Annotated in this window: 58 protein-coding genes (2 of these 58 only partly in view); 33 read left to right on the top strand and 25 right to left on the bottom strand. The window is 65.3% G+C overall.

Annotated features, from left to right (window positions below; all coding sequences use genetic code 11):
* The 6 genes in view from nadA to nadB are tightly spaced (at most 32 nt apart) and all read right to left on the bottom strand, a layout consistent with a single transcriptional unit that may run on beyond the window.
* Positions 1–751, bottom strand: partial view of a quinolinate synthase NadA gene (gene nadA / locus BLW05_RS22050; protein ID WP_093165687.1) — the 5' portion only. The gene continues 356 nt to the left of window position 1, outside the view; only the first 751 of its 1,107 coding nucleotides appear in the window; the start codon lies at positions 749–751; its stop codon lies beyond the left edge, outside the window.
* A complete protein-coding gene (gene nadC / locus BLW05_RS22045) occupies positions 748–1,629 on the bottom strand; it encodes a carboxylating nicotinate-nucleotide diphosphorylase (RefSeq protein WP_093165686.1) in 882 nt (293 codons plus the stop codon). The genes nadA and nadC overlap by 4 nt, the downstream gene beginning before the upstream one ends.
* Before the next feature lie 28 nt (positions 1,630–1,657).
* Positions 1,658–2,485: a pantoate--beta-alanine ligase gene (gene panC, locus BLW05_RS22040; protein ID WP_093165685.1), complete on the bottom strand. Its 828-nt coding sequence runs from the start codon at positions 2,483–2,485 to the stop codon at positions 1,658–1,660.
* A gap of 10 nt (positions 2,486–2,495) precedes the next feature.
* A complete protein-coding gene (panB, locus tag BLW05_RS22035) occupies positions 2,496–3,368 on the bottom strand; it encodes a 3-methyl-2-oxobutanoate hydroxymethyltransferase (RefSeq protein ID WP_093165684.1) in 873 nt (290 codons plus the stop codon).
* 5 nt (positions 3,369–3,373) lie between these two features.
* Positions 3,374–3,775 carry an aspartate 1-decarboxylase gene (gene panD, locus BLW05_RS22030; RefSeq protein ID WP_093165683.1) on the bottom strand — a complete coding sequence of 134 codons (402 nt, stop codon included), beginning with the start codon at positions 3,773–3,775 and terminating at the stop codon, positions 3,374–3,376.
* Between the two features lie 32 nt (positions 3,776–3,807).
* Positions 3,808–5,400 (bottom strand): L-aspartate oxidase, encoded by a 1,593-nt coding sequence (nadB, locus tag BLW05_RS22025; RefSeq protein ID WP_093165682.1) that lies wholly within the window; start codon positions 5,398–5,400, stop codon positions 3,808–3,810.
* Between the two features lie 271 nt (positions 5,401–5,671).
* On the opposite strand from nadB, the gene BLW05_RS22020 reads away from it, so the two are divergent.
* The 3 genes from BLW05_RS22020 to BLW05_RS22010 all read left to right on the top strand — a co-directional run bounded on the left by BLW05_RS22020 (position 5,672) and on the right by BLW05_RS22010 (position 9,276).
* Positions 5,672–6,901: an MFS transporter gene (locus tag BLW05_RS22020; RefSeq protein WP_093165681.1), complete on the top strand. Its 1,230-nt coding sequence runs from the start codon at positions 5,672–5,674 to the stop codon at positions 6,899–6,901.
* A gap of 178 nt (positions 6,902–7,079) precedes the next feature.
* Positions 7,080–7,526: a DoxX family protein gene (locus BLW05_RS22015; protein WP_256330446.1), complete on the top strand. Its 447-nt coding sequence runs from the start codon at positions 7,080–7,082 to the stop codon at positions 7,524–7,526.
* Between the two features lie 67 nt (positions 7,527–7,593).
* Positions 7,594–9,276 (top strand): adenylate/guanylate cyclase domain-containing protein, encoded by a 1,683-nt coding sequence (locus BLW05_RS22010; protein ID WP_256330437.1) that lies wholly within the window; start codon positions 7,594–7,596, stop codon positions 9,274–9,276.
* Between the two features lie 38 nt (positions 9,277–9,314).
* Here the strand turns inward: BLW05_RS22010 and BLW05_RS22005 are convergent, their stop codons facing one another.
* Positions 9,315–9,923 carry a DUF2652 domain-containing protein gene (locus BLW05_RS22005; RefSeq protein ID WP_093165678.1) on the bottom strand — a complete coding sequence of 203 codons (609 nt, stop codon included), beginning with the start codon at positions 9,921–9,923 and terminating at the stop codon, positions 9,315–9,317.
* A gap of 233 nt (positions 9,924–10,156) precedes the next feature.
* On the opposite strand from BLW05_RS22005, the gene BLW05_RS22000 reads away from it, so the two are divergent.
* The 7 genes from BLW05_RS22000 (at position 10,157) to BLW05_RS21970 (ending at position 16,072) form a co-directional block, all read left to right on the top strand.
* Complete coding sequence (locus tag BLW05_RS22000) at positions 10,157–10,975, top strand: SDR family NAD(P)-dependent oxidoreductase (protein WP_093165677.1); 819 nt, start codon at positions 10,157–10,159, stop codon at positions 10,973–10,975.
* A 13-nt stretch (positions 10,976–10,988) separates the two neighbouring features.
* Positions 10,989–11,660, top strand: a complete 672-nt coding sequence (locus BLW05_RS21995) for a dienelactone hydrolase family protein (protein WP_093165676.1) — start codon at positions 10,989–10,991, stop codon at positions 11,658–11,660.
* Between the two features lie 98 nt (positions 11,661–11,758).
* Positions 11,759–12,643, top strand: a complete 885-nt coding sequence (locus BLW05_RS21990; RefSeq protein WP_177142768.1) for a TauD/TfdA dioxygenase family protein — start codon at positions 11,759–11,761, stop codon at positions 12,641–12,643.
* Between the two features lie 32 nt (positions 12,644–12,675).
* Complete coding sequence (locus BLW05_RS21985) at positions 12,676–13,653, top strand: ABC transporter substrate-binding protein (protein WP_177142767.1); 978 nt, start codon at positions 12,676–12,678, stop codon at positions 13,651–13,653.
* A gap of 3 nt (positions 13,654–13,656) precedes the next feature.
* Positions 13,657–14,493 (top strand): ABC transporter permease, encoded by an 837-nt coding sequence (locus tag BLW05_RS21980; protein WP_093165673.1) that lies wholly within the window; start codon positions 13,657–13,659, stop codon positions 14,491–14,493.
* The gene (locus BLW05_RS21975; protein ID WP_093165672.1) at positions 14,490–15,269 is read left to right on the top strand and encodes an ABC transporter permease; all 780 of its coding nucleotides are present in this window, start codon (positions 14,490–14,492) and stop codon (positions 15,267–15,269) included. The genes BLW05_RS21980 and BLW05_RS21975 overlap by 4 nt, the downstream gene beginning before the upstream one ends.
* 2 nt (positions 15,270–15,271) lie before the next feature.
* The gene (locus tag BLW05_RS21970) at positions 15,272–16,072 is read left to right on the top strand and encodes an ABC transporter ATP-binding protein (protein WP_093165745.1); all 801 of its coding nucleotides are present in this window, start codon (positions 15,272–15,274) and stop codon (positions 16,070–16,072) included.
* 30 nt (positions 16,073–16,102) lie between these two features.
* On the opposite strand, the gene BLW05_RS21965 is transcribed toward BLW05_RS21970, so the two are convergent.
* The gene (locus tag BLW05_RS21965; protein WP_177142766.1) at positions 16,103–16,711 is read right to left on the bottom strand and encodes a MarR family winged helix-turn-helix transcriptional regulator; all 609 of its coding nucleotides are present in this window, start codon (positions 16,709–16,711) and stop codon (positions 16,103–16,105) included.
* A gap of 118 nt (positions 16,712–16,829) precedes the next feature.
* Between BLW05_RS21965 and BLW05_RS21960 the strand changes: the two genes are divergently transcribed.
* From BLW05_RS21960 to BLW05_RS21930, 7 genes are all read left to right on the top strand, one after another.
* Positions 16,830–18,512 carry a dihydroxy-acid dehydratase gene (locus BLW05_RS21960; RefSeq protein ID WP_093165670.1) on the top strand — a complete coding sequence of 561 codons (1,683 nt, stop codon included), beginning with the start codon at positions 16,830–16,832 and terminating at the stop codon, positions 18,510–18,512.
* A gap of 39 nt (positions 18,513–18,551) precedes the next feature.
* Positions 18,552–20,012, top strand: a complete 1,461-nt coding sequence (locus tag BLW05_RS21955) for an FAD-dependent oxidoreductase (protein WP_256330436.1) — start codon at positions 18,552–18,554, stop codon at positions 20,010–20,012.
* A gap of 15 nt (positions 20,013–20,027) precedes the next feature.
* Complete coding sequence (locus BLW05_RS21950) at positions 20,028–21,311, top strand: aconitase X (RefSeq protein ID WP_093165669.1); 1,284 nt, start codon at positions 20,028–20,030, stop codon at positions 21,309–21,311.
* Positions 21,308–21,754: an aconitase X swivel domain-containing protein gene (locus BLW05_RS21945; protein ID WP_093165668.1), complete on the top strand. Its 447-nt coding sequence runs from the start codon at positions 21,308–21,310 to the stop codon at positions 21,752–21,754. The genes BLW05_RS21950 and BLW05_RS21945 overlap by 4 nt, the downstream gene beginning before the upstream one ends.
* Entirely contained in the window at positions 21,751–22,737 is a 987-nt protein-coding gene (locus tag BLW05_RS21940) for a Bug family tripartite tricarboxylate transporter substrate binding protein (RefSeq protein WP_093165667.1), read from the top strand. The genes BLW05_RS21945 and BLW05_RS21940 overlap by 4 nt, the downstream gene beginning before the upstream one ends.
* A 54-nt stretch (positions 22,738–22,791) precedes the next feature.
* On the top strand, positions 22,792–23,769 hold the full coding sequence (locus BLW05_RS21935) for a Bug family tripartite tricarboxylate transporter substrate binding protein (protein WP_093165666.1): 978 nt from the start codon (positions 22,792–22,794) through the stop codon (positions 23,767–23,769).
* A gap of 66 nt (positions 23,770–23,835) precedes the next feature.
* The gene (locus BLW05_RS21930; RefSeq protein ID WP_177142765.1) at positions 23,836–24,702 is read left to right on the top strand and encodes a gamma-glutamyltransferase; all 867 of its coding nucleotides are present in this window, start codon (positions 23,836–23,838) and stop codon (positions 24,700–24,702) included.
* Between the two features lie 587 nt (positions 24,703–25,289).
* Here the strand turns inward: BLW05_RS21930 and BLW05_RS21925 are convergent.
* From BLW05_RS21925 to BLW05_RS21910, 4 genes are all read right to left on the bottom strand, one after another.
* Positions 25,290–26,246, bottom strand: coding sequence for a fasciclin domain-containing protein (locus BLW05_RS21925; protein WP_093165664.1), 957 nt, complete (start codon positions 26,244–26,246; stop codon positions 25,290–25,292).
* Positions 26,247–26,526: 280 nt separating this feature from the next.
* Positions 26,527–27,114 carry a lipocalin family protein gene (locus BLW05_RS21920; protein ID WP_093165663.1) on the bottom strand — a complete coding sequence of 196 codons (588 nt, stop codon included), beginning with the start codon at positions 27,112–27,114 and terminating at the stop codon, positions 26,527–26,529.
* 69 nt (positions 27,115–27,183) lie between these two features.
* On the bottom strand, positions 27,184–27,471 hold the full coding sequence (locus BLW05_RS21915) for a hypothetical protein (protein WP_093165662.1): 288 nt from the start codon (positions 27,469–27,471) through the stop codon (positions 27,184–27,186).
* A 41-nt stretch (positions 27,472–27,512) separates the two neighbouring features.
* On the bottom strand, positions 27,513–28,070 hold the full coding sequence (locus tag BLW05_RS21910; protein ID WP_093165661.1) for a fasciclin domain-containing protein: 558 nt from the start codon (positions 28,068–28,070) through the stop codon (positions 27,513–27,515).
* A gap of 336 nt (positions 28,071–28,406) precedes the next feature.
* On the opposite strand from BLW05_RS21910, the gene BLW05_RS21905 reads away from it, so the two are divergent.
* From BLW05_RS21905 to dctA, 5 genes are all read left to right on the top strand, one after another.
* The gene (locus BLW05_RS21905; RefSeq protein WP_093165660.1) at positions 28,407–29,267 is read left to right on the top strand and encodes an HTD2 family dehydratase; all 861 of its coding nucleotides are present in this window, start codon (positions 28,407–28,409) and stop codon (positions 29,265–29,267) included.
* A gap of 30 nt (positions 29,268–29,297) precedes the next feature.
* Positions 29,298–30,488, top strand: a complete 1,191-nt coding sequence (locus BLW05_RS21900) for a CaiB/BaiF CoA transferase family protein (protein ID WP_093165659.1) — start codon at positions 29,298–29,300, stop codon at positions 30,486–30,488.
* 10 nt (positions 30,489–30,498) lie between these two features.
* Positions 30,499–31,329, top strand: a complete 831-nt coding sequence (locus BLW05_RS21895) for an HpcH/HpaI aldolase/citrate lyase family protein (RefSeq protein ID WP_256330434.1) — start codon at positions 30,499–30,501, stop codon at positions 31,327–31,329.
* A gap of 40 nt (positions 31,330–31,369) precedes the next feature.
* A complete protein-coding gene (locus tag BLW05_RS21890) occupies positions 31,370–32,716 on the top strand; it encodes a class-II fumarase/aspartase family protein (protein ID WP_093165658.1) in 1,347 nt (448 codons plus the stop codon).
* 80 nt (positions 32,717–32,796) lie between these two features.
* Positions 32,797–34,131 (top strand): C4-dicarboxylate transporter DctA, encoded by a 1,335-nt coding sequence (gene dctA / locus BLW05_RS21885; protein ID WP_093165657.1) that lies wholly within the window; start codon positions 32,797–32,799, stop codon positions 34,129–34,131.
* Positions 34,132–34,170: 39 nt separating this feature from the next.
* Here the strand turns inward: dctA and BLW05_RS21880 are convergent, their stop codons facing one another.
* Entirely contained in the window at positions 34,171–35,100 is a 930-nt protein-coding gene (locus BLW05_RS21880; RefSeq protein WP_093165656.1) for a LysR family transcriptional regulator, read from the bottom strand.
* 156 nt (positions 35,101–35,256) lie between these two features.
* Between BLW05_RS21880 and BLW05_RS21875 the strand changes: the two genes are divergently transcribed.
* A complete protein-coding gene (locus BLW05_RS21875) occupies positions 35,257–36,228 on the top strand; it encodes a Bug family tripartite tricarboxylate transporter substrate binding protein (RefSeq protein WP_093165655.1) in 972 nt (323 codons plus the stop codon).
* A gap of 1 nt (position 36,229) precedes the next feature.
* Complete coding sequence (locus tag BLW05_RS21870) at positions 36,230–38,254, top strand: 4-oxalomesaconate tautomerase (RefSeq protein ID WP_093165654.1); 2,025 nt, start codon at positions 36,230–36,232, stop codon at positions 38,252–38,254.
* A gap of 188 nt (positions 38,255–38,442) precedes the next feature.
* Here BLW05_RS21870 and BLW05_RS21865 read toward each other — a convergent pair whose 3' ends face one another.
* Entirely contained in the window at positions 38,443–39,135 is a 693-nt protein-coding gene (locus tag BLW05_RS21865; protein WP_093165653.1) for an ATP-binding protein, read from the bottom strand.
* A 142-nt stretch (positions 39,136–39,277) separates the two neighbouring features.
* Between BLW05_RS21865 and BLW05_RS21860 the strand changes: the two genes are divergently transcribed.
* Positions 39,278–39,517, top strand: a complete 240-nt coding sequence (locus BLW05_RS21860) for a hypothetical protein (protein WP_093165652.1) — start codon at positions 39,278–39,280, stop codon at positions 39,515–39,517.
* A gap of 298 nt (positions 39,518–39,815) precedes the next feature.
* Here the strand turns inward: BLW05_RS21860 and BLW05_RS21855 are convergent, their stop codons facing one another.
* Genes BLW05_RS21855 through BLW05_RS21845 form a run of 3 tightly spaced genes read right to left on the bottom strand, consistent with a single transcriptional unit; the run spans position 39,816 to position 41,862 of the window.
* Entirely contained in the window at positions 39,816–40,388 is a 573-nt protein-coding gene (locus BLW05_RS21855; protein WP_093165651.1) for a cytochrome b, read from the bottom strand.
* 5 nt (positions 40,389–40,393) lie between these two features.
* Positions 40,394–40,909, bottom strand: a complete 516-nt coding sequence (locus BLW05_RS21850; RefSeq protein ID WP_093165650.1) for an aspartate carbamoyltransferase — start codon at positions 40,907–40,909, stop codon at positions 40,394–40,396.
* A 23-nt stretch (positions 40,910–40,932) separates the two neighbouring features.
* Positions 40,933–41,862 carry an MBL fold metallo-hydrolase gene (locus BLW05_RS21845; RefSeq protein ID WP_093165649.1) on the bottom strand — a complete coding sequence of 310 codons (930 nt, stop codon included), beginning with the start codon at positions 41,860–41,862 and terminating at the stop codon, positions 40,933–40,935.
* 87 nt (positions 41,863–41,949) lie between these two features.
* On the opposite strand from BLW05_RS21845, the gene BLW05_RS21840 reads away from it, so the two are divergent.
* From BLW05_RS21840 to BLW05_RS21805, 8 genes are all read left to right on the top strand, one after another.
* On the top strand, positions 41,950–42,270 hold the full coding sequence (locus BLW05_RS21840) for an ArsR/SmtB family transcription factor (RefSeq protein ID WP_093165648.1): 321 nt from the start codon (positions 41,950–41,952) through the stop codon (positions 42,268–42,270).
* Complete coding sequence (locus BLW05_RS21835) at positions 42,270–42,704, top strand: YeeE/YedE family protein (protein ID WP_177142764.1); 435 nt, start codon at positions 42,270–42,272, stop codon at positions 42,702–42,704. The genes BLW05_RS21840 and BLW05_RS21835 overlap by 1 nt, the downstream gene beginning before the upstream one ends.
* A gap of 10 nt (positions 42,705–42,714) precedes the next feature.
* A complete protein-coding gene (locus BLW05_RS21830; protein WP_093165646.1) occupies positions 42,715–43,152 on the top strand; it encodes a YeeE/YedE family protein in 438 nt (145 codons plus the stop codon).
* Between the two features lie 18 nt (positions 43,153–43,170).
* On the top strand, positions 43,171–43,887 hold the full coding sequence (locus BLW05_RS21825) for a DUF599 domain-containing protein (protein WP_371126959.1): 717 nt from the start codon (positions 43,171–43,173) through the stop codon (positions 43,885–43,887).
* Between the two features lie 858 nt (positions 43,888–44,745).
* Entirely contained in the window at positions 44,746–45,216 is a 471-nt protein-coding gene (locus BLW05_RS21820; RefSeq protein ID WP_093165644.1) for a MarR family winged helix-turn-helix transcriptional regulator, read from the top strand.
* 35 nt (positions 45,217–45,251) lie between these two features.
* On the top strand, positions 45,252–45,647 hold the full coding sequence (locus BLW05_RS21815; protein ID WP_093165643.1) for a DUF1398 family protein: 396 nt from the start codon (positions 45,252–45,254) through the stop codon (positions 45,645–45,647).
* 220 nt (positions 45,648–45,867) lie between these two features.
* Positions 45,868–47,082 carry an alpha/beta hydrolase family protein gene (locus BLW05_RS21810; RefSeq protein WP_093165642.1) on the top strand — a complete coding sequence of 405 codons (1,215 nt, stop codon included), beginning with the start codon at positions 45,868–45,870 and terminating at the stop codon, positions 47,080–47,082.
* Between the two features lie 109 nt (positions 47,083–47,191).
* The gene (locus BLW05_RS21805; protein WP_143044892.1) at positions 47,192–47,488 is read left to right on the top strand and encodes a hypothetical protein; all 297 of its coding nucleotides are present in this window, start codon (positions 47,192–47,194) and stop codon (positions 47,486–47,488) included.
* 108 nt (positions 47,489–47,596) lie between these two features.
* On the opposite strand, the gene BLW05_RS36310 is transcribed toward BLW05_RS21805, so the two are convergent.
* From BLW05_RS36310 to BLW05_RS36305, 8 genes are all read right to left on the bottom strand, one after another.
* Positions 47,597–48,088 (bottom strand): hypothetical protein, encoded by a 492-nt coding sequence (locus tag BLW05_RS36310; protein WP_218135205.1) that lies wholly within the window; start codon positions 48,086–48,088, stop codon positions 47,597–47,599.
* Positions 48,085–49,062 (bottom strand): formylglycine-generating enzyme family protein, encoded by a 978-nt coding sequence (locus BLW05_RS21795; protein ID WP_093165640.1) that lies wholly within the window; start codon positions 49,060–49,062, stop codon positions 48,085–48,087. The genes BLW05_RS36310 and BLW05_RS21795 overlap by 4 nt, the downstream gene beginning before the upstream one ends.
* 7 nt (positions 49,063–49,069) lie before the next feature.
* Positions 49,070–49,828, bottom strand: coding sequence for a hypothetical protein (locus BLW05_RS21790; RefSeq protein WP_093165639.1), 759 nt, complete (start codon positions 49,826–49,828; stop codon positions 49,070–49,072).
* Entirely contained in the window at positions 49,825–50,631 is an 807-nt protein-coding gene (locus tag BLW05_RS21785; RefSeq protein ID WP_093165638.1) for a DUF3313 domain-containing protein, read from the bottom strand. The genes BLW05_RS21790 and BLW05_RS21785 overlap by 4 nt, the downstream gene beginning before the upstream one ends.
* On the bottom strand, positions 50,628–51,224 hold the full coding sequence (locus BLW05_RS21780) for a hypothetical protein (RefSeq protein WP_093165637.1): 597 nt from the start codon (positions 51,222–51,224) through the stop codon (positions 50,628–50,630). Before BLW05_RS21780 ends, BLW05_RS21785 begins: the two co-directional genes overlap by 4 nt.
* Positions 51,225–51,235: 11 nt before the next feature.
* Positions 51,236–52,084, bottom strand: coding sequence for a DUF2092 domain-containing protein (locus BLW05_RS21775; protein WP_093165636.1), 849 nt, complete (start codon positions 52,082–52,084; stop codon positions 51,236–51,238).
* Between the two features lie 49 nt (positions 52,085–52,133).
* A complete protein-coding gene (locus tag BLW05_RS21770) occupies positions 52,134–52,952 on the bottom strand; it encodes a transporter (protein WP_218135204.1) in 819 nt (272 codons plus the stop codon).
* Between the two features lie 383 nt (positions 52,953–53,335).
* Positions 53,336–55,913, bottom strand: the 3' portion of a protein-coding gene (locus tag BLW05_RS36305; RefSeq protein ID WP_218135203.1) for a sulfatase-like hydrolase/transferase. 86 nt of this gene lie beyond the right edge of the window; 2,578 of the gene's 2,664 nt are visible here — the last part of the coding sequence; its start codon lies off the right edge, out of view — the gene reads right to left on this strand; the stop codon is at positions 53,336–53,338.

The raw sequence follows: 55,913 nt of genomic DNA, 5'->3' as shown, positions 1-55,913 counted from the left end.
AGCCCACCGCATCGGCGAGCGCGATCACGTCGGCAGCCGATTCCGGATGCACCAGCACCTTGGCATCCGGATGCTGCTCCTTCAGCAACTGGAGCTCCAGCGCCTTGAATTCGTCATGCACGATGCAGGCGCCCTGCCAGCTGACGATGTCGGCGCCGGTCTCGCGGCGGATGTAGTCGCCCAGGTGGCGGTCGGGTGCCCACAGGATCTTGTGGCCCTCGGCCTTGAGGGCGCTCACCACGTCCAGCGCGCAGCTGGAGGTGACCACCCAGTCGGCCCGCGCCTTCACGGCCGCACTGGTGTTGGCGTAGACCAGCACCGTGCGGTCGGGATGCGCGTCGCAGAAGGCGCTGAACTCGTCGATCGGGCAGCCCAGGTCGAGCGAGCAGTCCGCGCCCAGGTCGGGCATCAGCACGCGCTTGCCGGGCGAGAGGATCTTGGCGGTCTCGCCCATGAAGCGCACGCCGGACACCACGAGCGTGCGCGCGGGGTGGTCGCGGCCGAAGCGCGCCATCTCGAGCGAATCGCCCACGAGGCCGCCGGTCTCTTCGGCCAGGTCCTGCAGATCGGGGTGCACGTAGTAGTGCGAGACCATGACGGCATTGCGCTCCGCCAGCAGCCGGCGGATGCGGTCCTTGAGAACATCGCGCTCCGCCCGCGAAGGCTCGGCCGGCACGCGTGCCCAGGCGTGGCGCGTATTGCATGCCTCGCCGACGGGCTGCTCGAATTCGACCTCGAAGACCGCGCTCATGCTTCCTCCTGCGCGAAGCGCATCGAGAAGTCGATGGCCTTCACGTCCTTGGTCAGCGCGCCGATGGAAATGCGGTCCACGCCGGTCTCCGCCAGGGCACGCAGGCCATCGAGCGTGACGCCGCCGGAGATCTCGAGCACGGCGCGTGCATCGCCCGCGGCCTCGTTGCGGCGGACGGCTTCGCGCAGGGTGGGCAGGTCCATGTTGTCCAGCAGCACCATGCGGGCGCCGTGGTGCAGGGCCTCATCCAGCTGCGCCAGGGTCTCGACCTCGATCTGGATGAACTTCGCGCCGGGGGCGGCCTGTGCCGCCGCCTTCAGCGCCGCGGCCACTCCGCCGGCAGCGGCGATGTGGTTCTCCTTGATGAGGATCGCGTCGTACAGGCCGATGCGGTGATTGGTGCCGCCGCCCACACCCACCGCGTACTTTTGCGCCAGGCGAAGCCCCGGCAGCGTCTTGCGCGTATCGACGATCCGGGCGCGCGTGCCTTGCACCGCCTGCACGTATTGCGCGGTGCGTGTGGCCACCGCGCTGAGCAGCTGCAGGAAGTTGAGCGCCGTGCGCTCGGCCGTGAGCAATGCGCGCGCATCGCCATCGATGGTGAAAACGGTCTGGCCGGGCTCGCAGTGCTGGCCTTCTTCGCGCTGCCAGACGATGCGGGTCCGTGGATCGATCTGCCGGAAGACGGCCTCGACCCAGGGGGCGCCGCACAGCACGGCGTTTTCGCGGCTGATCACACGGGCCAAGGCACGTTTGCCATCGGGGACCAGGGTGGCGGTCAGGTCGCCGCTGCCAACATCTTCCAGGAGGGCTCGGCGCACGTCGGCGCTGGCCAGTTCGGCCACGCTGGCCGGTGAGAAATCAAAACTGATGGTCATTTTCGAGGTGAAGGGGGCCGCAGGCGGCTCAGTCGAGCTCCAGATTGTCGATGAGCCGCGTATTCCCGAGCCGCGCCGCCGCCAATACCACCAGCGAATCGCCTGCTCCCGGCGCTTGCAGATCGCCGCGGCGGCGCAGCGCCACGTAGTCCGGCGTCCAGCCACGGGCCGAGAGCGACGCCATGGCGCGCGCCTCGATGGCGGCGAAGTCGCGCTCGCCATCGCGCACGGCCTTCGCCACCGACTGCAGCGTCTGCGACAACTGCGTGGCCTCGACGCGCTCGTCCTTGCCGAGATAGCCGTTGCGCGACGAGAGCGCCAGGCCATCGTCAGCGCGATGCGTCTCGACGCCGACCACGTCGATCGGCAAGGCGAACTGGCGCACCATGTGGCGGATCACCATGAGCTGCTGGTAGTCCTTCTTGCCGAAGACCGCGAACTGCGGCTGCACGCAGGCAAAGAGCTTCATCACGACGGTGCAGACGCCGATGAAGAACCCGGGACGGAAGTGGCCTTCGAGGATGTCCGCCAGGGCCGGGTCCGGATGTACCTTGCAGGTCTGCGGCTCGGGGTAGAGAGCCTTCTCATCGGGTGCGAAGAGCACATCGCAGCCCGCGGCCCGCAGCTTCTCGCAGTCGCTCTCCCAGGTGCGGGGATAGGTGTCGAAGTCTTCGTGCGGCAGGAACTGCAGGCGGTTGACGAAGATGCTCGCGACGGTCATCTCGCCGAGCTTGCGGGCCGTCCTGACAAGCGAGAGATGGCCTTCGTGAAGGTTTCCCATGGTCGGCACGAACGCGGCGCGGCGCTTGCCGTTGAGGATTTCGCGCAGTTCGGGGATGGTTCTTGCGATTTGCATGAGGGTGTCCTTACCAGGCATGAAGGGTGTCGTCAGGGAAGGTGCCGCCCTTGACCGCTTGCACGTAGGCCCGCAGGGCCTGTTCGATGCCGTCCGAGCCGGCCATGAAGTTGCGCACGAATTTCGGCGGCTTGCCGAGGTTGACGCCGAGCATGTCGTGCATCACGAGCACTTGGCCTGCGGTGCCGCTGCCGGCACCGATGCCGATGGTCGCGCAGCGCGTGAGTTCACCGGTGATCCGTGCGGAGAGCGCAGCAGGGACCATCTCGAGCACGAGCATCGCCGCGCCGGCATCCTGCAATGCACGCGCGTCATCGAGCAGGCGTGCTGCGGAGGAATCATCCCTGCCCTGCACCTTGTAGCCGCCCAGCGCATGCACCGTCTGCGGCGTGAGGCCGAGGTGCGCGCATACCGGCACGCCGCGTTCGACGATGAAACGAACGGTATCGACGGTCCAGCCGCCGCCTTCGAGCTTCACCATCTGCGCGCCGGCCTGCATCAGCGTGATCGCGCTGCGCAGCGCCTGCTCGCGCGACGCCTGGTAGCTGCCGAAGGGCAGGTCGGCGATCAGCCACGCCGCACCCTGCACACGACGCAGGCCGCGCGCGACGCTCTCGGTGTGATGGCGCATCGCCTCCATCGACACGGCGACGGTGCTGTCCAGGCCCTGGCAGACCATCCCGAGCGAATCGCCGACCAGCAGGCAATCGACGCCCGCGGCATCGGCGACGGCCGCGAAGGTGGCGTCGTAGGCGGTGAGCATCGCGATCTTCTCGCCGCGCGCGCGCATGTCCGCGAGGCGAGACAGCGTGACGGCCTTGCGCGGCGCGGGCACAGCGCCGGATTGCGCACCGTAGGGCGCGGCGGCATCGGAGAGCGACATGGACGTCAGGCCGGCAACGCTTCGGTCTCGGCGGTCTGCACCGGGACCTGCGAATGCACTTCCTTGATCCGGTTCGCGGCGTCGACGAACACCAGCTTGGGCTTGTGCGCGGCCACGCGTTCCTCCGCCACGAGTCCGAACGCCGCGATGATGAGCAGGTCGCCCTGGCAGGCGCGCCGGGCGGCCGAACCGTTGACCGAGATGATCCCGGAGCCGCGCTGGGCGCGGATCGCGTAGGTGACGAAACGCTCGCCGTTGTTCACGTTCCAGATGTGGATCTGTTCGTTGTCGGCGAGTCCTGCGGCATCGAGAAGGTCTTCGTCGATGGCGCAGGAGCCTTCGTAGTGCAGTTCGCAGTCGGTCACCGTGGCGCGGTGGATCTTGGACTTGAGCAGGGTTCGGAACATGGGAGGTCGGGCCTTGAAGTCGAAAAACGGTGTCACGCGCTGGCCGGGGCGAGCAGGGTCGGCTCTGCGGTGGGTGCGAGCGCGGGATGGTCGATCCGGTAGTGAAGCCCCCGGCTCTCCTGGCGCACCTGCGCCGACTGCACGATCAGGTCTGCAACCTGCACGAGATTGCGCAGCTCGACCAGGTCGCTGGTGATCCTCGAACTGGCGTGGAGCGCGTCCACATCGCGTCGCAACTTCGCGATGCGATTCGAGGCGCGCTCCAGATGCGCGCCGGAGCGCACGATGCCGACGAAGTTCCACATCAGGCAGCGCAGGTCGCCGAGGCGATCCGCGATGGCATCGGCGTCGGCGGCGTTCGCCGACACGGACTTCCACGGCAGCGGATCGGCTGTCGCGCGATTGGGATGCTTCGCGATGCACTCGGCCGCGGCGCGCGCGAACACCATGCATTCGACCAGCGAGTTGCTCGCCAGCCGGTTGGCGCCATGAAGCCCCGTGCAGGCCGTCTCGCCGATGGCGTAGAGCCCGGCGATGTCGGTGCGGCCCTGTAGGTCGGTCACCACCCCGCCGCAGGTGTAGTGGGCCGCGGGCACCACCGGAATGGGTTCGCGCGTGATGTCGATGCCGTGCTGCGCACAGCGCGCGAGGATGTTCGGGAAATGGTGCTGCAGGAACTCCGGGCTCTGGTGCGAGATGTCGAGGTGCACACAATCCAGGCCGTGCTTCTTCATCTCGGCATCGATCGCGCGCGCCACCACGTCGCGCGGTGCGAGTTCTGCGCGCTGGTCATGCGCAGGCATGAATCGATCGCCACCGGCGGACGGCGGAAGCCGGAGAACGCCGCCCTCCCCGCGCACCGCTTCGCTGATGAGAAAGGAGTTCGCCTCGGGATGAAAGAGCGAGGTCGGATGGAACTGGATGAACTCCATGTTCGACACGCGGCAGCCCGCGCGCCATGCGGCCGCGATGCCGTCGCCGGTCGCGGTCTCGGGGTTCGTGGTGTGCAGGTAGACGCGGCCCGCGCCACCGGTGGCCAGCACGATCTCGGGTGCGCTGAAGGCCACCACTTCGCCGCTCGCCTCGTCGAGTGCATAGAGCCCCGCGCAGGCCGGCGCGCCATGGCCGACGCTTCGCGCGGGGATCAGATCGACCAGCGTGTGGTGCTCGAAGAAGGTGATGTTGGGCGTGCGCTGCGCGACCTCGATCAGCGTGCGCTGGACCGCGGCACCGGTCGCGTCCGCTGCATGCACGATGCGGCGATGGCTGTGTCCGCCTTCGCGCGTCAGGTGCAGGTCACCGTCTTCGAGCGTGAACGGCACGCCCAGTCCGCGAAGCCATGCGATGCAGCCCGGCGACTCCTCGACCACGAGGCGCGTCGCCGGCAGGTCGCACAGGCCCGCACCGGCCACCAGCGTGTCGTCGATGTGCCTGTCGATGCTGTCTTGCGCATCGAGCACCGCAGCGATGCCGCCTTGCGCCCGCTGGCTCGCACCGTCGGACACCGTCCGCTTGGTCAGCACCGCGACGCGATGCGTGGGCGCGAGATGGAGGGCGGCGGTCAGGCCGGCGAGACCGCTTCCGACGATCAGCACGTCGAATGCATTCGGAGGGTTGTGAGCCATCAGGGAACGAACGGAAAAGATGAATCTGGATGGATCGCCCCACCTTCATGCATGGCGGTGTCGCGAAGCAAAAGGCGCGATTCTGGCAACGCTGACTCCGTCGAAAAACGGCGGTGCGTCACTTTTACGCAAGGCGGGCGCCGGCGCGCGTGGGCCGTCAGTGGGCCGTCAGTGGGCCGTCCCACAGCAGGTCGGACGGAATTCAAGCACACTTCGCGCTCGCCGCGGCGGTCCGAGTGTGGCCGGCCCGGACCGAAATTTCCCTTCCTGCATGTCTTCCCCACCAGCACCCGCTTCTTCCGCCTCGACCCCGTTTTCTCTCCGGAAGATCGCCGTGCCGGCCTTCGGGCCCTCCCTGCTGTTCGGCGTGGGCGAAGGCGCGATCCTTCCCATCGTTCCGCTCACCGCGCGCGACCTGGGCGCGTCGGTGTCGATGGCCGCGCTGGTGGTCGGGCTGATCAGCATCGGCTCCCTGCTCAACAACATCCCGGCATCGCTGATCACGATGCGCTGGGGCGAGCGCTGGGCGATCGTCGTCGCGGGCATCTGGAGCGCCCTGGGGATGGCCTTGTGCCTGTGGACCTCGCACCTGGAACTGTTCGCGGCAGGCTGCCTCATGGTGGGCATGTCGCAGGCGGTCTACAACCTGGCCCGCCAGAGCTACATGTCGGAAGCCGTGCCCGTCATGTATCGCGCCCGGGCGTTGTCGACGCTCGGCGGCGTGATGCGCATCGGCATGTTCGCCGGGCCGTTTCTCGCGGCGGCAGCCGTGCATGCCTTCGGTCTCCCGGCGGCCTACGTCGTCGGGATCATCGGGGTCCTGGGCGCGGCGGCCGTGGGCGCGCGCATCCCCGATCTGGAAGCACCGCCGGTCCCCGCTGGGCACAGCGCCCCCGCTTCCGCGACGCTCGTCTCCACGCTGAAGGACCACCGGCGCGTGTTCCTCACCGTGGGCATCGGGGTGGTGCTGGTCAGCGCGGTGCGCGCCTCGCGGCAGGCCGTCATCCCGCTGTGGGCCGAGCATCTCGCGCTGGCGCCGGCGGTGGCCTCCCTGATCTACGGCCTGGCCGGCGGCATCGACATGCTGGTGTTCTATCCGGCGGGCAAGGTCATGGATCACAAGGGCCGGCGCTGGGTGGCGGTGCCCTCGATGGTGATCATGGGCGTGGCGATGCTGCTGATGCCGCTGACCACCGGCTTCGCCACGCTGCTGATCGCGGCATTGGCGATCGGATTTGGCAACGGCATCGGCTCGGGGATGATCATGACGCTCGGCGCCGACCACTCGCCGAGGCATGGGCGCGCGCACTTCCTGGGCGTGTGGCGGCTGATGTCGGATATCGGCGCATCGGGCGGTCCGGCGCTGCTGTCGTTCCTGGCGGCCACCCTGTCCCTGTCCGCGGGAATCGCCGTCACCGGGCTGATCGCATTGGCGGCGGCCGGGGCGCTGGCCTACTGGATTCCCGCGCGGCGCGCGGGCGTGGGCAGCGCAGTGCGTTGATTGTCCGGGTCGCCCTGCGAGATGCGCCAAGGTGTGCGCAAACGCACATTCCAGGCAACGACAGGAGGGCAAACTTCTCTGCTTCGACCGGAGCGCCAGTGCGGTGTGACCGGATCAAGCCCCCAACCCTGTCTTTCCCCCAAGGAGTTCACCTTTGACAAGTCTCGCAGACAGCCGGATTCCGGCCGCAACGACCACGGATCGCGCGTCGGGCCTCGCCCCGGACTGGGGCAATGACGTCGGCAAGCTGCTCTTGCGCGTCACCGTGGGGGGCCTGGTGCTCCTGCACGGATTGTTCAAGCTCGGCTCGGGCCCGGGCTTCATCGTCAAGATGCTCGCTGCCCACAACCTGCCCGGCGCGCTCGGCTATCTCGTCTACGTCGGCGAGATCCTCGCCCCTGTCCTGCTGATCGCGGGTCTCTGGACGCGCGCCGCAGCCGCCGTGGTGGTCGTCAACATGGTGATCGCCCTCCTGCTGGTGCACACCGGACAGTTCTTCCAGCTCACCAACCAGGGAGGCTGGGCGCTCGAACTGCAGGGCCTGTACCTGTTCGGCGCCTTGACCATCATGCTGCTGGGTGCCGGACGCTACGCGGTGGCGGGCGCCCAACGCGGCCTGAACTAGGTCGACGGTTCTCCGGCAGGCCTCGCCGCGCGCATCTTCCACCGTTGCGTCGGCCGAGGCGATGGCGATGGGCGCGGCGGCGACTTATGCTGGCGCGCGAATGACCTCCCTGCACGATCTCCCCGCGTTACGTCCGTCCCGTCGCAATCTGCGCTGGGCGAGTGGGTGGGTGCTCATGGCCTACGTGACGCTGCATCTTCTCAACCACGCGACGGGCCTGGTTTCGCTGGAGGCCGCCGAAGCGGCCCTGCAGCGGATCGCGGCGTTCTGGCATTCGTGGCCAGGCACGGTGCTGCTGTACAGCGCCGCGATCGTGCATATCGCCCTGGCCTTCTCGGGCCTGTGGGAGCGCCGGACGATACGCATGCCCTTTGCGCTGCTGCTGCGGATCGGGCTCGGCGTGGCCTTGCCATTGCTGCTGGCCTCCCACCTGGCTGCAACGCGCGGTCCGTACACGCTGGACGGCCTCGATGTCACGTACGCGCAGATTCTTCGAAAGCTCTGGAATCCCGATGGCTGGTGGCAGATCCTCGTCATGGTGGTGGCCTGGACGCACGGGTGCATGGGGCTGCACTTTGCCTTCCGGCAGCGGCCTTCGTGGCGTCACGCACAGCCCCTTTTGCTCACCGGTGCCGTCGTCCTGCCTCTGATGGCGGCACTCGGCGTTCTGTCCATGGGACGCGAAGCCGCCGCCCGCCCGGTCGCGATCAGCGCACCCGCGGCGAGTGAGTCCACATCCCTCAGATCGACGGTCGATCTCGGCCGGGCCGCCTACGCGTCCTTCCTGTCCGCCTTCCTTCTCGCTCTCGCGTGGAGAGCCCGATCGGAGCGCGTGGGAGGGCGAACGATCACCCTCACCTATCCGGACCGGACCGCCAGGGTTCCATTGGGATGGAGCGTTCTCGAAGCCAGCCGGAAGCACGGCATCGCACATCTGTCGGTCTGCGGCGGACGCGCCCGCTGCTCGACATGCCGCGTTCGCGTCTCCGGCCCCGCAGCGCACTGCCCTCCTCCAGGTCCCGACGAACAGCGCACCCTGGCCCGCGTGCGGGCGGGTGCGGACATCCGCTTGGCGTGCCAGCTGCGCCCGCTCGGCGACCTCCAGGTCACGCCGGTGATGACCGCCCGGTCGGCGAGCCTGAACAGACTCGACAGCGAACGGGAGGTGGCCGTGTTGTTCGTGGACCTTCGACGCTGGTCCGGTCTCTCCGAGAAACAGTGGCCCTTCGATCTGGTCTATGTTCTCGACCACTACTTCGCGCTGGTCGGCGATGCGGTCCACGAGGCGGGTGGCGTGGCCAACCAGTACATCGGCGACAGCGTCATGGCCATCTTCGGCCTGGAAGGAACGCTTCAGGATGCCTGCCGTCGCGCCGTCCATGCCGCGACGCTGATCGACGAGCGCATGCGCGCATGGAGCGCAGTGTTCGAAAAAGAGTTCGGGCAGCCTCTGGACTTCGGGATCGGCATTCATGCAGGAAGCGCGGCAGTGGCCGAAGTCGGACATCGCGATGTGCGTTCGTTCACCGCGGTGGGCGAGGTGGTCAATACCGCCAGCCGCCTGCAGGATCAGACCAAGCTGCACAACGCGATCCTCGTGATCTCGGAGTTTGCAGCGCACAGCGCGGGCATCGACGTTTCCAGGGACGATGTGCAGCAGATTCAGGTACGCGGAAGGCGGGCGCCATTGGGCGTTCTGGTGCTCGACTCGCTCGCCCTGGCACGGATCTCAGCCCTGCCTCGAGCCTGACCGGCATCGCGCTGGATCCGGCGGGCCGCTTCGCGTGGCTAGGCCTGCAACTCGTCGAGGTAGCAGGCCATCGAGTGATGGCGATAGGGGACCTCGCCGATTTCGTCGTATCGGCAACTGCCGCTCTCGAACGAGATCGGCGGCGCTTGTCGACTGTTGAGCCGTTCCAGCGTTTCCTGCGTGACCAGCAGGTACTCCGCCGCAGGCACCGTGTTCTTCAGGAGTCGATGCGCGACGATGACGCTCTTGCCGATGAATTTCGAATGGCCCTTGATGTCCATGGTGCTGGCCGGGCCGCTGTGCGCGATGAACTTCAAGGTCAGCTGGTGCATCCGGGCGCAGGCACCGCACTGGCACATGCGCCCCTTTTCCTTCTCCTTGAGATGCAAGTGAAAGTTCAGGAACATCTTCTTGGCCTGCCCCAGGAGTTCCTCCAGGGTCGGAGGCGTCGTGCAAAAGAAGAGCACCGCATCGCCCTCGAATTCGGACACCTCGAGGCCGATTTCGTTGGAATCCACCAGTAGCTCCAGCAACTCGCGAATGATGTGCTGGCTATGGGTGATCTCGGTCTCGCTGATGAATTTCGTGAATCCGCCGATGTCGGGGATGAAGAAGAGGACGTCGGGAAAGTTCGAGGAATCCGCCATGGCTCGCTCCACACTGCGGCAGGGATGGCCGCGGGCAAAGCGTAGCGCAGAACACCACAGGGTGCGCTCCCTGGACAGTCAGCACTCAGGACGTCAGGGCATTCAGCTTCACGTTGCAGCAGATCGGTCTCGGCATCACCGTGCTCTGCCGAGGCGCTGAATGCCGGCCGTCGAGCCTGCCTAGGGTCATCCTTATATTGACATCTCCATAAATGTCATCACACAATTAAGATATGACAATCAAAAAGTTGTTCGACGTCACCGGGCGTGTCGTCGCAATCACCGGCGCGGCAAGCGGTATCGGCTTCGCCTATGCCGAAGCGATGGCCGCCAATGGCGCCAGAGTGCATCTCATCGACCTGGACGCGCAGGCGCTGGATCACGCGGTCGATGCCCTTCGCCGTGACGGCGGCGAGGTCCATGGCGAGGTGGCGGACGTCACGCGTCCCGAATCCCTTCGCCGAGCTTTCGACAGCGCGATCGCGCGTCATGGCCGGATGGACGTGGTGTTCGTCAATGCGGGCATCAGCGGCGGCCCGGGCTTCCTGACAGGTAGCGGCGAGCGCAATCCGGCAGGTGCGGTCGAAAACCTGTCGCTGGATGTCTGGGAGCGGGTGATGGCCACTAACGCCACCTCGGTCTTCAACACACTGCAGATCGTGGTGCCTCAGCTCAAGATGCAGGGCGGCGGCCGGATCATCGTGACCAGTTCGATCTCAGCCTCCAAGACCGAGACGCTGGTCAGCTCGATCTACGCCACCTCGAAGGCCGCAGTGGGCTACATGGTGCGTCAGTACGCCCATGAGCTGGCGAAATTCGGCATCCTGGTCAACGCCATCGCACCCGGCCCGGTGATCACGAACATCGGCGGCGGTCGCCTGCGCGACGATGCGGCGCGCGCACCGTTCGAGCGTGCTGCCCCGATGCATCGAGTGTGCAATCCGTCGGACTTGCACGGCGCGGCGCTGTTCCTGGCGTCGGACGCCTCCAGCCTGGTGACGGGCCAGCAGATCATCGTCGACGGCGGCGCCACGCTCGGGCCTGCGGACTGAAGGGGAGCCACGGATGGGATCCTTCATCGACATCCACAGCAGCGATGCCCACAGCCTCCAGTGCTGGCGCGTGCTTGCGAGTGGCGCTCCGCGCGGTGCGGTCGTGGTGCTGCAGGAGATATTCGGCGTCAACCATCACATCCAGTCACTGTGCAAGCGGCTTGCTGCGGCTGGTTACGACGCCTACGCACCCGCGCTCTTCGACCGGCTGGAGCGCGGCTTCGCCTGCGGGTACGGCCCCGAGGAAGTCGCCAACGCATTGCGCTTCCTGCCTCGCCTGGACTGGGACGGCATGGTGACCGACACGCTCGCCACCGTGGCCGAGGCGCGGCGGCGCAACGTGCCGGTGGCCGTGATGGGCTTCTGCCTCGGTGCGTCGGTCGGCTACATGGCAGCGCAGCGCGCAACCGGCATCGCCGCCGTGGTCGGCTACTACGGCGGCCAGATCGCCCAGCATCTGGAGACACCGCCGCACAGTCCGACGCTGCTGCACTACGGCGCGAATGACCACACGATACCCATGGAGAGCGTCGAGCGCATCCGCGCACAGCGCCCCGAATGCGAGTTGCACGTGTACGCCGCCGGGCATGGCTTCAACTGCGACGAACGCGCCGCCTTCGAGCCGGCATCCGCCGGGTTGGCCTGGGAGCGCTCCATGGATTGGCTTCTGACCCACATGGGCTGAGTACCACCCGCCGGGAGAACGCAGCACCGACGCGCCGGATGGGCCGGCGCGCTGGCGACGCTCACCCGGGCGACTTCGAAAGACAAGGAAATCCTCACGTGACCGCCATCTACGACAACCCGCTGAAGTTCAAGCGCATCGAAGTGCGCCCGCTGAACAGCACCATCGGCGCCGAGATCCACGGCGTGGACCTGACGCGACGGCTGGACGACGATACCTGGCGCGAAATCCTCCAGGCTTTCCATGACTACCTGGTCATCTACTTCCCCGACCAGCCGATTTCGCACGACCAGCATCTGGCCTTCAGCGAACGCTTCGGCAGCCTGATGGACATCCCTCAGCTGCACAAGGCCGAGGGCTACGACATGATTCATCTGATCAAGCGCGATGCCGACGACACCGGCCGCGTGATCGGCGAAAGCTGGCATGCCGACAGCACCTACTTCGAACAACCGCCCGCGGCCGTGGTCATGCGCGCGGTCACGGTGCCGGAGTTCGGCGGCGACACCGGCTTCCTCAACATGTACGCGGCCTACGAGACGCTGTCGCCCGCCCTGCGCACCGTACTCGACACCCTCAAGGCGGTGCATAGCGCCACCCGCATCTACGGCAGCGCCTACCACGCGCAGAAGCGCAAGTTCAGCGCCAACAACGCACGCGTCGACCTCGACATCGAGGCGGGCGACCGCGAAACCGTCCACCCCTTGGTGTGCACGCACCCTGGCTCGGGCCGCCGCCACCTTTACGTGAACCCGGTGTACGTGCAACGTTTCGAGGGCATGACCGAGGCCGAGAGCCAGCCCCTGCTGCGGTTTCTCTACGACCATTGCGCGCGCTTCGAGCACACCTGCCGCGTCCGCTGGCGCAAGGACCAGGTGCTGATCTGGGACAACCGCTGCGCGATGCACAAGGCGATTCCCGACTACATCGGTCGCGCGCGCTACATGACCCGCACCACGATCGCCGGACCGCGTCCGGCCTGACCCCGTATTCCCCACCAACCAAGGAGACACACTTGAAGCCCAACTTCTTTCGCCGGACCTTCAGCGGCGCCTTCGCCGCGGCGGTCGTCGCCGCCGGACTGCTTGGAGGCGCCACCGCGTTCGCCCAGCCTGAATCCACCCTCGTCACCGTCAACGCCGGCTTCGTCCCGGTGACCGACGTGGCGGCGCTCTACCTCGGCGAGGAAGCCGGCATCTTCAGGAAGCACGGTCTGAAGCTCAAGACCAATGTCGCCTCCACGGGCGGCGTTCCTGCCGTCATGAGCGGCGAATACCACTTCGCCTTCACGGCGCTGGTGAACATCCTGCAGGCGCGCGACAAGGGCCTGCCGCTGAAGATCATCGCAGCCGGCTCGAGCTCCACCGGCGTCAGCGGCGCCGACGTGACCATGATCCACGCCGGCCCGAAGAGCGGCATCAAGTCGGCCAGGGACCTGGAGGGAAAGACGGTCAGCGTCAACGCGTTGAACGGCCTGCTGCAGATGCTCGGCAAGGCAGCCGTCAAGGCCGATGGCGGCGACCCGTCGAAGGTGCGCTTCATCGAACTGGGCTTCGCCGAGGCGCTGGCCGCGCTGCAGTCCGGCAAGACCGACGCCATGGTCGGTGCCGAGCCCTTCGGCACGGCTGCCATCGCCGCCGGCTTCCCGCCGATCAGCTCGCCCTACCAGTCGATGTCGAGCAAGAGCATGCTGACCTCGGCCTATTTCACCAGCGAGCAGCAGCTCAAGGCCAACCCGGAGCTTTTCCTCAAGTTGCGCGCGGCGATCAACGAGTCGCTGGAGTACGCGCAGAAGAACCCCGACGAGGTGCGCAAGCAATTGCCCAAGTTCACGAAGCTGGGGCCGGACGTGGCGGCCAAGCTGATCCTTCCGACGTACCTGACCGCGATCCCGCGCGATGCGGTGGAGATGTTCTCCAAGACCGGTCGCGAGTTCGGCATGCTCGCCAAGCCCGCCTTGTACGACGAGGTGGTCTGGACGCCGGAGAAGTAAGCCATGACGGCCAGCAATGGATACGCGGGCCGCGCGCCGGCAACCGCCTTGCGGCTGGACGGCGCCGTAGTCCGGCGAACGCTGGTCAGCCTGTCCGGGCTGCTTGCATTGGCCGTGCTGTGGGAGGCCGCGCCGCGCGCGGGGCTTGTCCAGGCGAACTTCTTTCCACCGCTGTCGGTGGTGGTGGCCAAGCTGGGCGAACTGATGGCAACGCCCGAGTTCTGGGGATACGCCGTGAGCACCGTACGGACCTGGGCGCTCGGCCTGGCGCTCGCCACCGTGGCCGGCGTGGTGGCCGGGCTCGCCATCGGGTTGACACCGGGCGCGCGCAGATACACCCATTCGACCATCGAATTCCTGCGGCCGATTCCATCGGTGGCGCTCATTCCGGGCGTGATCCTGGTGTTCGGCTCGCGCTACCAGTCGGGCGTGGTGCTGATCACCTACGCGGCCTTCTGGCAGGTGTTGCTGCAGATGCTCTACGGCCTGAATGACATGGATGCGGTGGCTCGCGACACGGCGCGCACTTTCCGCTTCAGCCGCCTGGGTTTCCTGCGGCACGTCGCCTGGCCGACACTGCTGCCTTTTCTTTTCACCGGCGTGCGACTCGCAGCGGCAATGGCGCTCGTGCTGGCCGTGACCGCCGAGATGGTCATCGGCAGCCACGGCATCGGCCGGGGCATCGTCGTGGCACAGAGTTCGAACGCGACGCCGGAAGCCTACGCGCTGGTGCTCGTGGCCGGGCTGATGGGCGTGGCGATCAATCTGGCCGCGCGGCTGCTGGAGCGGCGGCTGCTGCGCTGGCACCCCAGCGTGCGCAATGCCGGAGGCGAACGATGACGCACACCGCGCTCAAGAAGTTGTGGGTCGAACTGGCGCTGCCTGTCCTGCTGTTCGCGCTGCTGTACGTGTTCAGCGCCAACTCGACGAATTTCTACTTCCCTTCGCTGTCAGCGGTGCTGCATCAGTTCGGTGCGCTCTGGCTCGGTCCCCGATTCGTCGCCGATGTGATTCCCAGCTTTCAGCGACTGATGGCGGGCTACCTGCTGGCCTGCCTGCTAGGGATCGCGCTGGGCATCCCGGTCGGCATCTACCGGCCGCTGCGCCGCGCCGTCGAGCCGGTGCTCGAGTTCTTTCGCGCGGTGCCGCCGGTCGCGATGATCCCGCTGCTGATCGTGAGCATGGGGTTTGGCGATGGAATGAAGATCACGGTCATCGTGGCCGGCGCGATCTGGCCCATCCTGTTGAACACGGTCGAAGGCGTGAAGTCGATCGACCCGGTGCTGGACGAAACCTGCCGTACCTACCAGATCCGGGGGTTGGCGCGGCTGCGGCATTTCATCCTGCCCAGCGCGTCGCCCCAGATCATCGTGGGCATGCGGCTCGGGCTGTCCATCGGCATCGTGCTGATGGTGATCAGCGAAATGTTCGCGGCCCTCGACGGACTGGGCTCCGCGATCATCTATTTCCAGCGCAGCTACGAGATCCCGCAGATGTGGAGCGGCGTGCTGATGCTGGGACTGTTCGGCTTCGCGCTGTCGGTCGTCTTCCGGCTGTTCGAGCGCTGGGCACTCAAGTGGTATGTGGGCATGCGTGACCTTGAAAGGCGGAATTGAACGTGACGACACAAACGATGGCGGTGGTATCCGTCGAACACCTGAACAAGGTCTATGAGTCGAGGGAGCGCCGGGTCGAAGCGATCGGCGACCTCAACTTCGAAGTGCGCCCCGGCGACTTCACCTGCATCGTCGGCCCGTCGGGCGCGGGCAAGACGACGCTGCTCAAGTGCCTGGCCGGCTTGCTGGCGCCAACGCGCGGGACGGTGCGCATCAATGGCCGTCCGGTGACCACACCGCCGGAAGAGATGGCGATCGTTTTTCAGGAATACGGGCGTAGCCTCTTTCCGTGGAAGACGGTGCGCGAGAACGTGGAGTTGCCCCTGCGCGAGCGCGGCGTGCCGAAGGACGAACGCCGGCGCATGGTCGATACGGCACTGGAAGCCGTGGCGCTTTCGCACGCTGCGGATTCGTACCCCTGGCAGCTTTCCGGCGGCATGCAGCAGCGCGTCGCGATCGCACGCGCCGTGGCCTACCAGCCGAAGGTGATGGTGCTCGACGAGCCCTTTGCTGCCGTGGACGCACAGACACGCGCAGACCTCGAAGACCTGATGCTTCGCCTGTGGACCGAGCTGGACCTGACGGTGATCTTCGTCACGCACGACATCGACGAGGCGGTGTATCTCGGCCAGCGGGTGCTGGTGCTGTCGTCGTCGCCAACGCGCGTGATGGACGACGTACCGGTCGACATTCCCTCCCCCCGGACGCAAGCACAGACCCGCGTCGAACCGGAGTTCGCCGCGCTGCGCACCCGCGTGTACAGCGGCATCCAGGCGGCGAAGGGGCGCGCTACGAATGCGTGAGGCTGCGTAGCGGCCTCACGGTCCGCTCACTCACTCCGCATTCATGGATGGCACCTGCTGCTCGACACGGCGCAGCAGGGCCCACAGGGTCTCCACCTCCTGCGGCGTAAACTCGGCGACCAGGCGGTCCTGACGCTCCTGCGCCGAATCCCGCAGCTTCACGTAGGTTTTGGCGCCCGCCGGCGTCAGGCGCACGATGGCGGCGCGGCCACGACTGCGGGTCTGCTCCACGCTCACGAAGCCGCGCTCTTCCAGCACCCGCACGCTCTTGCTCGCGGCGGCGTAGTCCAGGTCGGCCATCTCGGCGACCTCGCGCACGATCAGCTCGTCGCGGCCGCCCACGGCCATCATCGCGCGCCACTCGGACATGCCGAGGTTGAAGTGCTGTCGATAGTAGTTCGACGCGCCGTTGGCCAGCCGGTTGGCGACACCCATGATGTACGCGGCCAGATAGCGGTTTACCGACGCCTGTTGGCCCGCCACGTCGGCCGGGCGCGCGGCCGCGCGTGGCGGCGGCGCGGGTTCGGTCGCCTTCGGCGTGGAGCCGGCAGAGGTCTTGCGCACGCGGGGTGGGGGCGGCGCCTCGGGCACGGCCCGTGTCTTCGTCTTCGTTCTCGCGGTGCGTGCGTTGGTTGCCATCGAAACCCTCCTCAATTTGCTGGTCGTCATCCCGAGCATGCCATAACTTCGTATTGACATTTCATTTATGGATATGTCAATATAAATGAATTCGCTCACTAAAGACAGGATCCCACAGATGACCCGCAAGCTGCGCAGCAACTTTCCCCGAGGCTCCTACCTCTGGGCCGTGCGCAACGCCCAATGGCAGGCGCTCGGCATTCCCGAGGACGACTGCGAAAAGCCCAAGATCGCCATCGTCAACAGTTCGTCTTCGCTCGCCGCCTGCTTCGCCCACCTCGACGGTGTGGCCGCGGTGGTGAAGGAAGCGATCCGCGCAGCAGGCGCAGTGCCTTTCGAGATCCGCACCGCTGCGCCGAGCGACTTCGTCATCGGCGCGGGCGGTCGCGGCGGCTACATCCTTTCCACGCGCGATCTGGTGACCAACGACATCGAGGTGGCGGTCGAGGGCGCGCAGCTCGACGGCATGATCTGCCTCACCTCTTGCGACAAGACGGTGCCGGGCCAGATGATGGCCGCAGGCCGCCTCAACGTCCCGACCCTGATGCTGGCCTGCGGCTACCAGCCCAGCGGCGAGTACGAGGGCGAGCATGTGGACATCGAGGACGTGTTCGTCGGCGCCATGCACGCGCAGATGGGCCACATGCCGATGGACAGGCTCATCGGCATGAGCCGCAACGCGATCCGCGGCCCAGGCGTGTGCTCGGGCATGGGCACCGCGAACTCGATGCACATCTGCTGCGAGGCACTGGGCATGGCCTTGCCCGGCACCACGCCGGTGGCTGCCAACAGCGAAGCGATGTTCGACGCTGCCCGCCGCGCCGGGCAGCGCATCGTGGAAATGGTCTGGGAAGACCTCAAGCCGCGCGACATCCTGAAGCCCGCCGCCTTCGCCAACGCGGTGAAGACCATCCTGAGCGTTGGCGGCTCGGTGAACTCCATCAAGCACCTGCAGGCGGTCGCGACCGAGGCAGGCTGCGGCGCCGACGTCTACGGGATGTTCGAGCGCTTCTCGCACGAGGTGCCCGTGCTGGCGGCGGTGCGCCCGGTGGGCCACCACGTCATCGAGACCTTCGAGGCCGCGGGAGGCGCGCGCGCGTTGATGAAGCAGCTGGAGCCGCTGCTGGACACCGGGGCGCTCACCGTCACCGGCCGCACGCTCGGCGAGAACCTGGCCGGCGCGCGGGTGGACGACCCGGAGGTGATCCGTCCGATCGACGACCCGATCGCGCGCAAGCCGGCGATCATGATGCTGCGCGGCAGCCTCGCGCCCGAATACGGCATCGTCAAGACCGGCATCGTCGAGCGCAAGACGCGGCGCTTCAGCGGCCCCGCGATCTGCTTTGCCACCTCCGACGCCGCCATCGCCGCGCTGCAGTCGGGCGACATCCGCCCGGGCCACGTGGTCGTGATGCGTGGCGCTGGCGTGTGCGGCGGGCCGGGCATGGGCGGCGGCTCGTCCAAGGTGGTCTTTGCCATCGACGGCGCGGGACTCGGCGACCAGGTCGCCCTGATCACCGACGGACACCTGTCCGGGCTGGTCTGCAAGGGCCTCGTCGTGGCCGAGGTCTCGCCCGAAGGCGCGGTGTGCGGCCCGCTCGCGCTGGTGCAGGACGGCGACACGATCGTGATCGACCTGGACACCCAGCGCTGCGACCTCGAAGTGGACGAAGCCGAAACGGCCCGCCGGCGCGCGGCCTGGACGCCCGCGCCCAAGCTCTGCGACACCGGCTGGCTACAGCTGTACCGCCGCAATGTCGGCCCTCTGACCCAAGGCGCGGTCCTGGTCGAACCGCGCTGACTTCCCAGCAACGACGAACGACAACCGGAGACATCCCAGATGCAAGGTCCCCAATCCACCAGCGGCATGCTCACGACCCAGCGCGGCGACGAGCGCTTCCTTTCGTCCGACCTGTTCGCGCGCAAGGACGAACGCGCGCCGCGGCCTGACCTCGGGCACGTGAGCGAGCCGGGCCGGAAGATTCCCGTGTACCACCAGTGCGACGTGCTGGTCGTCGGGGGCGGTCCATCCGGTACCGCCGCCGCGGCCGCCGCCGCGCGCGCGGGCGCCAGCGTCGCGCTGCTGGAGCGCTACAACCACCTCGGCGGCCTGTCCACCGGCGGACTGGTGATCTGGATCGACCGCATGAGCGACTGGAACGGCGAGCTGGTCATCCGCGGCTTCGCGCAGGAGCTGTTCGACCGTCTGCCCGCCGACGCGGTGGCCGGGCCGGACCGGTCCGACTGGGGTTCGCAGGATGTCGCCAAGGCAGCCCACTGGTCGCAGCGCACCGCTGCGTACCACGGCATCGTCACCTGGTCGCCGACGATCGACCCGGAACGACTCAAGCTGCTGAGCCAGGAGATCGTGCTGGAGCGCCGGGTCAAGCTCATCTATCACTCCTGGGCGGCCGAACCGCTCATGGAGAACGGCGCGGTGGCCGGCGTGACCTTCGAGAGCAAGGAAGGCCGCATGGCAGTGCGCGCCAAAGTGGTGGTCGACGCCACCGGCGACGGCGACCTGTTCGCCCGGGCGGGCGCTGCCTACGAGAACGATATCGAAGCCGCCGACGTGCACCACTGCATGAACACGGCCTGGCTTTTCGGCGGCGTGGACATGAACCGGTGGATCGAATTCAAGGCCGGCCAGCCGGAACGCTTCGCCGAATTCATGGCGCGCGGGCGCGAGGAATGCGGGTTGTTCGAGCGGCCCTTCGTATCCTGGCGCAACGACATCGCGCTCTTCATGGGTCCGCGCCAGACCGGCTATTCGGCGCTGGACGTGGACGACCTCACCGCCGTGGAAGTGCGCTCGCACCGCGCCATGGCACAGCACCTGGCCTACTACAGCCGCCACGCGCCCGGCTTCGAGAAGGCCTACATGATGCTCAGCGCACCGCAGATCGGCGTGCGCCACTCGCGCCGCCTGAAGGGCATGGATGCGGTGTTGCGCAAACGCTGGCCCGACGGCGTGGCACTGCCCGACGAGATCGGCGTATCGCCGCCCGTGTCGCCCAAGTTCGCGAACATCTCGATCCCCTACGGGGCGCTGGTGCCCGAGAAGCTCGACGGCCTGATCGCCTGCGGCCGCCACGTCTCCTGCGACCGCAACTCGCACGGCTTCATGCGCGAGATCCCGCAGTGCTGGATCACCGGCCAGGCCGCCGGCGTGGCCGCCGCGCTGGCGGTCCATCAGGGGGTGCAGCCGCGCGCCGTGGACGTGGCGGCGCTGCAATCGGAGCTGCGATCGCAGGGCGCCTATGTCCGCACCGCGCAGACCCATGCGGCGGTGGCGGCCTGAGCGAAGGGAATCGCCATGCACCTGACTTCTGATGAGAGCGCCATGCTCGACGGCCGGGACGGCCCGGCCGTGCAGCGCGCCATGGACCTGCTGATGCGCTATGGCCGCGCGCTGGGCGCCGAGCGGCTGGTGCAAACCAACAACGTGGTCGCCTCGATCAGCGCAACCACGCCCTTCATGCGCGACTACGCCATGCGGCGCGGCGGCATGGACGGCGTGTTCTCCGAGTTCAGCCTGGACAGCGACGACACGGTCGAGATCCCGCGCGTAAAAACCTTCACCACGCATGTGCAGCTGGGATTCGATCCTCACAACGCGGCGCTCATGGGCGTGGACGAACAGACCGTCCAGTTCTACCGCAAGGGCGAGGCCTACATCACGGGCCTGGGCGTACAAGCCGCCAACACTTGCACGCCCTATCAAGTGGGCAACATCCCGACGCGCGGTGAGCACTGCGCCTGGATGGAGTCGTCGGCCGTCATCTACTGCAACGCGGTGATCGGCGCGCGCACGAACACCGAAGGCCGCGAAAGCGTCGGCGCCGCGATGCTCACCGGCCGCATCCCCTATTGGGGCTACCACGTCGACGAGAACCGTCTGGGTACGCACGCTGTGCGAGTGGAGACGACGGTGGAAAGCACCGCGGACTGGGGCATGCTCGGCTACTGGATCGGCGACATGGTGCAGGACAAGGTCCCGGTGGTCGAAGGGCTGGGCCCGCTGCCGAATCTGGCGCGGCTGAAGCACTTCGGCGCGGCCGCATCGTCGTCGGGCGGCGTCGAGATGTACCACCTGGTCGGCGTCACGCCCGAAGCCAATACGCGCGAACAGGCCTTCGGCCGCAACACCCCGGCGCAGACCCTGCGCTACGGAGAAGCCGAACGGCGTCAGACCTGGGAGAAGCTCAACGCGACCGGCCGCAGCACCGCGGTGGACTATGTGATGCTGGGCTGCCCGCACTACACGATCGAACAGATCTGGGAAGCGGCCCGCCTGCTGGAGGGCCGCCGCGTCAGCGAGAACACGGCGCTGTGGATCTTCACGCCGCGCGCCATCAAGTCGCTGGCCGACCGCAACGGCTACACCCGCATCATCGAGGCCGCAGGCGGCCATCTTCTGACCGACAGCTGCTCGGCCATGAGCCGTGCGGCGCCGAAAGGCACCCGCGTGGTGGCGCTCGATTCGGCCAAGCAGGCGCACTACCTGCCAGCCATCCTGGGGGTCGAGGCCTGGTTCGGCTCCACCGCCGACTGCATCGACGCAGCCTGCACCGGCCAGTGGAGAGGAGGTCCACGATGAACCGCATCGACCCGGATGCAGAAACCATCGTGTTGCGCGGCCGCTGTGTCGTCGAAGGGACGGCCGAGGGCGAGGCGCTGGTGACGCGGCAGGCCATCTCCGGCTGGGGCGGCATCGATTCGCGCACCGGCACCATCGTCGAGGTCCGGCATGAGCTTCGCGGCGTGAGCTTCGCGGGCAAGGTGCTGGTGTTTCCCGGCGCGAAGGGCTCGTCCGGCTGGTCGAACGCCTTTCACCTCACGCGGTCGCTGGGTGTAGCGCCGGCAGCCATGCTGTTCAACGACATGAGCGCAAAAATCGCGCTAGGCGCGGTGGTGACGCGCGCCCCGGCGCTCACCGATTTCGACCGCGACCCGCTCTCTGTGATCGAGACCGGCGATTGGGTACGCGTGGACGCCGACCAGGGCATCGTCGAGGTGCGAAAGAAGAAGGCAACGACATGAATCTCCCGCGCAGGCGCTTCCTCGCCGCCTCGGCCGCCGCACTCACGCCCATGATCGGGCCCGCCGCTCGGGCGCAGCCCGCTCCTACGCCCGGCTTTCCTGTCCGGCCGGTGCGGCTCATCGTCCCCTTCCCTCCTGGCGGCGCCACCGACGCGCTGGCGCGTCAGATCGCCGAAAACCTTGCGCGCCAATGGCAGCATCCGGTCGTGGTCGACAACCGGCCGGGCGCCAACACCATGCTGGGCACCGAGGTGGTGGCCCGTTCGGCGCCCGACGGCCACACGCTCGGCATCGTCACGGGTTCGCATGTGATCAATCCCATGCTGTCCGCTCGCATGCCATACGACACGCTGAGGGACTTGACCGGGGTGATGCTGCTCACGCGCTTTCATATGGCGCTGTACGCCCACCCCTCGCTGCCGGCCAGCACGCCAGCCGAGCTGGTGCAGCTCGCGCGGCGTGACCCGGGCCGCGTGGCCTACGCCTATGCCACCACGCAGACTCTGCTCGCCATGGAGCTGCTGAACACGATGGCCGGTACGCGCATGCAGAGCGTGCCCTACAAGGGCAGCGCGCAGGCCATGACCGACCTGCTGGGCGGGCACGTGCAGCTGCTGGCCGATCCGCTCACCCAGGGCGCGATGGAACATGTGCGCAACGGCCGGCTGAAGTTGATCGGCACCATGGGCGAACGGCCCGCCGCGCTCGCGCCGCAGGCCAGCCTGATGTCGCAGGCCGTGCCCGGCTACGAGTTCTCCGGCGCTTTCGGTCTGGTGGCGCGCGGCGGCACGCCGCCGGCGCTGGTGAGCCGCATTCGCGACGACTTTGCCGCCGTGCTGGGGCAGTCAGAGGTACTGGCACGGATCCGCGACATCGGGCAGGAACCCATCGGTTCCACGTCCGGCCAATACAACGCCTACATCCTGGCCGAGATGGCCAAATGGGAACCGGTGATCAAGTCGACCGGTGCCCGGCTGGATTAGCAATCTTTTTCCCCAACCTGGAATTTTCTCGTCAATACCTACGGAGACATCTCAATGCAACGCCGTCAGTTCTTGCCCCTGGCATCCCTGCTGTTGCTCGGCCCGACGCTGGCCCGCGCGCAGGACTTCCCGAAGCCGGGCAAGCCCATTCGCATCATCGTCGGCTTCGCCGCCGGCGGCCCTACCGACACGCAGGCTCGCGCGCTCGCCCAGGAATTGGGGCCCATCCTCGGGGTGCCTGTCATCGTCGAGAACCGGCCTGGGGCAAGCGGTGGCATCGGCGCGATGGAAGTGGCACGAGCCGAGCCGGACGGCCACACGCTGATGTACATCTCGGACGGCGTGGTCACGCAGAACCCGCACACCCTGCGCTCGGTGCAGTACGACGCGCTGCGCGACTTCACGCCGGTGGCCCGGCTCACTTCCGGGGGTGTCGTTCTGGTCATGCACCCGTCGCTGCCCGCCGGCAACCTTCAGCAGTTCATCGCCTACGGCAAGGCCAATCCTGGCAAGCTCGCCTACGCCTCGTTCGGCGCGGGCACCGTTTCGCACATCTATGGTGAAGTGCTGCGCCTGGCTACCGGCATCGACATCGTGCACGTGCCCTACAAAGGCAGCGCCGACGCACTGAAGGATCTTCTGGCTGGGCGAGTGCAGATCATGTTCGACTCGCCCTCTACGGCGGTCCAGTACGTCAAAGATGGCCGGCTGCGCATCCTCGGCAGCGCCGGCACGCAGCGCCGCTCGCTGATGCCGGACACCCCCACCCTGCTCGAGTTGGGCCTGCCGGGCTTCGAGATCCGGGGTTGGAACGGCCTGTTCGGGCCCGCCAACATGCCCGCCCCGGTCCTGCAGAAGCTCTACGCAGGCGTCGCGGCTGCAGCGAAGGCCAAAACCTTTCGCGACATGCTGGCGACCATGGCCTTCGACCCGGTGGACAACGAGCCACCGGCCGAGTTCGCCAAGCGCGTGCGCAGCGACTACGACCAGTGGGGGATATACATTCGGCGCGCCAACATCAGGCTGGACTGAACGCCGCGCCGTCGTCCTCCGCCGCGGCGGACTCGCGAGTCACTTCTCCAACGTTCCAGGTCGGTGGTGCCGAAACAGATCGGCGAGGACGTATACCTCTCTATCGACCCAACTGCTCCCGGATGTCCTGCAGCGCTGGACGCTGGCCGTGCACCGCTGGCCGCCCAAGGCAAGCTGTTCGAAGCCGGAATGCCGCAGCGCGGCCCGCGCGCGGCCGTGGTGCCGACCCTGGTGCGACTCTGGGCGCGCGCGCACGAACGCTTTGGGCGGGTTCCGCTGCAACAACTGCTCGCGCCCGCGATTCGGTTGGCGGAGCAAGGCGTCGCCGCACCCGAAGAGCTCGTGCGCAACTTGGCGCTTGCCGGCGCACGGGTGAAGTCGCAGCCAGGTTTTGCCGAGTTCATGCTTCCGAACGGCCGCGCACTTACCGCAGGCGAACGGCTGCTGCAGCCTCGCCTTGCGGACGTGCTGCGTGCCATCGCATGCGAAGGCGAGCAAGGCTTCTATGCCGGGCCTGCCGCGCAAGACCTGGTGCGCTTCTCGCGCGACAACGGCGGCCTGTTCGCGCACCGAGCGGCCAAGAATGGTTTCAAGAGGCAGCCTGCCGGCGGGGGCGCCGGCCGCCAGCAGCCGCTCCCGCTGGCCGCATGGCGAGTGCGACGCCCCCTTTGGAGCACTGCCATTCCTCCCGGATCCAGTCAGACAACGTGCCTGGGGAAACAAAAGGCTAAATTTTTGTCGGTCGGTGTCGGACCTCTTGATCTTCGAAGCGGTAGACGCTATTTCTCGCTCGCTTTGGTCATTGTTGAAAAGGAGGTTGTCAAATGGCCATGGACCTGCTCAGACAGCTTGCCGCCAGCTCGTTGCCGGCAACTTTCCGAACCCCTGTCGAGATCGACAAGATCAGGCTTCTGCGCGCTGCGGGTCTGGTGATCGCGCTCACCCCCGCCTCTCCCGGCGCGCTGACGCCTTCGGGCGCGGGCCATGCTGCCCACGTGCTGGCCATCACCGAAAAGGGTCGTGAAGAACTGGCGAGATTCAGCCTTCCAGGAGATGCGCCGCCCATGCGACCGGTCCGCACGCCCTGGTGGAAAGCCAGAAACACGACGGGTCATTTCCGTCGTGCACCCTGATGGAGGCGGCTATGCGAGAAGCATGTTCAGATCCGATCATCTATCGCGACGTCTCCATCGCAATCAATGTCAAGAGAGCCGGTGACCGCGTCTTCGGTCATGCCGACCTGTTCGCCGCGAACGAGTTCAAGGGCCGAATCTCTCTCGGGAGCGCGCGAACACGACCTCGGGAAGTGCGTGAAAGGCTGCGCTGTCTGGCCAAGGCCAAGGTGGACGTCTGGACCACGGTTGAGGCAGCGTCCCGTCATTGAGAACCGATTACAGCGGGCATCCCGAGCGCGTGCGGAATGTGGCCCGTTCATCGGCCCGACAGAGCGGGGCCATGAACGGACCGACGGGCTGCGGGGTCGGATCTCCTCTGCTCGAACGGCGCCGGATCGTGATGGATCAAGACGGCAAGAGCACCTTGTCTATCAAGTGAACCACCCCGTTGGTGTTGAAGATGTCGGTCGCGGAGATGCCCGAAGTCCGTCCCCGCTGATCGATGATCTGCAGGCTGCTGTTGATGGTGATGCTCTGGCCTTGAACCGTCGGGATCGGTGAGTTGAGCGGGATTTCGGCCTTGAGGACGCGCTTTGGAAGCACGTGGTAGGTGAGCACCTTGGTCAGCAGCGCCTTGTCGGCCAGGAGTGCGTCCTTGGTGATACCGAGTTCGGACAGAAGCGCGACAAAGGCATCGTTCGAGGGCGCGAATACGGTGAACGGCCCGGGCCCCTGGAGGGTCGCCACGAGGTCTGCGGCGACCACGGCCTCGACGAGGATGCTCAGGCTGGGCACGCCCTGCGCTGTTTGCACGATGTTCTTGTTGGCAGGTAGCAGGACTCGATCGATGACATGAACGACCCCGTTCTGCGCCGTGATGTCTGTCGCGATGATGTTCGTGACGCGGTTGCGGCCATCGGTGATGCGCGCGCTGGAGCCTTGTGTCTCGATCTTGAAGAACCCGCCACCGACCGGCTCGATCGCCTTGCCGGAAGGAATGTCCGCCTGGCGAACGGCTGCGTTGAGCACGTGATACTTCAGGACTGCGGCCAGAAGCGCCTTGTCCGCAAATAGCGCGTCCTTCGTCGTCCCCAGTTCTCCGAGCAGCGCCGCAAATGCGTCATTGTTCGGAGCAAACAGCGTGTACGGCCCGCCCGCTGAAAGTGTGCTCGTGAGGTCCGCCTTGCTGATGGCTTCGGACAGAACACTGAGGTCTGAACGGGAAGCCACGACCTGCGCGATGTTCGGCTGCGCAAACGCGCCCAGCCATTGGTTGCCTCCACCTCCGCCGCAACCCGCCAAGGCAACACTGCCTCCCAAGGAACCAATGAGGATTGCGCGACGCGTGAGAGAGATCTTCATGAGCTACTCCTGTGCAGATGGATGAGAACAACTGGAGGCCGCGCGCTCGGCGGCTTCCGTTGGGTTCTACGAATCGGCGGGCCGCACGGACTTTTGGTGAAAACCCTATCGCGCTTCTTTCGCGGCATGACGCACGACGTAGAGTCCCACGTCCACTCGACCCCACCCGACCCGATTGAAAGCCTGCCTCGCAATGGTGGCGGGCAAGTACCTAGTCACGTCAGGGCGGAACCCTTGCGGCTCGCGGGCATGATCACGATCTGCGAGCAATCCCGCGATTTCACCCGGAGTCCTTGACCCACTGATCGCTCCGGAAGCCCAACTGCTTCAAACGGCGCTCGACTTGCATCCATTCGTCGTCGCTGATCGTGCTTGTACGTGACAACACCCACAGGTAGCGGCGGGAAGGCTCCGTGACGATGGCGACGCGTGTGTCCGTGGAAAGATAGACGACGTCGTAGTTGGCCCACGCCAGCGGCGCCCATCGAATCCAGCTGGGAGCGAATGCCACCTCCAGAGTTGCAGGCCGCAACTGACCCGATTGGAGCGTGGCCCCAGCACGGGGCCGCGCGACGCCAACGACCGAATCGAGACCCGACTTCGTCTGGCATTCGTTCCGCACCTCGACCTCCCCCGATCTCAGAAGGCGGTAGGTCGCTTTCGCGCCCGACACGCATGACGCCTGAAACCAGTTCGGAATGTGTGCTATCTGATGCCATTCGCCCATGTAGTTGGGCAGATCGACAGCGGGCAGAGCGGCCTGCGCGTGCTCCCTCTGCTCGACTGCGCAACCGCAGATCAGTGTCGCCCATGCCAATGCGAAGGCCAGTTTTATTGGGATAGATCGCTTCGAAGAGCCAACAAGCATCGCTATGTCCTGGAAAGCAGGTCTGAAGTTTCAGGCTGCAGAGCGCGGCGCGGGGGTCAGCCGCACACCCTAGTTTGCACCGAATGTCGTGTCGCCATAGGCGGCTGCGCCCCGGGACGTGATGGCACGAGCACCGGCGCGCACCTCGGCACGGTCAGCTCTGTCAACGCGCGCGGCGACCGCACTTCCCCCGTTGCTGATCTGCATGGGCTTCATGGCTTGTTCGCGCACTTCGGTGCGCGTTTGCGTCGACTGGAAGGGCAACGGTGGCAGCGGGTTCTGCTCACCCTGGAAGGCCTGGGTGCCGCACGCTGACAGAACGCACAGTGCCGCGACCGCGATGTCTCTGGATCTCATAGCTTTTCCTCTTGAAGTGGATGAGCGTCGAACGGCGGGATTCATTTGGGGAGCAGCACCTTGTCGACGACGTGAATCACGCCGTTGGACTGCATGACGTCCGGGATGGTCACGGTGGCTGCGTTCCCATTCGCGTCAACGATCATGACGTTGCCGCTCATGGCCTTCGCGGTGAGCGCACCGCCCGCCACGGTGTTCAGGGTCGCGATCCCGCCGCCCTCCTTGATCTTCTTTGTCAGAGTCGCGGCGTCGACCTTGCCGAGAACCACGTGGTAGGTCAGAACACCGTTCAGCATGGCCTTGTTCTCGGGTTTCAGGAGCGTGTCGACTGTCCCGGGCGGCAAGGCCGCAAACGCCTCGTTCGTCGGTGCGAAGACCGTGAAGGGGCCGGGGCCTTTGAGGGTTTCGACAAGCCCGGCGGCCTTCACTGCGGCCACCAGCGTGGTGTGGTCTTTCGAACTCACCGCGTTGTCGACAATGTCCTTGGTTGGCAACATCGGCGCGCCGCCGACGATGACCTCGGCCATCGTTGATGCCGCACCGACCATCACGGAAATCGCGAGAGCAATGGTTGCCGCGGGCTTGAATCTGGTCTGCATGGATGTGCTCCTGGTTGGGCGAGCCGCCACGAAATGCGCAACGGTTGCAACTCATACGGTGCAGCCGGGCTGAATGGATCAGCTCTTCGTGTTGCGAATTGCCAGGCGTCGCGTCAGACGTTGCACCCACCCTTCGAGCCTCTACCTACGAAGACGCTGACGAAGACCAGGCGCGGATTGAGCAGCTCGGTCTGCGAGCCACCGATGGAGATCGTGTTGCTGATGCTCTACATGCATCAATACGATCAAACATTGCAATTCTCTTAACGAAGCACGGGTCGCAAACTTCCTCTCCAGAACGACTGCCGCTTGGCGCAGTCAACGAAGGAGACGACATTGAACGCACCGCAAGATCAGTTGCAATCGTGGATCGGACGCAGCGAAACAGTCGAAGACACTGTCAATCCCACCCCGGTAGTCGCACTGACCGCGACCCTGGACCATCCGGTGACGCCGGTCATTGCAGGCACCGCGCTTCCCCCGCTTTGGCATTGGCTCTACTTCCTGCCGATGCACCGGCAGAGCGAAATTGGAGCCGACGGCCACGCCAAGCGCGGAGGCTTCCTTCCGCCAGTTCCGCTACCTCGGCGCATGTGGGCCGGCAGCCAGTTCGAATTTCGCGCTCCGATCCGTGTCGGCGACCGTGTCACGCGAACCTCGACGATTGACGACGTCACGACCAAGGAGGGCCGCACCGGCAAGCTTGTGTTCGTGAAGGTGCGCCATGAGGTGCGATGCAATGAGGCCAGCGAGCCGGCGCTCGTCGAGTTCCATGACATCGTGTACCGCGAAGCCCAAGGGCCGAACGATGTAGTGCCACCGCCGCAAGCCGCACCGGCCGACGCCGCCTGGCGTCGCCAGATCGTGCCCGACGATGTGCTGCTATTCCGCTACTCGGCGCTGACCTTCAATGGCCACCGCATCCACTACGACCGCCAGTACGTGACGACGGTCGAGGGTTATCCGGGGCTGATCGTGCACGGTCCGCTGATCGCGACCCTGCTGATGGACCTCCTGCGCCGACAGATGCCCGAGGCCGACGTGGCGAGCTTCCGCTTCAAGGCCGTCCGGCCGACGTTCGACCTGAACGCATTCCACGTCAGCGGCCAACCGCAGGCGGACGGCAAGACCATCCACCTCTGGGCCTCCGACCACGAGGGCTGGCTGACCATGGATGCCACCGCAGTGCTGCGCTGACCCTACACCACATCGTCAAGAAAGAATCTCATGCAGCCACTCAAGGGCATCACCGTCGTTACGCTGGAGCACGCGATCGCCGCGCCCTTCGCCACTCGCCAGTTGGCCGACCTCGGCGCCCGCGTCATCAAGATCGAGCGCCCAGGTTCGGGCGACTTCGCCCGCGGCTACGACGAGCGCGTTCGCGGCCTGGCGTCGCACTTCGTCTGGACCAACCGTTCCAAGGAAAGCCTCACGCTCGACGTGAAGCACCCCGAGGCCGCCACGATTCTCGAGCGCCTGGTCATGGAGAAAGCCGATGTCGTCGTGCAGAACCTGGCGCCGGGCGCCGCGACACGCCTCGGCCTGGGCTACGACAAGCTCTCAGCCGTTAAGCCACCCTTGATCGTTTGCGACATTTCCGGCTATGGCGACGATCCGCACCATCCCGGCCCGTACCGCGACAAGAAAGCCTACGACCTGTTGATCCAAAGCGAAGCTGGCTTCGTCTCCGTGACTGGCACGCCCGAAGAGCCCTGCAAGGCGGGCCCCTCGATCGCGGACATCGCCGCCGGCATGTACGCCTACAGCAACATCCTGGCGGCGCTGCTGCAGCGCGGCCAGACCGGCAAGGGCCAACGCATCGACATCTCCATGCTGGAGTCGCTCGCTGAATGGACCAGCTACCCGCTCTACTACGCATTCGAAGGCGCCGCGCCTCCGCCGCGCACCGGCGCCAGCCATGCGACGATCTATCCCTACGGTCCGTTCCCGGCAGGCGACGGCACCACCGTGATGCTGGGCCTGCAGAACGAACGCGAATGGGTGAGCTTCTGTGACAAGGTACTGGAGCAACCCGATCTCGCAAAGGATCCCCGCTTCACCGCCAACTTCAAGCGTGTGGCCGAGCGGACGGCACTGCGCCAGATCATCGTGGACGCCTTCAAGCCGCTGACCGGTACGCAGGTGGTCGAGCGACTCGAACTCGCGCAGATCGCCAATGCGCAGGTCAACACTATGAAGGATGTCTGGGCGCATCCGCAGCTCGAGGCACGGCATCGCTGGACCCAGGTGGGCACGGCCGAGGGTCCGGTACCGGCCATGCTGCCGCCTGGCACTTGGGACACCGGTCCTCGCATGGACCCGGTGCCCGCTCTTGGCGAGCACACCGACGCGATCCTGGCCGAACTCGGCTACAGCCCCAGCGAGATTGCCGGGCTGCACGCATCCAAAGCTGTCTGAGGTCACCGCCATGTCCGCCGAAACGATGCCTCCCGCCCGGACTTACCTCTTCGTGCCAGGAACGCGTCAGGAGCGCTTTGGCAAGGCACTGGTCAGCGGTGCCGACAAAGTCGTTCTCGACCTCGAAGATGCCGTTGCCAGCGACGACAAGGCCACGGCACGCAGCGCTGTCGCCGCGTGGTTGGGGAGTGCGGCGCCGAAAGAGCGGTCGCGCGTCGTGGTGCGCATCAATGACGCCAGCTCATCCTGGTTCGCCGCCGACCTTGCGGCTTTGGCCGACGCGTACGGAATCAGCGTGCTGTTGCCCAAGGCCGAGTCCGCCGCGCAGATTGCCCAAACCCGGGCTGCACTGCCTGGTGCCGGCATCCTCGCGCTGATCGAGAGCGCACGCGGCGCGTCGGAAGTGAACCGCATCGCAACCGCGGGCGTGCAGCGCCTGGTCTTCGGCACGCTGGATTTCGCGCTCGACCTCGACATGGACATCTCGACGGAGAGTTCGGGCCTTGCCTATGCCGCCAGCCGCATCGCGATCGCCTCGCGCCTGGCGGACCTTCCGCCGCCGGTCGCAGGCGTCACGCCGCAGATCGACGACGAGGCACGCCTGCTGTCGGATCTTGCGGAGGCTCGACGGTTTGGCTTTGGCGCCAAGCTCTGCATCCACCCCCGCCAGGTCCAGCCGATCCACGCGGCGCTGTGCCCGAGCGCGGAGGCGCTGGATTGGGCTCGGCGCGTCCTGATTGCCGATGCCGCATCGCCCGGCGCCGCCCGGCTCGACGGACGCATGGTCGACCGGCCCGTCGTCCTGCAGGCACAACGCACGCTGGCCCTGGCCCGCAACTGAACTGATTCACCCACTTCCACCGCAGAAAGAGACAAGCACCATGGCCTCCACCATCATCGACTCGCGCATCTTCGGCGACATGTTCACGGACGCACGCATGCGCGACGTCTGGTCGGACGAGAACCGCACCGCCAAGTACCTCGACATCGAGCGCGCCCTCGCCAAGGTGCAGGGCGAACTCGGCATCATCCCGAAGGAAGCGGCGGACGAGATCGTCCGCAACTGCAACCTGTCGCAGATCGACTGGGCCAAGCTCAAGGCCAAGACCGAGCAGATCGGCTATCCCATCATTGCCGTGGTCAACCAGATCAATGCGAACTGCCGGGACAAGCTCGGCGAGTATTGCCACTGGGGCGCCACCACGCAGGACATCACCGACACGGCCGCCGTTCTGCAGATGCGCGAAGGCCTTGCATTGGTGGAGCAGGATCTCGACGAGATCGGCGATGCACTCGCTTCATTGGCAAAGAAGTACCGCGACACACCCATCATCGGACGTTCCAACCTGCAGCAGGCAACGCCGATCACCTTCGGCTACAAGATGGCGAGCATCCTGGCCGGCATCGATCGTCACCGCGAACGCCTGCAGCAACTCAAGCCCCGCGTGCTGATGGGCGAGTTCGGCGGTGCGTCGGGCACTTTGTCTTCGCTCGAAAAGGGCGCCATGGAGACCCAAGCTGGTCTGATGAAGGAGCTGGGACTCGCGCAGCCGCTCATCTCCTGGCACACGGTCCGGGACACCATCGCGGAGGTCGGCGCCTTTCTCGGGCTGGTCGGGGGCTCGCTCGGCAAGATCGCGATGGACGTCAAGCTGATGATGCAGACCGAGGTGGCCGAAGTGTTCGAACCTTTCGCGCCGGGTCGAGGCTCGTCGTCGACCATGCCCCAGAAGCGCAACCCCATCTCCTGCCTCTACATCCACGCCAACATCTCGGTTGCGCGTCAGCACGCGGCCGCGCTGATGGACGCGATGGTGGCGGACCATGAGCGCTCGACCGGGCCGTGGGAGATCGAGTGGGTGTCGCTTCCGGAAATCTTCTGCCTGATGTCGGGTGCGTTGAAGCAAACCAAGTTCATCCTCAAGGGCCTGGAAGTCGACGCCAAGCGTATGCGCGCCAACATCGACATCACCAACGGTCTCGTGATGTCCGAGGCGGTGATGATGGGCCTGGGTCCGTACATCGGCCGCGAGTATGCCCACGACCTCGTCTATGACCTGTGCCGCCAGGCACTCGCCGACAACCAGCCGTTGATCGAGATCCTGGTCGCCCACCCGGAGGTCAACAAGCATGTCTCGCGAGCCCAGCTCGAAGCCATGTGCGACCCGGCCAACAACCTCGGCCAGGCCGGTGTGATGGTCGACCGCGTCCTCTCGGCGCGCCGCTAAGCCGACCTCGACCTTCCACTATCGGATCGAACCGGCGAAGACCGGTGTGCATCCCGCACCCTCATTCTGGAGACAACGTCGTGAACATCCGAAAGCTGTTGAAGCTGCTCTACGTCCAGGTCCTGATCGGCCTGATCCTCGGCATCACCGTGGGCCACTACTGGCCCGAGTTCGGCGCCGCACTCAAGCCACTCGGCGACGGCTTCGTCAAGCTGGTCAAGATGATGATCGCGCCGGTGGTGTTCTGCACCATCGTCAGTGGCATCACTTCGCTGGGCGATTCCAAGGAGATCGGCAAGACCCTGCTCAAGGCGATGGGCCTCTTCTACGCCCTGACGATACTGGCGCTCATCACGGGGCTGGTCACCGTCCTTTTGCTCCAGCCGGGCGCCGGCATGCACATCGACCCGAAGAACCTCGACGCTTCCGTGGCGACACGCTTCGCCAATCAGGTGCATATCCACGGCTTCACCGACTTCGTCATGCACATCATTCCAAACGCGTTCTTCGGCGCCTTCGCCGAGGGCGAGGTGTTGCCGGTGCTGCTGCTCGCGGTGATCTGTGGATTCGGCCTGACGAAGATTGGCACCAACGCCAAACCGGTGCTCGAGGGCATCGACGGCTTCTCGCACATGCTTTTCGCGGCCTTCGGCATCATCATGCGGCTCGCGCCGATCGGTGCTTTCGGCGCGATGGCGTTCACCGTCGGGCGCTACGGCATCAAGTCGATCGGATCGCTCGGGGCGCTGATCGGAACCTTCTATGTGGCTTGCATCTTCTTCGTCGCAGTGGTGCTGGGCGTGCTCTCGCGTCTTCACGGCTTCAAGCTGTGGCAGCTGATGCGCTACATCAAGGAAGAGTTGCTCGTGGTGCTCGGCACCTCGTCGAGCGAACCAGTGCTCCCCCGGCTCTTGCTCAAGCTGGAACGACTGGGCTGCAAGAAGGGTGTGGTCGGGCTGGTGCTTCCGACAGGCTACTCGTTCAATCTCGACGGCACGGCCATCTACCTCACACTGGCGTCGATGTTCATTGCCCAGGCCTGCGACATCCATCTGTCATGGCTCCAGATCGGCTCGATGCTGGGCATCATGCTGCTGACATCCAAGGGCGCAGCGGGCGTGACAGGCAGCGGCTTCGTCGCCTTGGTTGCCACGCTCACCGTCATGCCTGATCTGCCGGTGGCCGGCGTGGCGCTGATCGTCGGGATCGATCGTTTCATGTCCGAGGCGCGGGCGCTGACCAGCACCATCAGCAATGCAGTGGCCTGCATCGTGGTCTCCATCTGGGAAAACGCCTGCGACCGAGACGTACTGAAGCGCGAACTGGCGGCGAACTACGCCAACACCGAGCACGAACTCGAAGAGGGGGCCGGAGACCTGCAATTGCCTCTCGGCCACACCGGCACAGCACACTGAAATCGAGAGCGGGCTTCGGGTGCGCCCGCTTCAAGCTCTTCAACTTGCCGCGCGGCGCCCTTCGGGCTTGCCGCGCTTTGCCTTCATCTCGGAGAAGAATGCGTAGAGCTGCTGCGCGGCCGGGGACAGGGTGCGGCCCTTGCGCCGGATGAGGCCGATCTTGCGGGTGATCACCGGGTCGTAGAGCGGAACACTCACGAGCAGCGGATGATCGGCGTCCGGCATGGCGATCGAAGGCACCGCAGCCACGCCCAGGCCCGCCTCCACCAGGCCGAGCATCGTCGTGACGTGCTGGGTCTCGTAGATGCTCTGCGGACGCCCGGCCAGCCCCGAAAGCGCCTGATCCAGCAGCAGCCGGTTGCCCGACGCCTTGCTGACCGAGATGTAGTCGTACTGCCCCAGGTCGGTCCAACTCACCCGGCGCTTCTTCGCGAGCGGGTGGTCGCGCCTGCAAGCCGCGACGAAGCGTTCCTCCAGCAAAGGCTTGAATTCGATGTCTGGCTCCTTGCCGCCCACGAAGTTGAGCCCGAAGTCAGCTTCGCCCCGCGAAACGGCCGAGAGCACCTCGTTGGCGCTGGCGTCGAAAACCTTCACCCGGATCTTCGGGTAGCGTTCGTGGTAGCGCGCGATCACCTGCGAGAGGAAGTAGTAGACGGTCGAAGGCACGCACGCGATCGTCACCTCGCCCATGCGCGTCGCCGCCACGCCACGGATGCCCAACAGCGTGTGGTCGAGGTCGTCCAGAAGTTGCTGCACCTTGCGATCGAAGTCGCGCCCTACCGAGGTCAGGCTCACACGCCGGGTGGTGCGGTCGAGCAGTCGCACGCCGAGCGCTTCCTCGAGCTTCTCGATGCGGCGGCTGAAGGCGGGCTGCGAGACATGCAACGCCTCGGCCGCCTTGCGGAAGTTCTTCAGTTCGGCAACTGCCCGGAAGGCCTGCAGATCGTTGAGATTGAAGTTGATGGCCATGGCGCATGGGCTCCCGATGCATTGCACTGATCCACAGTGTGCATCAATCGATCCTAAACATGCAATTCACAGAGGTCTCCCAAGAGCGGAACATTCGACCAAGGCCAGGCAAGAGCCCAGGTATCCAGTCCTCGACATTCCACCGGAGTAGACAAATTGAAGATCCAGAAGATTCACCTCGTTGCGGCCATTGCGCTGGCGGCGTCCTTGGCTTGTGGCAGCGCAGCCGCCGCCTTTCCTGAAAAGCCGATCATCCTCGTGGTCCCGACAGCCGCAGGGGGTGCCAACGACGCCATGGCTCGCGTCATCGGACAGGCGATGTCGGCCACCCTCAAGCAGCCCGTCATCGTTGACAACAAAGCCGGCGCCAACGGCGCCATCGCCAGCGAGTATGTGATGCGCGCAGCACCCGACGGCTACACGCTCATGCTGGGCTACATCGCAACGCATGCGATGAACCCCGCCCTGCAGAAGCTTCGCTACGACCCGGTCAAGGACTTCGAGCCCGTCGGCATGGTTGGATCGTCGGCGACGCTGATGGTGCTCAATCCGGCCGTCAAGGCCAGCACTGCAAAGGAAGTCGTGGCGATGCTCAAGGCCGCCCCGGACAAGACCAGCTACGCCTCGGCGGGCAACGGCACGGCGCCCCACTTCGCCGCGGAGTTGTTCAAGCTTTCAACGGGCACCAGCATGCTGCATGTGCCCTACAAGGGCTCTGCACCTGCCATCACGGACACCATCGCTGGCCAGACGCAGGTGATGTTTCCCAGTCTGTTCACCGCCATGCCGTACGTCAAAGGCGGCAAGCTGAAGGCCGTAGGTGTTGCGGGCTCCAAGCGCTCGGCGCTCATGCCGGACGTACCGACGCTTCAGGAGCAGGGAATCGCCGACGTCGACGTCTCGCAGTGGTACGGCATCTTCGCACCGGCGAAGACACCCAAGCCCGTGATCGAGCAGCTCAACAAGGTGCTCAATGAGGTGTTGGCCGACAAGACCGTCATCAAGCGCCTCGAAGACCATGGCGCGGAGGTATCGCCCATGACGACCGACCAGATGCGCACCTATGTTGCGCAAGAGCAGGTCAAGTGGAAGAAGGTCGTCCAGGCGGCCAAGATCACTGCCGAATGATATGAACAAGTCCATCCCCTGCGTGCTGATGCGCGCGGGTACTTCACGGGGACCATTTTTTCTGCGTGAGTGGTTGCCCGAAGGTGACGAGGCACGCGACCAGGCTCTGATCGGGGCGATTGGTGCATCCGACCCGCTGCAGCTCGACGGTGTCGGCGGCGGCAGCACGCTGAACAGCAAGGTAGCCATCGTGTCGCGCTCGTCGCAACCTGGCTGCGACATCGACTACCTCTTTGCGCAGGTGGGCGTCGGCCACCAGTCGGTCGACACGCGGCCGAATTGCGGGAACATGCTCTCCGGCGTTGCGCCTTTTGCGATCGAGCAGGGGCTGGTGTCGGCGACGGAAGGCACAACCAACGTTCGCGTCTACAACGTCAACACCGGGTCTCGCATTGATGTCACCGTGCGCACGCCCGGTGGCCGGGTGACCTATGAAGGCGAGGCGCGCATCGATGGCGTGGCCGGCACCGCCGCACCCATCCTGCTCAACTTCCTCGATGCGTGGGGTGCGGTCACCGGGCAGGTCTTTCCGACAGGCAAGCGGATCGACACGATCGACGGCATCGAGGTGACCTGCATCGACGCGGCCATGCCCCTGATGATCGTGCGCGCGGCTGACCTCGGTGTCACGGGGCGCGAGAAGCCCGCTGCGCTCGACGCGAACACTTCGCTCCTCGAACGGCTGGAAAGCCTTCGCCTGGAGGCCGGCCGCAGGATGGGCCTTGGCGACGTATCCAACAGTGTGATTCCAAAGCCCGTGTTGGTGAGCATGGGTGAGTCGAATGACAGCATCACCTCACGTTACTTCACGCCGCGCAAATGCCATGCGTCACATGCCGTGACGGGAGCTATCGGCGTCGCCAGCGCGTTCGCTTTGCCGGGAACGGTCGCAAGTGGGATCGGCCGCGAGCCGGGAAGCCACAGTCTGGTCGTGTTGCACCCGGCCGGTCAGATCGATGTTGAAGTCGAGTTGAAGGGCAACTCAGACGCCGCGACGGTCGAGCGTGCCGCCCTCGTTCGAACTGCGCGAAAAATCATGCAGGGCGAACTGCATCTGCCTGAATACGTGTTCTCGCGGCCCGAGGCGACGAGCGGCAAGCCCTCAACCTTTCCGCATAAGGCCTTGACCATCATCGTGCCGACTCGCGCTGGTGGCGGCAACGACACGATGGCTCGAATCATCGCTGGAAAGCTGGGCCTCTTGTTAGGCCAGGAAGTATTGGTCGATAACCGCGCAGGGGCGAACGGCGCCATCGCCAGCGAGTACGTGGCGGGCTCCGCGCCAGACGGCCACACCTTGATGTTCGGCTACGTCGGTACGCACGCGATGAATCCGGCACTGCAAAAGCTGGGATACGACCCGGTCGAGGACTTCGCTCCGGTCGGGCTTGTGGGGTCGTCGTCAACCTTGATGGTCTCGCATCCGGACAAGGGCGCACCCGACCTGCACACGCTCATCGCTCGGCTGAAGGGTGCGCCTCGCTGCTTCAGCTATGCATCAGCCGGCGATGGGACGCCTCCGCACTTCGCGGCCGAGCTGTTCCAGCTCAGCAGCGGGACGTCGATGTCGAGCTCGACTTTTGAAGGGGCCGCACCCGCTATTGCCGACACCGTCACTGGCCGGTCGCAGGTAATGTTTCCAAGCCTCTTTACGGCATACCCTTTCATTCGCGCTGGCCAACTGCGCGCGTTGGCGGTGGCAGGACCCAAGCGCCTTGAGACCCTTCCTGGGGTGCCGACGCTCGCAGAACTAGGGGTTGCGGGCGTGGAGGTCGTGCAATGGTATGGGCTGTTTGCGCCCGCCGGTACGCACATCTCAGCCATTGATCGCCTCAATCGGGCGCTCAACGCGGTACTGAGCGACCCGGAGGTCATCGAACGCTTTGAGAGCCATGGTGCGCGGGCCGAACCTGGAAACGCCGATGCGCTCAGGCAAAGGATGCTGAGTGATCTGGCCCGTTGGCGCCAAGTCGTGGCTCAAGCGGCGATCGCGCCGAGAGAGTCGCGCCAATTCGCGCTTGATTGACGGTCCCAGGAAGCAAAACTCAGCGTCCGCCGCTAAAGGATCGAGCCTTCGCTTTGGATGGGTGGTCGTTGGTCGAGCTAACGGGAAGACCGTGCTGGCTCCCAGTTCGACAGTTTCGGCTCTGGACGGTCCGTTGGACCCTGAGCGGACCTGGCGGTCCGTTGCCAACACTCGTTCGGCTCGGTCGTTCAACATAAACGAGCGCCTTCGCTGACTTTCTCGGAAGAAGGCTCGACACGGCGCTCAAACGTTGGCAGCTTCAGCGTGACCGTAGTGCCAACGCCGACGACCGAGGACATGTCCATGTGTCCGCCCGACTGCGCCGCAAATCCCGCGACGGCCGGCAGTCCCATGCCTGACAGCGCAGAGCGCTCCTTTGTCGTGAAGAACGGCAAAGCGGCCACGAGCAGGATGGCAGCGCTCATCCCGGTACCCGTATCGACAACTTCGAGTGACGTGCCCTCAGTGCAACTGTGCCGCTCGACCGAGGCGCGAAAAAGCAATCGTCCTCCGTCCGGCATCGCGGTATTTGCGTTCATCACCAGTTGAAGCAAGGCCTCCTCCAGCGCCTTCCTGTCAACGCGCCACGGGAGGCAATCCCGGTCGACCTGGACCATGACATCGATGTCGACGTCAAGAGCGTGCCGCAGAAGGTCGGCGAAGGAACGAAGAAATGGCAGCACTTCTACGCGCGTAGGGTTCAGCTCCTGGCGCCCGGCGAATGAGAGCAACTCGGCGACCAACAGGTCACCCTTGCGAAGGGCGGAGGGCTCCAGTCTCTCCAACTTCCCCCGCAAGTTGGCCAGAACCTCGGTCAATGCAGCAGCGGCTCCGACAGCCATGCCGCCGTCCAGACCAGGCGGAATCGGTTGCATCGACATGAAGCGCCTCTCCGCGGCGGCCTCAGAACGGCCAATTGAGCATCATGCTCCCTTTTTCTACGCCGACCCAAAGACCCTGCCAGCCAAGTCCAATCCATGATGCAGGTCAAGGCGCGATGCCGCATGCGGCGCCTAATGGCTCATGACTCAAGCAATCCTCAAGCGCATCCTCAATGGCCAGTTGCCGATGCACTTCGTGCGTGAGGACGTGTGCCAACTCAAACAGCTGAGGGACGCAGGCTACCTGAAGCTCAGCTTGAAAGCGCTCGCGAACGACAGTCGGACAGCCGCCACGGTGGCGGAGCTCACACCGCTAGGCCATGCGGCGATTCGGTACTTCGGCTTCGAGTTCGGGACGCAGCATCGGTGGACTCGCCAATGACAAACCGAGCGCTCTGCGTTGTCGTTCAAGAACTCGGGCCCACCGAGTTCACGTGGACGCTGCTGAGGAGGCAAAGCAGTGGCGGCCTTACTCAATTTGTCGCCGCATCATCGAGCCGCTTTCCGGACTATGACGGAGCGCTTGATGCGGGCTTCGTGGCACTTCAGGGATTCTGCCCAATACCGCTCACCTTGCGGGCCCCGTTGTCCATGGAGGCACCGCTTTCGGCGTTCAATTGGACAGGCGCGCGCTAGGTCCGCTTCTGGTCATCGCCTACGATGGGCGCGGGCGTTTCGTTTCAATAGCGAGATTTTCCCCGGGGCAACATCGCCATGAGCACCCCATCCTTGAGCGCCACATGATGGACGATGGCGGCAACGGCGTGCAGGCCGGCGAGCCACATGATGGAATCGCCCAGGAATTGGTGCACGTCGCCCCAGTCAGCCAGGCCAGCGACCCGGGATTCTGCGATGAAGGGCATGCGGTCGATGCGTATGCCTCCCAGTAGCGTAAGGGGATGGCCTTCGCTTCCCAGGGCCAGGAACGCGGTGACGGGCAACGCAAGAAGAAGCACCCACAGCGCAATCCTCACCAGCTTGGCTGCCAGATGCATCCACCTGGCCATCTGAAACTGCGGTGCGGCCGGGCGTAGGGCCATCCATGCCAGACGCAGCAAGGTCAGCACCAATACAAGAATCCCCAAGGACTCGTGCCATACGATGTCGCTTCGAGTGGCCGGGTCGACCCCTTGGCGCATCAGGCGACCGAAACCACCTGGTCCGAGGATGAATGCGACGGTTACGGTGATGGCCGTGACCCAGTGGAGGACTTGGCTGAAGCTGTCATAGCGGGAAGCGGGCTGCTGGTTCATATTCGCTACCGTTGCGGCATTCGGTCGTGCATGTGGTGGTGGCCGGCCATCGCATCGGGCCCATGGTCCGACAACTGAGCGTCAAACCAGTCCTGCAGCGACGAGACGAGCTTCGGGTCGACGGTTCTATAGGTTAGCTCGGCGCCGCCAGCCACCTCCCTGTAGTCGATGGCGATCTGGCCCGGCGCAGCGGTCTGGAGCTGCGAGAGACCGGGCATCTGGTCGCCATGGATATGGGACGGCCCCGAAAAGTCACCCTTTCGGAACTGGCCTTGAATCTCGTGAAGATGTGCGCGTATCAACTCGACCTGCCGCTTGTCGGCAGCGTTCTTGGCCACGACCCGCTGCACTCCTCCGTCTGCGGTCTTGGTAAAGATGTGCGTCGTCGCCTTGAGGTCGAACGGCATGACATCCGCTCCGCGCCCGGCAACCTCGGCCTGACGTGCGGGGTCAGCGGCGTGCGAACTCAAGGGCAGAAGAATAAAGGCCGCGACAGCGGCGCCCAACAAGTGCTTGGTCATAGGAGGCACCTCAAGTCGCGCGCTTAGCTGGCGAGCGTACCAACGGCGGCCGAGGACACGTCCTTGGCATCAGGGTGCGAGTGAGCGGGAAGCGCGTTCAATGGAATCCGCAGGTAAGCAACGCCATTGTCGTCGGGCGGAGGGAGCCGCCCGGCCCGCACGTTCACCTGAATCGACGGGAGTATGAGCGTCGGAACGTCCAGGGTCGCGTCGCGGGCGGTTCGCATCGCGACGAACTCGTCCTCGCTGATGCCATCGCGCACATGGATGTTGCGAGCGCGCTGCTCTGCGACGCTGGTCTGCCATTGGGGTTGCCGCGATGCAGGCGGGTAGTCATGGCAGACATACATCGTCGTATCGCCAGGTAGTTCCAACAGACGCCGCATCGAGGCATAGAGCTGGCGCGCATCACCGCCGGGGAAATCCGCTCGCGCGCTTCCCACGTCGGGCATGAAGAGCGTGTCGCCCACGAAGACCGCGCCGTCGACCAAATAGGCCATGTCTGCAGGGGTGTGACCCGGGACCAGCAGTGCCGTTGCTTCGGTCTCGCCAATCTTGAAGACCTCGCCGTCCCTGAAAAGATGGTCGAACTGGCTCCCGTCCGGCAGAAAGCTGCGCTCAAGGTTGAAGAGCTTCTTGAAGGTCGACTGCACAACGCGAATGTTTTCGCCGATAGCGATGCGGCCTCCGACCTCGTCCTGAACATGGCGTGCGCCTGACAGATGGTCGGCGTGGGCGTGGGTTTCCAGAATCCAGTCGACCTTCAGGCCCTTGTCCCGGACATAGGCCAACAGCCGGTCGGCCGAGGCAGTGCTCGTGCGGCCTGACTTGAAGTCGTAGTCCAGCACCGGGTCGATGACTGCAGCGCGCATGGTTGCGTGGTCCCACACGACGTAGGAGATCGTCCACGTCAAGGGGTCGAAGAAGCCTTTGATGGTCGTTCGGTTTGTCATGAGTGCCTCTGTCGTGTCAAGTTGAAATCTATTGACTGATATTATATTTTTCTACATAATATGTCAATCGCAACAGTAAGCCCGACCATGAAGCGCTCACCAGTCATCGACCCCCAAGCCCTGCGCGGCGCCGCGGGCAGCGCAGTCGCCGCACTCAAGGTGCTCGCCAATGAAGACCGTCTGCTCCTGCTCTGCCAGCTCTCGCAGGGCGAGATGTGCGTGAGTGACCTCGAAGAGGCGCTGGACATTCACCAACCGACGCTTTCGCAACAGTTGGGTGTATTGCGCAACGAGGGGGTCGTCAGCACGCGCCGCGAAGGCAAGAACATCTACTACAGCGTCGCCGACCCTTCGATGCTCGAAATCCTCGCGGTTCTCTACCGTCTCTATTGCCCAAAGGAAGAATGATGTCCATCGACTGGAACCACTTCACGCCGCTCGCCGCCTCGGCTGGCGGTGTGCTCATCGGAATTGCCGCCGCAATGTTCGCGCTGCTCAATGGGCGCATCGCCGGCATCAGCGGGGTGCTCGGAGGCCTGCTCAGGCCGACCGAGGGCGATATGGCCTGGCGTATCGCCTTTGTCCTCGGACTGGTCGGCGCGCCACTGGTTTACGTGCTGTTCGCGGTGTTGCCCAAGCCCCAGATTGACGCGAGCTACGGCGCGCTGATTCTGGCCGGCCTGCTCGTGGGCATCGGCACCCGGTATGGCTCCGGTTGCACCAGCGGCCACGGTGTGTGCGGGCTGTCTCGACTATCGCCGCGCTCGCTCGTCGCCACGCTCGCCTTCATGGGCGCCGGCTTCGTCACGGTCTTCGTGACGCGTCACCTGCTGGGTATCTGAGGAGTTCACCATGATTGTTCTCGCTTCGCTGCTCGCTGGCCTCGTCTTCGGCCTGGGCCTCATCGTCTCGGGCATGGCCAATCCGGCCAAGGTGCTCGGCTTTCTGGACGTGACCGGCCACTGGGACCCGTCCCTGGCTTTCGTCATGGGGGGCGCCATCGCCGTCGGCGTGGTGGCCTTCGCGGTGGCCGGCCGGCGCACCACATCCCTGCTCGGCGTCGAAATGCGCCTGCCCTCGGCGCGCCACATCGACCGCCGCCTGGTCGCGGGAAGTGTGCTCTTCGGCATCGGCTGGGGCATCGCGGGCTTCTGCCCCGGGCCGGGCCTCGTTTCGCTCGGGATGGGCGAAGTCAAGGCGCTGGTATTCGTGGCCGCGATGCTGGTGGGCATGGGCGTGTTCGAACTTTTCGAGCGCCATAGGCGGCAGCCGACACCGCGCACTGCCTGAGGTCGGCTCATGTCGAACATGGCCGCCTGGCTCGCGGCATTGGCCACGGTGGCCATCCTCATGGCCTATGAAGTGGCACTGACCTTTGGGCATCGGCGCAGGCCGGGACGCCTGGCTCGAACTGCGCATGCGGTGCTGCGCGAAGAATGGTTCGACGCGGTCTCGGCGCAGAAAGGCTCGGAAATCCTGGCGGTGCAGACGCTGCGCAATTCGCTGATGTCGGCCACCATGACTGCATCCACAGCCGTCTTGGGCCTGATGGGCACGGTCACCCTGGTCGCCCCCTCGCTACGTGCGAACTTCGGCGATGCGCCAGGGGCGCCGGGCTTCACCTCCCGTCTCGCGCTGGAACTTGCGCTCATGGCGCTGCTGTTCGCTTCCCTCGCGTCGTCGGTGATGGCGGTGCGCTACTACAACCACGCCGGGTTCATCGCCGCGATGCCGGTCGACTCCGAGGCACGCCATGGATGGAGCAATGCCGGCAGGGTCTACGTGCGCCGCGCCGGAATCCTCTATAGCTGGGGCCTCAGGCACCTCATGCTCGTTGCACCCATCCTTGCTTCCGTGGTGCACCCGGCCGCTGGGCCGGTTGCGGCACTCGGTGTTGTCGCGGTGCTGCTCAGCTTTGACCGCTTCCAGAACAATGAAGGACGCGATGCTGGCGCCCTCGGGCAGGAAACCACGGAAGGTGAAGGGACAGTTCCAAAGACCCCTTCCAGGCGAATCAGAACGTGATGTCCAAAGTCGAGTTGTGGCCGCATCCAGGCCTCCAGATTTCGCATGAAAGGCGTTTCGGCAACCCGGCCACCGCAAGCGGAAAGACCGAGGGCTGGAACCTCAGCGCGTACGGCACCTGGTACCAGAACTACTCGAACTCCCGTCTTTGTCCGGGAGAAGCCCAGCTCCGCTGCGCTTGGCACAGCTGAACCGTTTGGCCTGGAAGTAGAAGCTGGCCACATCAGCTTCCCCGGTCGGGTCGTTGTGGCCGTGCGGGGCACTCGGGACCAGCTCGAACAATCGATGGTCTTGTTGGACCTGGTTGCGGAAGTTCGCTCAACCTCTGCGTCCGCAGCCTTCTTCCTCGCCGATCTAAGACCCTTCGAACAGGTTGACTGGGTTCGCAACCTTGTGGCACGCACCACCGTGCTCCCGGCAGCGGCGCCCCCTCGTAGCGGCGGAACGGGTTGGGCTGGTTGACCCAATCCAGGGTGCCGGCGGAGCGCGCATAGCGGTGGAACTGATGCTTGGAGCGCTCGTGATAGCGCAGGACCGCTTCGAGCTTGTCGGCAGCGTCCATCAGGGTCTCCGATTGATGTCACCAGAGCGGTTTGCTCAACGGCTGCGTGAACGAATAGAGCATCAGGTTGAAGCTGACGTTCATTCGTTATTCAGTTCTAGCTCGGTGCGACGTGGGGTGACGAATCTCCGGCATCGATCGAGCAGTCATGCTACTTCCCGCTTCCGGCCGGTCAGCGAAATCTGCGAGGGGTGGCCGAAAACCCATTGGTTGTGACGGCGCAGCCGCAAGTGGGCCAATGAGTTGACAACAGTTTCCTTGGAAACTAGACTTCTCCAAGTTTCCATGGAAACCTAATGAAGTCCAAGCAAGCCCCACCGCACCCCGCTCCGCTGGAAGCCCATCTGGGTTTCTGGCTGCGCTTCGTCTCCAACCACGTGTCGCTCCGCTTTCAGCAACTGTTGGAGGACAGGGGCGTGAGTGTCACCGAATGGGTGGTGTTGCGCACCCTTTGGGCGCGGCACGAGACCAGCCATGCCGAACTGATTCAAGCCATGGGCATGACCAAGAGCGCCGCGTCGAAGGTGGTCTCTCGCCTCGAGCAGAAGGGATTGGCGAAACGCCAACTGGCCGACGGACGTTCGCGAGAGCAATCCCTGGTCTTGACCGCGTCGGGCATGGCCTTGGTTCCGCAACTGGCGGCCCTGGCCGATGCCAATGACGGACATTTTTTCGGCCATCTCCGTGCGCAAGAGCGCCAAGCCCTGATGAACGCCATGCAGGCTTTGGTGAAACACCACCAGCTCCAAGTCATTCCCACCGCCTGATGGATCAGGCCATTCGCTCCAGAACAGGAACAACCATGAACGAGAGCACCCGCATCGTCATTCAGTCCACCTTCGAGGCATCGAACAAGGGCAGCATCCACTTCGGCGAAGTGATCGCAAAACTCGCGAGTGTCCAGGTCGAGTCCTATTACGTCGACTACCGCACAGGTCGCACCACCTACTACCTGCCCGACGGCGCCACCCTGGACCTCGATTTCGAGCGGCCGCAGGAAGGCATCGCCGAAGCCTTCGACGGTGATGCCTTGCGTTCGGCCATCCTGGGTGCCCAGCAAGGTCGGGTGATGTACCCCGAGTTCAAGCATCTTTCGCAGCGCGCGGGCTGCAGCGGCTACACGGTCTGGATCGCGGGTCGCCATGTCGCCTACGCAGGCCGCAAGGGTGAGACGCACATCGAGCGATTCCCGAATTGAGCCCCGAAAATCGTTGACCACGTCGGCTTGCGGGCGCCCGGTTGGGGCGAAGCAAGAAATGAATCTTCGGTCACCATGTGAACGCCGTGTGGCCTCTCATATTGCGCCGCGTCGCGTGTAGACATACGGGACATTCGCGGGACGGACAGAACACGACAAGGCCGCCGGGGCGTCCCAGCATTCTGGACGAACGCGTACTCGACTAAATCGACCATCAGCCATGCCCTTGTTTCACCACCACCTGCACGACGAGTTCGGCACTTGGCCTCTGGCCTACATCCCCGCTGGTGGCGCCGAGTACGGCGAGATCGAAGCCGTAGCCCGCGCTGTGGGCGAAGGCGACGACGGCGCCTTCCATGCCGCTTGGTCGCAAGCCGCCGAGCGCCTGGCGGCGCAGGGCGAAGAGGCGCTGAAGCGAGGACACACGGCCGGTGCGCGCAGCCTCTTCCTGCGCGCCAGTTGCTACCAAGCGGCGGCCTACCACCCACTGTACGGCGAGCCGGTCGACCCAAGGCTGCTGCAGTCCTTCCGCCGCCAGAGCGAGTTGCTCGGCCGGGCGCTGGCACTGGGCGACACGCCAGCCACACCGCTGCGTATCCCCTTCGAGGGCACGACGCTACCCGGTTACCTACTTTCGGCCGAAGGTAGGACCGCCGCCGAGCGCGGGCCGCTGCTGATTCTTACCAATGGGTACGACGGCACGATGACGGACATGTATTTCGCCAGCGCGGTGGCCGCCACGCGCCGCGGCTACCACTGCTTGATGTTTGACGGCCCTGGCCAGGGCGGCGCGCTGTACGAGCAGGGCCTGCGCTTGCGGCCCGACTGGGAAACTGTCGTGCGCGCGGTGGTCGACCACGCACTCACCTTCGATCTGGTCGATCCGGCGCGAATTGCGCTCTCTGGCTGGAGTCTGGGCGGTTATCTGGCGCCGCGAGCGGCCTCGGGCGACACGAGGCTTAGCGCCTGCATCGCCGACCCAGGGTTGTGGAACGTGGCATCCGGCTTCCGTGCCGCTGCAGTGCAAATGGGCGTGCCGCGCGAGGCGGCGGCCCACTTGGGCGAGCTGCCGCAGCCTTGGCTGGACAAGATGGAAGCGCTCATCGCCGGCAGCCCGCGCCTTCATTGGAGCGTGATGCAACGCAACTTCTGGGTGCACGGTGTGCGTACCCTGCGCGAGTACCTCGCCGAGGCCGAGCGCTACACGCTGGACGGTTGTCTTGAGGCCATCCGTTGCCCGACGCTGGTCACGCATGCCGAGGGAGACACACTGGCGGCATCGGCCACGGCACTGTTCGAGGCGCTGAAATGCCCCAAGCACATGCTGTATTTCAGCGCTGCCGAAGGCGCCGGCGGACACTGCGAGATGAAGAACCGCTCGCTACTGAACCAGCGGGTGTTGGACTGGCTGGACGCGCAGTTTGGCCGCACCTGAAGGAACCCATGTCCTCAACTTGTTGCGCGCTTTGCGCGCGTGTCTGCTGACTGTCGCTACCGCGTGCAGCGGCGCCCTGGTGATGCCCGGGTTGGCGCAGTCCACTGGCTTGGACAGTCGTCCACACGACCGGCGCTATGGCGAGTTCGTGCGCATCGCGCCCAACACGCTGTTGGTGGTGAGCCGCTCGCGCGACATGCGCACCAACCAGTCGGACGTCGCCAACGTGCTGATGCACAAAGTGGCTCGCGCCGTGGTGGCGCGGTTCGGACCGCAGGACCTGCAGACCCGGTCGCTGGTGTTGCTCGAATCGCTGCCTGCCGGGCCGATGCGCATCGGCAGCACCGAGTGGAACGGCTGCCAGTTGCTGGACGAATGGACCTCCACGCCTAATATTTGCGGCTGATGCCACCATGTCGCGGTGGCAACAGCCCGCAACCCGTCATAGGAGGTCCCTTCGTATTCATGGGTCTCAAGATCGTGCAGACGTAGCTCGTCAATCGACCTCTTCTGGTCAGCGCAGTGCGCCTTCAATGCGCTGGCGGACAAAGCTGACCTCGAAGCGCTGTTTCGCCACCGCTTGAAAATAGACCCCGACCAGGCGATCGCTGGTGGCGTCGTAGCGCAGCTCGTACGTCGAGCCGTTGTAGCCGCCGGCCTGCAGTTCGAAGGCAGCGCGCAGCGTGCCCGCCTCCCGGGAGGTTTGAGCCTTGGCAAAGGGCAGCGGACTTGGATTGAAGTACATCGCCGTGATCTCGCCGGCTGTGCCGACGTCGCGTACCAGGATGATGTAGTTGCCATCTGTCCGTTTCCATGCGCCTCTCAGCACCGCGGGATCGGCCGCCCCGGCCACGGTGCCGGCCACGGAACCTTGCGCAATTGCGAGTTGAACCGCCGCCAGCGTCAACGCCATCAACCAGAGGCGAGCGGCCGCCGCAAGGCCAGGCCGATGGAGGCCGACGCGACGGCGAGGAGCCTGCCGAATCGTCTGCGGGACGTCGTTCACTTGGTACGCTCCTGGCGCACGATGCATCGGAAGCCCAAGTGCGAGGTCGAGGTATCGACGGGCTGCGGCATGCGCGCGGCCGGCCGATAGCGCCTGCAATAGTTCGGCGCGCACAAGTGCGAACCGCCCTTCATCACCTTGCGAGGGATCGGGATGTCCGGCATGCCGGGATCGAAGCTTCGCTCCTTCGGTGCGCCGCGCGGGTTCACGGGAATGCAGCAGGCCTTGAGCTTCTCGTCCGGGTGTCGCGGCGAGTACCAGGTTTCGGTCCACTCCCAGACGTTGCCGATCATGTCGTAGAGGCCGTAGGCATTGGCCGGAAAGCTGTGCACCGGCGAAGTGCCCGTAAAGCCGTCCTCGGCCAGGTTCTGCCAGGGGAACTCGCCCTGAAAGGTGTTGGCCTGGTGGACGCCGCCCGGCACGAGTTCGCTGCCCCAGGCGTACTCGGCGCCCTCGAGCCCGCCGCGCGCGGCGAACTCCCATTCGGCCTCGGTCGCGATGGCCTTGCCGGCCCACTTTGCATAGGCCTCGACATCGCTCCAGGCCAGGTGCACCGCGGGATGATCTTCCTTGCTCGCGATGCTGCTGCCGGCACCTTGCGGCTGGCGCCAGTTGGCGCCGGCAACGAACTGCCACCACTGGAAGTGGTCGTGCAGGCTGACGCGACCGGGTGGCGCGACGAAGACCGAAGAAGCGGCCTTGAGCATCTCGGGCAGCGCCCCGGGGTAGTCCTTGGGATCTGGCGGTATCTCGCAGAACGTGACGTGACCGGTCGCCTCGACGAAGGTCCTGAACTGCGCGTTGGTCACCGGCGTCGCATCCATCCAGAAGCCGTCGACTGTCACGCGGTGCGCCGGCTTCTCTTCCGGGTAGTGGTGGTCGGAGCCCATGCGGAAGGTGCCGCCGGGGATCCACAGCATGCCGGGATGCGGCGCCGCGACAGCATCCGTCGATGAAGAGGTTTCAGTCGTCATGTGGTGATCAGAACTTGAAGCCGGCGCCAAAGTAAAGACCGCCCATCGCCACCTTGTTGAGCAGTGCATCGTCGCGCTTGTAGCTCAGGTAGCGATAGCCGAACTTCAGTGAAGTGACGGGGGAGTACTGGTAGCTGGCGCCAGCGATGGCTTGCCAACTCGAGGTCGAGCTGCCTTCGCCCACATCGAGGTAGCCCATCAACGACCACTTGTCGTTGACCGGCATGACTGCGCGCGCGCCGACGATTGCGTTCCACACCCCGCCCGATTCTTCGATCTGGCCACCGAGTCCACGCAGGCTGGGCGAGATGTCGAGGTCGGTCTTGGCGTAGACGTACCGAGCGCCGCCCAGTACGTCGACCGCCACGGGTCCATTGAGCACGCGATAGAAGCCGGCCAGCGTCGCGATGCTCTGCTCGAACTTGACGTTGTAGCCGCCCAGGAGCCCACCGGCCACCTGATTGGAGACGCCGAGCTTCACGTATTGCACGTCGAGCAGGCCGCCCCAGTTGCCCTTGCGCGCTTCGAGCGTGCCCATGGCGCCGAAATCCAGTGCACTGAGGACACTGCTGGAACTCACGGAAACGGTGTTCCCGGGCAACGGCCCGAGCTTCAGGTCGGAGCGGACGCCGGCCAGCCAGAGGTAGGGAATGAGCTCGAACTGCCACTGGTCGGAGGCAGCGATTGCGCTTTGTGCATAGGACGGCAGGCCCGCGAAAGCCGCGGCCATGCCGAAGATCGCACGGTGGAGAATGTTCGCAGTCATTGCGGCGACTGGGCCCGCAGCTCCGCAAGGCGCTGAGCAAAGGCGGACGACCATTTGTTGAAAGCGTCCTGAGCGTAGCTCCAACTGGTGAAGGAGCTGGCGTATCCGTTCATCCAGGCTTCTGCGGCCTGAGTGGCGTTCTTGTTGAGATCGGCCGCGTACTTGAGTCCGATCTGCGTGTCGGCGCATTCGCCCAGCACGGCGCCGGTGGCGCCGTCACGGAACTGGGCCTCGATACCGGTCTTTCCCAGGTAAGGCGTCGACCCGACCGGGCGCCCAGTGGCCGCGCCCGAGCCCATCTCCGCGACGAAGCCGTAGGGCACTGCGGTGCCCGCCACGCTGGCCAGCGAATTGGTCGGAACCAGCGAGGTCAGCGCCAGCCTGACGCGCAGCACGCCGGGACCCGCAACGTCGACCACCTTCACCTCGGGCGAGAGGTTCTTGACCAGCGCGCTATGGAAGTAGTCGATCAGCGTCTTGAGGTCGGTCGGGTCGATCGGGCTCTGCCCATCGGCCGGCGTGACGTAGACCTGGATGCGCTCGATCATGACCTTGTCGTAGCTTCTCCAGTGGATGCCTTGCTGCCGCCAGCAGAGAAAGCCGCCGTTGGCGGCCTGGACCTTCAGCCTGCCGGGCTCTGACAGAAAGCCGACGTTGGAGACATTGGCCAGGCTGTTGTCAGACGCCGTGACGCCCGCGTTGCCCGAGCCGGGCGCGGCGCAGCCGCTGGCAAAAAGCGCAAGTGCCGCGGCCAGGCCGCCGGCGAGCGAGGTCTGGGAGAAGCGGGATGTCAGCGCGCTCATGGTGCACCCACGACGGTGTAATAGACGCCGTTGGCGCCGTAGTAGGGCCGGAACCAGGTCGCTCCGACCTGGTAGTACTCGACGCCGTAGCGATTGACCATGACAGCGCCTGCGGGCACCGTCGCATAGCTGACGCCCATGGGATACACAGCCACCGGCCGATTGGCGCTGGCAACCGCTGCACCGGCTGCCGCCCCGACCACTGCGCCAGCGGCCACCGCGCCCGCGCAGTCGGAGCAGCCTGCGTGGTAGTAGGGCACCGCCACGGGCGCGTGATAGGGCGCGTAGCCCGCGGCGCCGTAGGCCGGGGGGTGATAGGCGCTGGCGCCGCCCGGCGTCGTGTGCACGGCGCCGTAGCCGGCCGCGCCGGTGGTGGTGCCGCCGGCCACGTTGGTGTGGCTGGTGGCGCCGTCCCAGCTGTGCGTGGTGGTTCCGCCATAGCGGTTGGTGTGCTCGGCACCGCCGAAGCCGCCTTCGGAGTGGCCGCCCATGCGGTTCGCACTGGCCCAGGCGGCGGCCGGCGCGTGGAACCCCGTGGTCATCAGCAGGCCCGCCAGCAGGGGAAGTGTCTTGAGTGTCTTGAGGGTGATCATCGTCCCGCTCCTTACTGCGCCTTGGCGGAGGCCTTGGCCGCCTTCTTCGCGGCCGACGGTGCCTTCGGCGCAGCGAAGTCGATCTTCTTCGCGTTGGCCGCATTGGCCGCCGCGAAGGCCTCGGCCGCGATCACCGGGTCCAGCTTCCAGTTCGACAGCTCGACCTGGTGACGCAACTGCAGCGGGTCGCCACGGAACATCGCGCGCATCTTGCGCGGCAGCTTGTCGTCGGCGCCGATCCATATCTGCATGAACATCTCGTTGCTGGCGATGGCGACCATCTCGGTCGTGGTGCCGCCGACCACCTTCGACTGGCCGATGTAGAAGGCCTTGGTGAGGCCCTCGGTGATCGTCTTGAACGGATCGCTGCCGACGACATCGGCAAAGGGGAAGTAGATCGCGGCGTTGTCGAAGGCCTGTTTGAGCATGGCGTCGATGGTGGACGGGGCCGGCGCGACGGCCACCAGGTTCTCGGCCGGCGCGAAGGCCGTGATCGTCTTGCCGTCGTAGTAGTACTCCGCAGGCGGTCCGTCACCCAAGGTAACGACGCGCAGTCTGTCGGGGCGTTGCAGCAGCACCTCGGACGAGGTCGCATAGGCCAGGGACGGACCCACGCTGCTCGGGCTCTCGTAGGTAGTGACGGCGGTGAAGGCCATCGACTGCGAGGCCGTCAGGCTGGCGCTCATGGCGCGCAACAAGTCCATGGCCTTGGGCTCGAGCTGGGGCGACGCCTTGACAGTAGATTTGGCCGAGGGGGTCGCAGCCCTTGCGGGCGCGGCCGTCTGGGCAGCCGCCCCAGGGCCGAGCGCAAGGGCCGCGGCGAGCAATGCCGTGCCTGCGAGCAATCTGGTCTTGGTCATTTGAGCCCTTTCAAGTTGAAGATGCGACGGCGATGCAAGATGTCACCGATCACTTCGGAAACATGAACTGCGCCTGCACCCGGATCTGCCAGTTGGCAGCGTTATCCGGCCTGACCACGTTGTAGTAGGCAGAGAGCTGCGTGTTCACCGGCAGCTTGCCAAGGTGGAAGATCTTGCCGATGCCGCCACCGAGCGGCACGGTCCATCGCTGGCTACCCTCGGCCTTCCAGTCTGCGGTGATGATCGGGGCGGTGGTGAGATAGAAGCCCCCCGGGAAGTTGTAGTTGATGAAGGGCTGGAGCAGGAAGTTGTTGTACGAGCCCCCCTGCCCGCTGCTGCTCACCGACCAGATGTTGTTGAACAGAGCGCCGTAGACCCACGGGTCGCCGTGGTCGAGGTGCAGCACGACGGCGGATGGGCCCAGGCCCCAGTTCTTGTTGCCCAGTTCAGAATTGCTGTTGGTCGGGATCTGCACCACTGGTCCGGCACCCCAGATCCATTTGCCCGGGTTCGCCGGCGACAGGAACGCGGTCAGTACCGTGTCGCCGATGCCGCTGGTGCCGCTGGTGCCCGGGCCGAGTGCCGGCATGGAGATGACCGGCAAGATCGTGCGGGTGATGATGTTCCAGTCCTTGTCGATCGAGATGGGGATCACCGGCTGGATGTTGAGGATGTTCTGCGTTCGTTTCTCCGGACCGAAATTGAGATTGGTGTTGTTCTGGAACGGCACGCTGATGAGATTGCCGACCGGGTTCTGAGCGAGCTTGGCGAGTTCCTCGGCGCTCAATTCGGCGCGTGCCGGCGTTGCCGCGAGGAACGCAACGCCCGCGGCGACACCCAGTGCCAAGGCGAACCTGTTCGGTTTCACTGCGTTCTCTGTTCTTGCGGGACGAGCAACAGGATGGCGTTCGAGGACTGACGGGCCGCTAGCGCCTGCGAACCGCTGCGCCGCCGTTAGGCCCGACGCAACCCTCGCGGTAGACGCCCTTGGCACATGTGACCTGCGCAGGCGGTGGTGGCGGCTTCTTGACCACTGCCGCACCGTTCGGGCCGGCGCAGCCTTCGCGGTACACGCCCTTCGCACAGGTGACCGCCCAGGATGACAAGGGGGCGAGACTCAAGATGCCGAACGCAGCCATTGCGGCAAATATGAAGCGCTTCATGACAATCCCTCAGGTCAATGGATGGGAGCTCAATGACCGCCACTGCCGATGCAGCAACGGCGGCCGGCATTCGCGCAGGGCGCATGTGCTACCGCGTCGGCATATCCCGCGCCGCAGCGACCGCCCGCTGCATGACCTCATGGTCCGCCTGGGAGAGTTGCTCGGGGCTGAGCTTGTAGGTCAGCTTGTTGATCGTGCCGGTGAACTTGAACGGCAGCTTGTAGCTCTCGTCGACCGGCGTGCGGGTGTCCATGCCGATGTCGAACGTTTCGTCGAGCGACATCAGGAACGGGATCGTATGGTCCATCTTCTGCTTCGAGAGCACCTTGCCATCGACAGTCAACACCCCCATGCCGCTCTTGCCCAATCCAGGACCGTCGTACTTGAAGTCGAACACGACCGTGTGCTTCCCTGGCGCGAGCGACTTTCCGAGCCAGTCCTCGGCGCCGACGCCGCCCTCGAAGCGGTAGCGCTTGAGGTTGAGCAGGTTGTAGACGAATACCGGCTTGCCCTTTTGCAGGTAGAGGCCATAGCCGCCGAAGCGCCCGCCCAGCGTCGCGATCATTCCCTCGGCGCCCGCCTTCGGCACCGTGATCTCAGCGGTGATCGTGTAGTCCTTGTTGAGGAGGCTCGGCGCGTTGCCGACCGGAATGCCGACGTTCTCGCCCGTGTAGGTGAAGACGGTGCGACCAGCGGTTGCGCTCGGGCGCGGCGTGATGATGCGCGGCAAGACCGAATTGTCCAGTGGAAGGACCTGGTATTTCTCCGCTTCTGCGAGGAACAGGGCTTGCAGTTCCTTCAGCTTGTCGGGATTCTTCGCCGCGAGGTCGTTCGCCTGCGAGTAGTCCTCGGCGATGTTGTAGAGCTCCCACTTGTACTCGTTGACCGGGGGCAGCGCCTTGGTTCCGAGAAGCCACGGCGGCGCAGGGGGCGTGGTGCAGGCGTACCAGCCGTCGTGATAGATGCCCCGGTTGGCGAACATCTCGAAGTACTGCGTGTCGCGCTTCGATTTCGCGTTCGCGTTCGCCTTGTCGAAGGTGTAGGCGATGCTCACGCCTTCGATCGGCTTCTGCTTGACCCCGTTCACCATGTCCGGTGCCTGGATGCCGGCCGCCTCGAGGATCGTCGGCACGATGTCGATCACGTGGTGGAACTGCGAGCGGACACCGCCAACATCGTTGATGTGGCCGGGCCAGGAGATCACCATGCCCTGACGCGTCCCGCCGAAGTGCGAGGCGATTTGCTTCACCCATTTGAACGGCGTGTCGAAGGCCCAGGCCCACGGCACCGCCATGTGCGGGTACGTCTGGTCGGAGCCCCAGGACTCGTAGTAGCGGAGGTACTCGACCTCCGGCAACTCGAGCACGCCGTTGGCGGCGAGCATCCAGTTCGGGGTGCCCATCAGCGTGCCTTCGGCGCTGGTTCCAGCGCCTTGCGGATGGTTGACCCAGAACCCACCGGTCCCGGTCGGCGATGGCGCATCCGGGAAGGACGTCACGTCCTTGGAGGTCCAGAAGCTGATTGCTGTGGGCGAAAGGAAGCCCGTGGTGCCCACCGAGCTCAAAGCCGAATTGGCCGTCTGGTTGGGTTGGTACGGCGGCCTCGAGGCATCGGCAAGAAAGGTCTTGATAGATACAGGGTTGGAGGTATCCGCGCCGATCTGGTACTGCTTCAGGTTGCCCACCCAACGGGGCGCGCCCCCGGGGTCGGGGCGGAAGGTGCCCATGAACACCTGGTTGGCATAGGACCCGCCGCCGCTCGTCGTGACAGGCAGACTCGCCGACGCGAACACGCTGTTGACGGCTTGCACCTCGTTGAAGATCTGGAGCAAAGCCTGGACCATCGAGTTGTAGTCGCCGGCCACGAAGGCCTTGCCGCCGCCCTGCTTCGCGGTGCTGTTCAGAATCTGGTTGTAGTCGAGCGAGGTGCCGCCGGCAGCGATCGTGTAAGTCGTGGCGTTCTGCGGGTCATTCGGATCGTTGGTGTTGAAGTTTCCTTGATAGAAGAACCGCGCCCACTCATCGATCCAGGCATTGTCGTTGGTCGTGTAGGGGCCGATGTTGGCCGTGCTGATCGGCACTTGCTGCGCAGCGGTGGCACCTGCGGCAGCAAGATCGCTGGCGCTCGTGAAGCCGGACCCGTTGTCCGGACGGCCTTGTTTCGATGCCGCGCCGATCAGGATGATGACGGTCTTCTGGCAGGACAGCGTCCCGATGTGAGGCGCGTAGGACGTCCCCGATCGCGGTCCGACGTTGCCCGTGAGCCATGCCCACGCCTCTTGCATATCGCCATCGAGCTTGGCATTGCCGGTCGCCTTGGGAATGCCCGCAGCGATCACGCTCTGAAAAGCCTGGATGCCGCCTGCATCCATCAGCGGCAGGTTGTATGGCGCCGCGCTGGGGTAGTACATCGAGCCACCCTTGTTGGAGCCCGAACCGCCGCTCATGAGCCCGATATTCAGCTTGCCAAGCAAGGCGGGCTGCGTCCTGATCGCATCGATCGCACCGTAAACCGAGCAATACACCATATCCAACAGCGTGGAGTTGGGTAGTTTTGGGGCCGACGCAGAAAAGGGGCAACTCGACGTGTAGGCCGCGTCGTTGCTCGAGGTGTTGTCGACGATGATGAGGATGTTCGGCGTCGGCCCGTTGGCCGTTCCACCATAG

This window comes from Variovorax sp. YR216, from assembly GCF_900107745.1.
Classification (GTDB): Bacteria; Pseudomonadota; Gammaproteobacteria; order Burkholderiales; family Burkholderiaceae_C; genus Variovorax.
This window is presented reverse-complemented; position numbering and strand designations above follow the sequence as displayed.

Excerpts from the sequence above, each read along its gene's own strand:
- nadC (WP_093165686.1), bottom strand. The coding sequence starts at position 1,629 with ATGACCATCAGTTTTGATTTCTCACCGGCCAGCGTGGCCGAACTGGCC.
- panC (WP_093165685.1), bottom strand. The coding sequence starts at position 2,485 with ATGCAAATCGCAAGAACCATCCCCGAACTGCGCGAAATCCTCAACGGC.
- panB (WP_093165684.1), bottom strand. The coding sequence starts at position 3,368 with ATGTCGCTCTCCGATGCCGCCGCGCCCTACGGTGCGCAATCCGGCGCT.
- panD (WP_093165683.1), bottom strand. The coding sequence starts at position 3,775 with ATGTTCCGAACCCTGCTCAAGTCCAAGATCCACCGCGCCACGGTGACC.
- nadB (WP_093165682.1), bottom strand. The coding sequence starts at position 5,400 with ATGGCTCACAACCCTCCGAATGCATTCGACGTGCTGATCGTCGGAAGC.
- BLW05_RS22020 (WP_093165681.1), top strand. The coding sequence starts at position 5,672 with ATGTCTTCCCCACCAGCACCCGCTTCTTCCGCCTCGACCCCGTTTTCT.
- BLW05_RS22010 (WP_256330437.1), top strand. The coding sequence starts at position 7,594 with ATGGGCGCGGCGGCGACTTATGCTGGCGCGCGAATGACCTCCCTGCAC.
- BLW05_RS22005 (WP_093165678.1), bottom strand. The coding sequence starts at position 9,923 with ATGGCGGATTCCTCGAACTTTCCCGACGTCCTCTTCTTCATCCCCGAC.
- BLW05_RS22000 (WP_093165677.1), top strand. The coding sequence starts at position 10,157 with ATGACAATCAAAAAGTTGTTCGACGTCACCGGGCGTGTCGTCGCAATC.
- BLW05_RS21995 (WP_093165676.1), top strand. The coding sequence starts at position 10,989 with ATGGGATCCTTCATCGACATCCACAGCAGCGATGCCCACAGCCTCCAG.
- BLW05_RS21980 (WP_093165673.1), top strand. The coding sequence starts at position 13,657 with ATGACGGCCAGCAATGGATACGCGGGCCGCGCGCCGGCAACCGCCTTG.
- BLW05_RS21975 (WP_093165672.1), top strand. The coding sequence starts at position 14,490 with ATGACGCACACCGCGCTCAAGAAGTTGTGGGTCGAACTGGCGCTGCCT.
- BLW05_RS21965 (WP_177142766.1), bottom strand. The coding sequence starts at position 16,711 with ATGGCAACCAACGCACGCACCGCGAGAACGAAGACGAAGACACGGGCC.
- BLW05_RS21960 (WP_093165670.1), top strand. The coding sequence starts at position 16,830 with ATGACCCGCAAGCTGCGCAGCAACTTTCCCCGAGGCTCCTACCTCTGG.
- BLW05_RS21955 (WP_256330436.1), top strand. The coding sequence starts at position 18,552 with ATGCAAGGTCCCCAATCCACCAGCGGCATGCTCACGACCCAGCGCGGC.
- BLW05_RS21950 (WP_093165669.1), top strand. The coding sequence starts at position 20,028 with ATGCACCTGACTTCTGATGAGAGCGCCATGCTCGACGGCCGGGACGGC.
- BLW05_RS21945 (WP_093165668.1), top strand. The coding sequence starts at position 21,308 with ATGAACCGCATCGACCCGGATGCAGAAACCATCGTGTTGCGCGGCCGC.
- BLW05_RS21940 (WP_093165667.1), top strand. The coding sequence starts at position 21,751 with ATGAATCTCCCGCGCAGGCGCTTCCTCGCCGCCTCGGCCGCCGCACTC.
- BLW05_RS21935 (WP_093165666.1), top strand. The coding sequence starts at position 22,792 with ATGCAACGCCGTCAGTTCTTGCCCCTGGCATCCCTGCTGTTGCTCGGC.
- BLW05_RS21925 (WP_093165664.1), bottom strand. The coding sequence starts at position 26,246 with ATGAAGATCTCTCTCACGCGTCGCGCAATCCTCATTGGTTCCTTGGGA.
- BLW05_RS21920 (WP_093165663.1), bottom strand. The coding sequence starts at position 27,114 with ATGCTTGTTGGCTCTTCGAAGCGATCTATCCCAATAAAACTGGCCTTC.
- BLW05_RS21915 (WP_093165662.1), bottom strand. The coding sequence starts at position 27,471 with ATGAGATCCAGAGACATCGCGGTCGCGGCACTGTGCGTTCTGTCAGCG.
- BLW05_RS21910 (WP_093165661.1), bottom strand. The coding sequence starts at position 28,070 with ATGCAGACCAGATTCAAGCCCGCGGCAACCATTGCTCTCGCGATTTCC.
- BLW05_RS21900 (WP_093165659.1), top strand. The coding sequence starts at position 29,298 with ATGCAGCCACTCAAGGGCATCACCGTCGTTACGCTGGAGCACGCGATC.
- BLW05_RS21895 (WP_256330434.1), top strand. The coding sequence starts at position 30,499 with ATGTCCGCCGAAACGATGCCTCCCGCCCGGACTTACCTCTTCGTGCCA.
- BLW05_RS21890 (WP_093165658.1), top strand. The coding sequence starts at position 31,370 with ATGGCCTCCACCATCATCGACTCGCGCATCTTCGGCGACATGTTCACG.
- BLW05_RS21880 (WP_093165656.1), bottom strand. The coding sequence starts at position 35,100 with ATGGCCATCAACTTCAATCTCAACGATCTGCAGGCCTTCCGGGCAGTT.
- BLW05_RS21870 (WP_093165654.1), top strand. The coding sequence starts at position 36,230 with ATGAACAAGTCCATCCCCTGCGTGCTGATGCGCGCGGGTACTTCACGG.
- BLW05_RS21865 (WP_093165653.1), bottom strand. The coding sequence starts at position 39,135 with ATGTCGATGCAACCGATTCCGCCTGGTCTGGACGGCGGCATGGCTGTC.
- BLW05_RS21860 (WP_093165652.1), top strand. The coding sequence starts at position 39,278 with ATGACTCAAGCAATCCTCAAGCGCATCCTCAATGGCCAGTTGCCGATG.
- BLW05_RS21855 (WP_093165651.1), bottom strand. The coding sequence starts at position 40,388 with ATGAACCAGCAGCCCGCTTCCCGCTATGACAGCTTCAGCCAAGTCCTC.
- BLW05_RS21850 (WP_093165650.1), bottom strand. The coding sequence starts at position 40,909 with ATGACCAAGCACTTGTTGGGCGCCGCTGTCGCGGCCTTTATTCTTCTG.
- BLW05_RS21845 (WP_093165649.1), bottom strand. The coding sequence starts at position 41,862 with ATGACAAACCGAACGACCATCAAAGGCTTCTTCGACCCCTTGACGTGG.
- BLW05_RS21840 (WP_093165648.1), top strand. The coding sequence starts at position 41,950 with ATGAAGCGCTCACCAGTCATCGACCCCCAAGCCCTGCGCGGCGCCGCG.
- BLW05_RS21835 (WP_177142764.1), top strand. The coding sequence starts at position 42,270 with ATGTCCATCGACTGGAACCACTTCACGCCGCTCGCCGCCTCGGCTGGC.
- BLW05_RS21830 (WP_093165646.1), top strand. The coding sequence starts at position 42,715 with ATGATTGTTCTCGCTTCGCTGCTCGCTGGCCTCGTCTTCGGCCTGGGC.
- BLW05_RS21825 (WP_371126959.1), top strand. The coding sequence starts at position 43,171 with ATGGCCGCCTGGCTCGCGGCATTGGCCACGGTGGCCATCCTCATGGCC.
- BLW05_RS21820 (WP_093165644.1), top strand. The coding sequence starts at position 44,746 with ATGAAGTCCAAGCAAGCCCCACCGCACCCCGCTCCGCTGGAAGCCCAT.
- BLW05_RS21815 (WP_093165643.1), top strand. The coding sequence starts at position 45,252 with ATGAACGAGAGCACCCGCATCGTCATTCAGTCCACCTTCGAGGCATCG.
- BLW05_RS21810 (WP_093165642.1), top strand. The coding sequence starts at position 45,868 with ATGCCCTTGTTTCACCACCACCTGCACGACGAGTTCGGCACTTGGCCT.
- BLW05_RS21795 (WP_093165640.1), bottom strand. The coding sequence starts at position 49,062 with ATGACGACTGAAACCTCTTCATCGACGGATGCTGTCGCGGCGCCGCAT.
- BLW05_RS21790 (WP_093165639.1), bottom strand. The coding sequence starts at position 49,828 with ATGACTGCGAACATTCTCCACCGTGCGATCTTCGGCATGGCCGCGGCT.
- BLW05_RS21785 (WP_093165638.1), bottom strand. The coding sequence starts at position 50,631 with ATGAGCGCGCTGACATCCCGCTTCTCCCAGACCTCGCTCGCCGGCGGC.
- BLW05_RS21780 (WP_093165637.1), bottom strand. The coding sequence starts at position 51,224 with ATGATCACCCTCAAGACACTCAAGACACTTCCCCTGCTGGCGGGCCTG.
- BLW05_RS21775 (WP_093165636.1), bottom strand. The coding sequence starts at position 52,084 with ATGACCAAGACCAGATTGCTCGCAGGCACGGCATTGCTCGCCGCGGCC.